This window comes from Actinoplanes sp. SE50/110 (assembly GCF_900119315.1).
Lineage (GTDB): Bacteria > Actinomycetota > Actinomycetes > Mycobacteriales > Micromonosporaceae > Actinoplanes.
The window spans coordinates 6,156,768-6,212,508 of record NZ_LT827010.1 but is presented as its reverse complement, the minus strand read 5'-3'; the positions used below and the strand labels follow the sequence as shown (position 1 = coordinate 6,212,508).

At 72.1% G+C, this 55,741-nt stretch carries 47 protein-coding genes and 9 tRNA genes (2 of these 56 only partly in view); 28 read left to right on the top strand and 28 right to left on the bottom strand.

What is annotated here, in order from left to right:
- A protein-coding gene (locus ACSP50_RS27820; protein ID WP_014692633.1) for an MFS transporter crosses the window boundary here: on the top strand, positions 1-944 show its 3' portion. Its footprint begins 490 nt before the window's first position; 944 of the gene's 1,434 nt are visible here — the last part of the coding sequence; the start codon falls outside the window, past its left edge; it ends in the stop codon at positions 942-944.
- 46 nt (positions 945-990) lie between these two features.
- On the opposite strand, the gene ACSP50_RS43155 is transcribed toward ACSP50_RS27820, so the two are convergent.
- Positions 991-1,161: a hypothetical protein gene (locus tag ACSP50_RS43155; protein ID WP_014692632.1), complete on the bottom strand. Its 171-nt coding sequence runs from the start codon at positions 1,159-1,161 to the stop codon at positions 991-993.
- A 345-nt stretch (positions 1,162-1,506) separates the two neighbouring features.
- Between ACSP50_RS43155 and ACSP50_RS27815 the strand changes: the two genes are divergently transcribed.
- From ACSP50_RS27815 to ACSP50_RS27775, 9 genes are all read left to right on the top strand, one after another.
- Positions 1,507-1,578 (top strand) — tRNA-Trp (locus ACSP50_RS27815).
- Positions 1,579-1,621: 43 nt separating this feature from the next.
- A tRNA-Ala gene (locus ACSP50_RS27810) sits at positions 1,622-1,695 on the top strand.
- 3 nt (positions 1,696-1,698) lie between these two features.
- Positions 1,699-1,771, top strand: a tRNA-Arg gene (locus ACSP50_RS27805).
- Positions 1,772-1,775: 4 nt separating this feature from the next.
- Positions 1,776-1,849, top strand: a tRNA-Gly gene (locus tag ACSP50_RS27800).
- An 11-nt stretch (positions 1,850-1,860) separates the two neighbouring features.
- Positions 1,861-1,932 (top strand) — tRNA-Gln (locus ACSP50_RS27795).
- Positions 1,933-1,936: 4 nt separating this feature from the next.
- A tRNA-Leu gene (locus ACSP50_RS27790) sits at positions 1,937-2,011 on the top strand.
- A gap of 5 nt (positions 2,012-2,016) precedes the next feature.
- A tRNA-Ser gene (locus ACSP50_RS27785) sits at positions 2,017-2,109 on the top strand.
- Positions 2,110-2,126: 17 nt separating this feature from the next.
- Positions 2,127-2,200 (top strand) — tRNA-Pro (locus ACSP50_RS27780).
- A gap of 9 nt (positions 2,201-2,209) precedes the next feature.
- Positions 2,210-2,282: transfer RNA gene (locus ACSP50_RS27775), tRNA-Arg, on the top strand.
- A gap of 104 nt (positions 2,283-2,386) precedes the next feature.
- On the opposite strand, the gene ACSP50_RS27770 is transcribed toward ACSP50_RS27775, so the two are convergent.
- Entirely contained in the window at positions 2,387-3,379 is a 993-nt protein-coding gene (locus ACSP50_RS27770; protein ID WP_231956728.1) for a LacI family DNA-binding transcriptional regulator, read from the bottom strand.
- 279 nt (positions 3,380-3,658) lie between these two features.
- Here ACSP50_RS27770 and ACSP50_RS27765 point away from each other — a divergent pair, with 279 nt between their 5' ends.
- From ACSP50_RS27765 to ACSP50_RS27745, 5 genes are all read left to right on the top strand, one after another.
- On the top strand, positions 3,659-4,927 hold the full coding sequence (locus ACSP50_RS27765) for an ABC transporter substrate-binding protein (protein WP_014692630.1): 1,269 nt from the start codon (positions 3,659-3,661) through the stop codon (positions 4,925-4,927).
- A gap of 63 nt (positions 4,928-4,990) precedes the next feature.
- Positions 4,991-5,905, top strand: a complete 915-nt coding sequence (locus tag ACSP50_RS27760; protein WP_014692629.1) for a carbohydrate ABC transporter permease — start codon at positions 4,991-4,993, stop codon at positions 5,903-5,905.
- 6 nt (positions 5,906-5,911) lie between these two features.
- Complete coding sequence (locus tag ACSP50_RS27755) at positions 5,912-6,808, top strand: carbohydrate ABC transporter permease (RefSeq protein ID WP_014692628.1); 897 nt, start codon at positions 5,912-5,914, stop codon at positions 6,806-6,808.
- Positions 6,805-8,172, top strand: coding sequence for a GH1 family beta-glucosidase (locus ACSP50_RS27750; protein WP_014692627.1), 1,368 nt, complete (start codon positions 6,805-6,807; stop codon positions 8,170-8,172). Before ACSP50_RS27755 ends, ACSP50_RS27750 begins: the two co-directional genes overlap by 4 nt.
- Positions 8,173-8,238: 66 nt before the next feature.
- Complete coding sequence (locus ACSP50_RS27745) at positions 8,239-8,658, top strand: hypothetical protein (RefSeq protein WP_014692626.1); 420 nt, start codon at positions 8,239-8,241, stop codon at positions 8,656-8,658.
- A 6-nt stretch (positions 8,659-8,664) separates the two neighbouring features.
- On the opposite strand, the gene ACSP50_RS27740 is transcribed toward ACSP50_RS27745, so the two are convergent.
- Together ACSP50_RS27740 and ACSP50_RS27735 are read right to left on the bottom strand one after the other, a co-directional pair.
- A complete protein-coding gene (locus ACSP50_RS27740; protein WP_043512311.1) occupies positions 8,665-9,330 on the bottom strand; it encodes a response regulator transcription factor in 666 nt (221 codons plus the stop codon).
- On the bottom strand, positions 9,249-10,460 hold the full coding sequence (locus ACSP50_RS27735; protein WP_014692624.1) for a sensor histidine kinase: 1,212 nt from the start codon (positions 10,458-10,460) through the stop codon (positions 9,249-9,251). Before ACSP50_RS27735 ends, ACSP50_RS27740 begins: the two co-directional genes overlap by 82 nt.
- A 201-nt stretch (positions 10,461-10,661) precedes the next feature.
- On the opposite strand from ACSP50_RS27735, the gene ACSP50_RS27730 reads away from it, so the two are divergent.
- Positions 10,662-11,666, top strand: a complete 1,005-nt coding sequence (locus ACSP50_RS27730; protein WP_014692623.1) for a hypothetical protein — start codon at positions 10,662-10,664, stop codon at positions 11,664-11,666.
- A gap of 196 nt (positions 11,667-11,862) precedes the next feature.
- On the opposite strand, the gene fusA is transcribed toward ACSP50_RS27730, so the two are convergent.
- Positions 11,863-13,779, bottom strand: a complete 1,917-nt coding sequence (fusA, locus tag ACSP50_RS27725; RefSeq protein ID WP_014692622.1) for an elongation factor G — start codon at positions 13,777-13,779, stop codon at positions 11,863-11,865.
- Positions 13,780-14,127: 348 nt separating this feature from the next.
- On the opposite strand from fusA, the gene ACSP50_RS27720 reads away from it, so the two are divergent.
- The 4 genes from ACSP50_RS27720 (at position 14,128) to ACSP50_RS27705 (ending at position 18,669) form a co-directional block, all read left to right on the top strand.
- Positions 14,128-14,739 carry a CPBP family intramembrane glutamic endopeptidase gene (locus tag ACSP50_RS27720; RefSeq protein WP_014692621.1) on the top strand — a complete coding sequence of 204 codons (612 nt, stop codon included), beginning with the start codon at positions 14,128-14,130 and terminating at the stop codon, positions 14,737-14,739.
- 136 nt (positions 14,740-14,875) lie between these two features.
- Positions 14,876-16,444, top strand: coding sequence for a DHA2 family efflux MFS transporter permease subunit (locus ACSP50_RS27715; RefSeq protein WP_014692620.1), 1,569 nt, complete (start codon positions 14,876-14,878; stop codon positions 16,442-16,444).
- 763 nt (positions 16,445-17,207) lie between these two features.
- Complete coding sequence (locus ACSP50_RS27710) at positions 17,208-17,813, top strand: response regulator transcription factor (protein ID WP_014692619.1); 606 nt, start codon at positions 17,208-17,210, stop codon at positions 17,811-17,813.
- Positions 17,814-18,105: 292 nt separating this feature from the next.
- Positions 18,106-18,669 (top strand): VanZ family protein, encoded by a 564-nt coding sequence (locus ACSP50_RS27705; protein ID WP_014692618.1) that lies wholly within the window; start codon positions 18,106-18,108, stop codon positions 18,667-18,669.
- Here the strand turns inward: ACSP50_RS27705 and ACSP50_RS27700 are convergent.
- A complete protein-coding gene (locus ACSP50_RS27700) occupies positions 18,602-19,708 on the bottom strand; it encodes a glycosyltransferase (protein WP_231956727.1) in 1,107 nt (368 codons plus the stop codon). The genes ACSP50_RS27705 and ACSP50_RS27700 overlap by 68 nt on opposite strands.
- Positions 19,709-20,090: 382 nt before the next feature.
- On the opposite strand from ACSP50_RS27700, the gene ACSP50_RS27695 reads away from it, so the two are divergent.
- Genes ACSP50_RS27695 through ACSP50_RS27675 form a run of 5 tightly spaced genes read left to right on the top strand, consistent with a single transcriptional unit; the run spans position 20,091 to position 26,352 of the window.
- Positions 20,091-22,043: a nucleoside-diphosphate sugar epimerase/dehydratase gene (locus tag ACSP50_RS27695; protein ID WP_014692616.1), complete on the top strand. Its 1,953-nt coding sequence runs from the start codon at positions 20,091-20,093 to the stop codon at positions 22,041-22,043.
- Positions 22,044-22,072: 29 nt separating this feature from the next.
- Positions 22,073-23,329 carry a nucleotide sugar dehydrogenase gene (locus ACSP50_RS27690; RefSeq protein ID WP_014692615.1) on the top strand — a complete coding sequence of 419 codons (1,257 nt, stop codon included), beginning with the start codon at positions 22,073-22,075 and terminating at the stop codon, positions 23,327-23,329.
- A gap of 12 nt (positions 23,330-23,341) precedes the next feature.
- The gene (locus tag ACSP50_RS27685; RefSeq protein WP_014692614.1) at positions 23,342-24,001 is read left to right on the top strand and encodes a sugar transferase; all 660 of its coding nucleotides are present in this window, start codon (positions 23,342-23,344) and stop codon (positions 23,999-24,001) included.
- The gene (locus ACSP50_RS27680) at positions 23,991-25,091 is read left to right on the top strand and encodes a hypothetical protein (RefSeq protein ID WP_014692613.1); all 1,101 of its coding nucleotides are present in this window, start codon (positions 23,991-23,993) and stop codon (positions 25,089-25,091) included. Before ACSP50_RS27685 ends, ACSP50_RS27680 begins: the two co-directional genes overlap by 11 nt.
- A 37-nt stretch (positions 25,092-25,128) precedes the next feature.
- Complete coding sequence (locus tag ACSP50_RS27675) at positions 25,129-26,352, top strand: hypothetical protein (RefSeq protein WP_014692612.1); 1,224 nt, start codon at positions 25,129-25,131, stop codon at positions 26,350-26,352.
- A gap of 190 nt (positions 26,353-26,542) precedes the next feature.
- Here the strand turns inward: ACSP50_RS27675 and ACSP50_RS42345 are convergent, their stop codons facing one another.
- The gene (locus ACSP50_RS42345; RefSeq protein ID WP_155123639.1) at positions 26,543-26,839 is read right to left on the bottom strand and encodes a hypothetical protein; all 297 of its coding nucleotides are present in this window, start codon (positions 26,837-26,839) and stop codon (positions 26,543-26,545) included.
- Between ACSP50_RS42345 and ACSP50_RS42340 the strand changes: the two genes are divergently transcribed.
- Positions 26,838-27,110, top strand: coding sequence for a hypothetical protein (locus ACSP50_RS42340; protein WP_155123638.1), 273 nt, complete (start codon positions 26,838-26,840; stop codon positions 27,108-27,110). The two genes, ACSP50_RS42345 and ACSP50_RS42340, sit on opposite strands and share 2 nt — an antisense overlap.
- Before the next feature lie 15 nt (positions 27,111-27,125).
- On the opposite strand, the gene ACSP50_RS43540 is transcribed toward ACSP50_RS42340, so the two are convergent.
- Together ACSP50_RS43540 and ACSP50_RS27660 are read right to left on the bottom strand one after the other, a co-directional pair.
- A complete protein-coding gene (locus ACSP50_RS43540) occupies positions 27,126-27,899 on the bottom strand; it encodes a hypothetical protein (RefSeq protein WP_197688094.1) in 774 nt (257 codons plus the stop codon).
- A 363-nt stretch (positions 27,900-28,262) separates the two neighbouring features.
- Entirely contained in the window at positions 28,263-28,901 is a 639-nt protein-coding gene (locus tag ACSP50_RS27660) for a hypothetical protein (protein WP_014692609.1), read from the bottom strand.
- Positions 28,902-28,939: 38 nt separating this feature from the next.
- Here ACSP50_RS27660 and ACSP50_RS27655 point away from each other — a divergent pair, with 38 nt between their 5' ends.
- A complete protein-coding gene (locus tag ACSP50_RS27655) occupies positions 28,940-29,362 on the top strand; it encodes a GNAT family N-acetyltransferase (protein WP_014692608.1) in 423 nt (140 codons plus the stop codon).
- 455 nt (positions 29,363-29,817) lie between these two features.
- On the opposite strand, the gene ACSP50_RS27650 is transcribed toward ACSP50_RS27655, so the two are convergent.
- The 13 genes from ACSP50_RS27650 to ACSP50_RS27590 all read right to left on the bottom strand — a co-directional run bounded on the left by ACSP50_RS27650 (position 29,818) and on the right by ACSP50_RS27590 (position 47,492).
- Positions 29,818-30,693, bottom strand: a complete 876-nt coding sequence (locus ACSP50_RS27650; RefSeq protein WP_080128031.1) for a WD40 repeat domain-containing protein — start codon at positions 30,691-30,693, stop codon at positions 29,818-29,820.
- A gap of 519 nt (positions 30,694-31,212) precedes the next feature.
- Positions 31,213-34,590, bottom strand: coding sequence for a hypothetical protein (locus ACSP50_RS27645; protein ID WP_014692605.1), 3,378 nt, complete (start codon positions 34,588-34,590; stop codon positions 31,213-31,215).
- A gap of 85 nt (positions 34,591-34,675) precedes the next feature.
- Positions 34,676-35,497, bottom strand: a complete 822-nt coding sequence (locus ACSP50_RS27640) for an MOSC domain-containing protein (protein ID WP_014692604.1) — start codon at positions 35,495-35,497, stop codon at positions 34,676-34,678.
- 67 nt (positions 35,498-35,564) lie between these two features.
- Positions 35,565-37,022, bottom strand: a complete 1,458-nt coding sequence (locus ACSP50_RS27635; RefSeq protein WP_080128030.1) for a GGDEF domain-containing protein — start codon at positions 37,020-37,022, stop codon at positions 35,565-35,567.
- Between the two features lie 38 nt (positions 37,023-37,060).
- The gene (locus tag ACSP50_RS27630) at positions 37,061-38,245 is read right to left on the bottom strand and encodes an FAD-dependent monooxygenase (protein WP_014692602.1); all 1,185 of its coding nucleotides are present in this window, start codon (positions 38,243-38,245) and stop codon (positions 37,061-37,063) included.
- Positions 38,246-38,254: 9 nt separating this feature from the next.
- A complete protein-coding gene (locus ACSP50_RS27625) occupies positions 38,255-39,277 on the bottom strand; it encodes a GNAT family N-acetyltransferase (protein WP_014692601.1) in 1,023 nt (340 codons plus the stop codon).
- A gap of 10 nt (positions 39,278-39,287) precedes the next feature.
- Positions 39,288-40,424, bottom strand: a complete 1,137-nt coding sequence (locus ACSP50_RS27620; RefSeq protein WP_014692600.1) for a hypothetical protein — start codon at positions 40,422-40,424, stop codon at positions 39,288-39,290.
- On the bottom strand, positions 40,421-41,632 hold the full coding sequence (locus tag ACSP50_RS27615; RefSeq protein ID WP_014692599.1) for an O-antigen ligase: 1,212 nt from the start codon (positions 41,630-41,632) through the stop codon (positions 40,421-40,423). Before ACSP50_RS27615 ends, ACSP50_RS27620 begins: the two co-directional genes overlap by 4 nt.
- Positions 41,629-42,879 (bottom strand): polysaccharide biosynthesis C-terminal domain-containing protein, encoded by a 1,251-nt coding sequence (locus ACSP50_RS27610; protein ID WP_014692598.1) that lies wholly within the window; start codon positions 42,877-42,879, stop codon positions 41,629-41,631. The genes ACSP50_RS27615 and ACSP50_RS27610 overlap by 4 nt, the downstream gene beginning before the upstream one ends.
- Entirely contained in the window at positions 42,872-44,326 is a 1,455-nt protein-coding gene (locus ACSP50_RS27605) for a polysaccharide biosynthesis tyrosine autokinase (protein ID WP_014692597.1), read from the bottom strand. Before ACSP50_RS27605 ends, ACSP50_RS27610 begins: the two co-directional genes overlap by 8 nt.
- Before the next feature lie 15 nt (positions 44,327-44,341).
- Positions 44,342-45,589, bottom strand: coding sequence for a glycosyltransferase family 4 protein (locus tag ACSP50_RS27600; protein WP_014692596.1), 1,248 nt, complete (start codon positions 45,587-45,589; stop codon positions 44,342-44,344).
- 6 nt (positions 45,590-45,595) lie between these two features.
- Positions 45,596-46,729, bottom strand: coding sequence for an aminotransferase class I/II-fold pyridoxal phosphate-dependent enzyme (locus ACSP50_RS27595; RefSeq protein ID WP_014692595.1), 1,134 nt, complete (start codon positions 46,727-46,729; stop codon positions 45,596-45,598).
- On the bottom strand, positions 46,722-47,492 hold the full coding sequence (locus ACSP50_RS27590) for a polysaccharide deacetylase family protein (protein ID WP_014692594.1): 771 nt from the start codon (positions 47,490-47,492) through the stop codon (positions 46,722-46,724). Before ACSP50_RS27590 ends, ACSP50_RS27595 begins: the two co-directional genes overlap by 8 nt.
- Positions 47,493-47,656: 164 nt before the next feature.
- Here ACSP50_RS27590 and ACSP50_RS27585 point away from each other — a divergent pair, with 164 nt between their 5' ends.
- Positions 47,657-48,667 (top strand): GNAT family N-acetyltransferase, encoded by a 1,011-nt coding sequence (locus tag ACSP50_RS27585; protein WP_014692593.1) that lies wholly within the window; start codon positions 47,657-47,659, stop codon positions 48,665-48,667.
- A 54-nt stretch (positions 48,668-48,721) separates the two neighbouring features.
- Here the strand turns inward: ACSP50_RS27585 and ACSP50_RS27580 are convergent, their stop codons facing one another.
- The 6 genes from ACSP50_RS27580 to ACSP50_RS27550 form a co-directional block, all read right to left on the bottom strand.
- Complete coding sequence (locus tag ACSP50_RS27580; protein WP_014692592.1) at positions 48,722-49,174, bottom strand: hypothetical protein; 453 nt, start codon at positions 49,172-49,174, stop codon at positions 48,722-48,724.
- Between the two features lie 328 nt (positions 49,175-49,502).
- Positions 49,503-50,168, bottom strand: coding sequence for an NADPH-dependent F420 reductase (locus tag ACSP50_RS27575; RefSeq protein ID WP_014692591.1), 666 nt, complete (start codon positions 50,166-50,168; stop codon positions 49,503-49,505).
- Positions 50,169-50,741: 573 nt separating this feature from the next.
- Positions 50,742-52,727 (bottom strand): hypothetical protein, encoded by a 1,986-nt coding sequence (locus ACSP50_RS27570; protein ID WP_014692590.1) that lies wholly within the window; start codon positions 52,725-52,727, stop codon positions 50,742-50,744.
- A gap of 114 nt (positions 52,728-52,841) precedes the next feature.
- Positions 52,842-53,543, bottom strand: coding sequence for a hypothetical protein (locus tag ACSP50_RS27565; protein ID WP_014692589.1), 702 nt, complete (start codon positions 53,541-53,543; stop codon positions 52,842-52,844).
- 234 nt (positions 53,544-53,777) lie between these two features.
- Positions 53,778-55,274 carry a glycerol kinase GlpK gene (gene glpK, locus ACSP50_RS27555; RefSeq protein ID WP_014692587.1) on the bottom strand — a complete coding sequence of 499 codons (1,497 nt, stop codon included), beginning with the start codon at positions 55,272-55,274 and terminating at the stop codon, positions 53,778-53,780.
- A gap of 21 nt (positions 55,275-55,295) precedes the next feature.
- Positions 55,296-55,741, bottom strand: the 3' portion of a protein-coding gene (locus ACSP50_RS27550; RefSeq protein ID WP_014692586.1) for an IclR family transcriptional regulator. The gene runs 310 nt beyond the window's last position; only the last 446 of its 756 coding nucleotides appear in the window; its start codon lies off the right edge, out of view; it ends in the stop codon at positions 55,296-55,298.

Genomic DNA, 55,741 nt, shown 5'->3' with positions numbered 1-55,741 from the left:
GCTGGCTGTTCTGGATCCCGATGATCGCGGTCACCCTGGTCGGCCTGGTCGCCTGGCGCGTCGTCCCGCCGTCCCCGGCCGGCGGCCGCGGCCGGATCAACTGGCTCTCCGCCGTCCTGCTCGCCGGTTGGCTGGTCGCCCTGCTGCTGCCGCTGAGCAAGGGCACCGCCTGGGGCTGGGCCTCCGGCCGCACGCTGGGCCTGCTCACCGCCGCCGCGGTGCTCCTGGCCGGCTGGATGCTCAGCGAGCTGCGCTCCGCCGAGCCCCTGATCGACATGCGGATGATGCGCCTGCCCGCGGTCTGGACCACCAACCTGGTCTCGCTGCTGTTCGGCGCCGCCATGTTCGGTGTCTTCGCCTTCCTGCCGCAGCTCATGCAGGTCCCGGCCAGCAGCGGCTACGGCTTCGGCGCCAGCGTCACCGGGGCCGGCCTGCTGATGCTGCCGATGATGGTGACCATGGCGGTGTCCGGCTCGCTCAGCGGCCCGCTCACCCGATGGGTCGGCAACAAGGCCCAGCTGCTGATCGGCGCGGCCCTCGGCGCGGTCGCCGCCCTCACCCTGGCGCTCGCGCACAGCTCGCCGTCGGTCGTGGCGGTCACCGGCGGCGTCTTCGGGATCGGCCTCGGCCTGCTCTACTCCTCGATGATCAACCTGATCGTGCAGAGCGTGCCGCGCACCCAGACCGGCGTCGCCAGCGGCATGAACACCAACATCCGCACCATCGGGGCGTCGATCGGCACCGCGCTGGTCAGCACCGTGGTCACCAGCCACCCCGGGCCGCGCGGGCTGCCCGCCGAAGCCGGCTACACCGAGGCGTTCCTGCTGCTCGCCGTGGCCAGCGCAGCCGCCTTCCTGGTGGCGCTGCTGGTCCCGGCCGGCCGCAAGCCGGCCGTCCGGCCGACGCCGGTCACGGTGCCCGAGCTCACCCCGGTCGAGGTCTGAGCCGTTGCGGACGCCGGGCCCCGGGGCAGCGGGGCCCGGCGCCGTCCTATCGGTAGGAACCCTCGTCCGGCTCCTCGGCGGAGCGCTGGATGAGGTCGTTCACCGGCTGCGGCTCCCCGATCAGCTCGGCGTCCTCGGCCTGCTGCTCGACATCCGCCGAACCCGGGCCGTCGGTGGTCACGAACTCGGCGAAGCCCTCAGGATCAAGATCACTCATGCTGGTCGTATACCCAGTTCCGGGCGTCTGTAGCAAGCTGCCGAATAATTGCGTTGCCGGGTCCGCGGGCACCCCATACGGTAGTCATCACCAGGCGGCCGGACGGGAAAACCGGGGGCCGGCGAAACGAACAGGGAAATGGGGTGACACGACATGTGGCGGATGAGTGAGAGTCGACTGCGGCTCCCGGCCCAGCGTGCCGGTCGTCCCCGGTTGTCCCTGGCCCTGGGTCTGCCGGCTCGTCGTGAGCCGATGCGCGGTCCGGAGTGGTGGCGAGGCTGGCAGTTCCGCTAGTCGTCGTCGGCCGCCCTCCCGATCGGGACCGGGCGGCTTTCTTTTTCTCTCGCGGGCGTAGCTCAACGGTAGAGCGGCAGCCTCCAAATCTGTCAGGTGCGGGTTCGAATCCTGCTGCCCGTGCGGTGCCGTTTCTTGAAAACTCCACAGTGGATGACACACTTTTGGGCTTGTAGCGCAGTCGGGTAGCGCACCGGTTCGGCAGACCGGGGGTCGGCGGTTCGAATCCGCCCAGGTCCACATGTCTCCGTAGCTCAGCGGAAAGAGCACCAGACTACGAATCTGGGGGTCGGGAGTTCAAATCTCTCCGGGGACGCTTCGTGGCTATAGCTCAGTTCGGTTGAGCGCCGTCTCGCCATGGCGGAGGTCCCGGGTTCGAGACCCGGTAGCCACTCGAAGAATGAATGCGGGCTGGTGCAACCGGCAGCACGTCCGGCTCTGGACCGGAAAGTGGGAGTTCGAGTCTTCCGCCCGCAGCTTCGCCCGGATAGCCCAACTGGCAGGAGGCGCACCGCTCAGAACGGTGACAGTGCGCGTTCGAATCGCGCTCCGGGTACGCAGGGAGAGTTGGCCGAGTCCGGTCTATGGCGGCGGATTGCTAATCCGCAGTGGGGGTTGCGGCCCCCACCGGGAGTTCGAATCTCCCACTCTCCGCTTCGTGGTGGGACATACGGGTCGTGGCGCAGATGGGCAGCGCGCTCGCCTTGGGAGCGGGAGGGCGCCGGTTCGAATCCGGCCGACCCGACGGGTTTCTGCCTTCGTAGCTCAGTGGAGAGAGCGCGGCGTTCCGGGCGCCGAGGTCGCTGGTTCGAGTCCAGCCGGGGGCGCGAGGGTGTCATCCACGGTGGGTTTTCGCAACGACGCAGGCGGGCCGGCGCCCGGCTGCCCCTCATAAGGGTGGATGGCCCGGTTCGACACCGGGGCCTGCGACTCAGGTGGAGCCGCGCGTGATGAGCGTGGTGGGGAGCGTGGTCGGCGCCGGCGTCGGCGCGCCGGAGAGCATCGCGACGATCGCCTCCGCGGCGGACGTGCCGATGCCGGTCTTGTCCTGGGCGACGGTGGTGAGTCCGGGAGGGATCAGCGCCGCCAGTTCGATGTCGTCGAAGCCGACGATCGCCACGTCCTGCGGCACCCGCAAGCCGGCCCGGTGTGCCGCGCGCAGCGCGCCGACCGCCATCTCGTCGCCGGCGGCGAACACCGCGGTGGGCCGCGGATCCCGGCTGAGCAGCGCGGTCATGGCGGCGTCACCGCTGTCGAGATAGAAGTCGCCGGCCACCACGAGGTCGTCGGGCAGGGGGCGACCCGCCGCGGCGAGGGCCGCCCGGAACCCCGCGAGCCGTTCCCCGGCCGGCCAGTTCCGCTCCGGACCGGTGATGGTGGCGATCCGCTGATGGCCGCGTTCGAGCAGGTGCGCCGCGGCCAGCCGACCGCCGCCGGCATTGTCGGAGGTGATGTAGGTGCAGGTCGGCCCGGTGAAGCGCAGATCCAGGGCGACGCACGGCACCTCGGCGTCGACCAGCGCGAGCACGGCCGGATCGCGGCTGCCGTTGTCGATGATCACCACGCCGTCGACGCTGTGCCGCTGCACCGCGCGCAGGAAGCGCTGCCGGCCGACCGGTCCGGCGCTCTGGTCGGGCGCGAGCATGAGCAGGTGCAGGCCCTGCGCGCTGAGCGCGCCCTTGAGGGCGACCAGGATGTCCTGCAGAAACGGGTGCCGCCAGCCGGGCCGGCGGTGGTCGGTGTCCCACACCAGGCCCACCATGTGGGACTTCTTGGTGGCCAGGGTGCGCGCCGACTCGTTCGGTAGGTAGCCGATCTCGGCGGCCATGCCGAGGACGTGCTGGCGGGTCTGCCGGCTGACCACCTCCGGTGAGTTGAAGACCCGGGACACGGTGGCGACGGATACGCCGCACCGACGTGCCAATTCCCTGATGCTGGACACTGCGCCGTCCCTATGTAACCGGTTTCATCACCGTAACAGCCGGGTGTCGCGCCGGTCAACGGCAGTGATCCCGTTACATTTTCGTGACTTGACATCAGGGGCATCGATGCAGTCAAACTTTTGACTCAGGGCCGCATCCGGCCTGGCGATGCCCCGGCCCTACCCCCGCCGGTTCTCTCCACGATGCAAATTTCGGTGCTCTTCTATGTCGTGTAACCGGTTTCATGAAACCGGTTACATCTCTCGAGAGGACGATCTGACATGCGCCTGTCTCGATTCCTGCAGATGGCGGCGGCGGCCTCGGCCGTCGCGATGCTGGCCACCGCCTGCGGCTCCGACGGCGGTTCCGGCGGCGGTGCCGGCGACAACGTCACGCTGAACGTCAGCCTGTTCGGCAACTTCGGGTACCAGGAGCTCTACCAGCAGTACGAGCAGGCCCACCCGAACATCAGGATCCAGGAGCGGACCGCCGACTACAACGCGCACCACCGGGACCTGGCCACCCACCTGGCCACCGGCTCCGGCGCCGCCGACATCGAGGCGGTCGACACCGGCTTCATCGCCCAGATGCGCGCGGTCGGCAACCAGTTCACCGACCTCGGGACCGACCGGGCGGGCGAGTACCTGCCGTGGAAGTGGCAGGCGTCGCTGACCAAGGACGGCAAGCAGATCGGTTACGGCACCGACGTCGGCGGCCTGGCCATCTGCTACCGCCGCGACCTGTTCCAGCAGGCCGGCCTGCCCGCCGACCGGGAGCAGGTCTCCGCGGCCTGGGCCGGCGGCTGGGACAGGTTCATCGAGGTCGGCAAGAAGTTCGCCGAGAAGGCCCCGGAGGGCAGCGCGTTCTTCGACGGTGGCGGCGCGCTCTACAACGCGATCATCGGGCAGGCGCCGGTCGGTTTCTACGACTCGAACGACGCGATCGTGGTCAACTCCAACCCCGAGGTCAAGAAGGCCTGGGACCTCAGCGTGCAGGCGATCCAGGCGAACCTCTCGGCCAAGCTGGTGGAGAGCTCGCCGGAGTGGGACAACGGCTTCGCGAAGAGCCGGTTCGCCGCCATCGCCTGCCCCGCCTGGATGATGGCCAAGATCAAGGACCAGTCCAAGGCGTTCGCCGGCAAGTGGGACGTCGCGTCCGTGCCCGGCGGCGGCGGCAACTGGGGCGGGTCGTACCTGACCGTTCCGAGGCAGGGCAAGCACGTCGACGAGGCCAAGAAGCTGGCCGCCTGGCTCACCGCCCCCGAGCAGCAGTCCAAGGTCTTCACCACCAAGGGCCTGCTGCCCTCGATCCCGTCGCTGTACGACAGGCCGGAGATCGGCGCGCTCCAGGACCCGTTCTTCAACAACGCCCCGATCGGCAAGATCTTCACCACCGCCGCCAAGCAGCTCCAGCCGCAGCACCAGGGCCCGCGCGCAGGTGACATCCAGACCGCGATTCGCGACGGCCTGACCCGCGTCGAGCAGGGCAACCAGACCCCCGACCAGTCCTGGGCGCAGACCCTCAAGGACGTCGACCGTCTCGCCAAGTAGTCCACCCGTCCCGCCGGCGGCCCACCGCGGGCCGCCGGCCGGACCGGCGTCTAAGGATCGACAATGGCCATCAACGCCCGACTGACCCGGCTCGACCCACAAGGCTCGCCCTACCTGTACGTACTGCCGTTCTTCCTGCTCTTCGGGGTGTTCGGGCTGTTCCCGCTGATCTACACGGGCTACGTGTCGTTCAACGACTGGAATCTGCTCGACGGCGGCGCGCACCAGTGGGTGGGCCTGGCGAACTACCGGGAGATGCTGCAGGACTCGTACTTCTGGAACTCGCTCGGCAACACCCTGAGCATCTGGGTGCTCTCCACGGTCCCGCAGCTGCTCGCCGCGCTCGGGATCGCGCACCTGCTCAACCACAAGCTGCGGGCCCGCACCAGCCTGCGGATGGGGGTGCTGCTGCCCAACATCACCTCGATCGTGGCGGTGACGATCGTCTTCAGCCAGATCTTCGGTCGCGACTTCGGCATGGTGAACTGGGTGCTCGGGCTGCTGCACGTCGGCCCGGTCGACTGGCAGGCCCACTCCTGGACCTCGCACCTGGCCATCTCCAGCATCGTGATCTGGCGCTGGACCGGGTACAACGCACTGATCTACCTGGCCTCGATGCAGGCCATCCCGCACGACCTGTACGAGGCGGCGGAGCTCGACGGCGCCTCCTCCGGCCAGCAGTTCCGGCGGATCACCGTGCCGATGCTGCGGCCCACCATCATCTTCACCACGGTCATCTCCACCATCGGCGGCCTGCAGATCATGGCCGAGCCGCTGCTGTTCGGCGGCGACTACAGCCCCACCGGCGGCTCCGACCGGCAGTTCCAGACCATCGCGCTGTTCATGTACGAACAGGGGTTCCGCGAATTCCGGTTCGGCTACGCGTCGGCGATCGCCTGGACCCTGTGCCTGCTCATCGCGATCTTCGCGGTCGCCAACTTCCTGCTGACCCGGCGCATCGCCACCGACGAGGAGTGAGCCGTCGTGACCGCACTCGCTGACCCGCCGGCCACCCGCGCCACGCCGCCCGCCGTTGCGAAACGCCGGTCCCGCCGCGGTTTCGGCTTCCCACGGCGCGGCTCCGCCTGGACGTACGCCGCGCTGCTGGCCGTCGTGGCCGGCTCGCTGTTCCCGCTCTACTGGTCTTTCGTGGTGGCCTCGCAGACCCGCGAGGCCGTCTCCCGGACGCCACCGGCCCTGATCCCCGGCGGCCACCTGTTCGACAACATCGCCCGGGTCTTCGACAGCACCGACTTCGGCACGGCGCTGCTCAACTCGTTCATCGTCAGCGGCTCGATCACCGTCTCGGTGGTGTTCTTCTCGACGTTGGCCGGGTTCGCCTTCGCCAAGCTGAAGTTCCGCGGCCGTCAGGTGCTGCTGGTGCTGGCGATCGCCACCTCGATGGTGCCGCAGCAGCTCGGCATCATCCCGCTCTACATGCTGATGGCCAAGCTGGGCTGGACCGACCAGCTGGCCGCGGTGATCGTGCCCGGCCTGGTCACCGCGTTCGGCGTCTTCTTCATGACCCAGTACCTGGGCCGTGCGGTGCCGGACGAGCTGCTCGAAGCCGGCCGGATCGACGGCTGCACCACCTTCGGCCTGTACTGGCACGTGGTGCTGCCGGCCGCCCGCCCGGCCGCCGCCGTGCTCGGCCTGTTCACCTTCATGCAGGCCTGGAACGACTTCTTCTGGCCGCTGGTGGTGCTGCAGAACAACGCCACCGTCCAGGTCGCGCTCTCCTCGCTGGCCAGCGGATACACCACCGACTACACGCTCACCCTGACCGGCACGCTGCTGGCCACGATGCCGATCCTGGTCGTCTTCCTGGTCCTCGGGCGGCAGATCGTCGGCGGGATCATGCAGGGGGCGATCAAGGGATGACCGATCCGCTGGCACTGCCGGACTTTCCGGACGGGTTCCTCTGGGGGGCGGCGACCGCCGCGTACCAGATCGAGGGAGCGGTGGCCGAGGACGGCCGCGGCGACTCCATCTGGGACACCTTCACCCGGCGGCCGGAGGCGATCGCCTCCGGCGAGGTGGCCTGCGACAGCTACCACCGCTGGCGGGACGACGTGGCGCTGCTCGACGACCTGGGCGTGGACGCGTACCGGTTCTCGATCGCCTGGCCCCGGGTGCTGCCGGCGGGCACCGGTCGGGTCAACCGGCCCGGTCTGGACTATTACGACCGGCTGGTCGACGCGCTGTGCGAGCGCGGCATCCGGCCGTTCGTCACGCTGTACCACTGGGACCTGCCGCAGGCGCTGGAGGACGCCGGCGGCTGGCGGGTCCGCGACACCGCGGACCGCTTCGCCGACTACGCCACCGTGGTCGCGGAACGGCTCGGTGACCGGGTCCAGGACTGGATGACTCTGAACGAGCCGTACTGCTCGTCGATCGTCGGATACGCCGAGGGCCGGCATGCCCCCGGCGCGGTCGAGGGGCACGGCGCGCTCGCGGCGGCGCACCACCTGCTGGTCGGGCACGGCACGGCGGTCGCCGCGCTGCGGGCCGCCAGTCCCCGGGCGCGGGTGGGCATCACGCTGAACCTGTCGCCGTCCGTCCCGGCGACCGGTTCAGCGGCCGACCGGGCCGCGGCCGACCGGATGGACCTGCTGATCAACCGGCAGTTCACCGACCCGGTGCTGGGCCGGCGGTACCCCGAGGGGTTCGCGGCGATGTACGCCGGGGTCAGTGACCTGTCGTTCCGCCGGGACGGGGATCTGGAGCTGATCGGGGCGCCACTGGACTTCCTCGGCGTCAACTACTACTACCGGATCCACGCCGCCGACGCGCCGCACACGCAGGCGGATCCGGCGCTGCGCAGCGCCTGCGACATCGGCGTGCGGTCGGTGGCCCGGGACGGCGTCCCGGTCACCGACCTCGGGTGGCCGATCGAACCGCAGGGGTTGTACGACACCCTCGCCGGGCTGGCCGGCCGGTATGCGGGCCTGCCGCCGGTCTACGTGACCGAGAACGGGGTGGCGCAACTGCGCGAGGGGCTGGGGGAGGACCCGGAACGGATCGCCTTCGTGGCCGGGCACCTGGAGGCGGCGGCCAAGGCGGCGGCGGAGGCCGACGTCGACCTGCGCGGCTACTTCTACTGGTCGCTGATCGACAACTTCGAGTGGGCGCGAGGGTACGGGCCGCGGTTCGGCCTGGTGCACGTCGACTATCCGACCGGGGAACGGACGCCCCGGGCGAGCTACCACTGGCTGCGCGAGCGGCTGGCCGGGCGCAGCGGATAGGGGACGGCGCCGCATCGGGAAGATTTGGCCCGTTTCCCGGTGCGGCGCGGTCGTACATTGGATGCCATGGAGCTGCACTGGTGGTCGATCGAGGTGCTCGACGGGCCGCGGCTCTCCGCCGCCCGCTGGCAGGATTCGTATGGGAACGCGCTGGTCGAGGCCGCCGTCACGCACGGGGCCTTCGAGTGGCAGTGGCACCGGCACACCTGGGGTGTGCTGTTCGAGATCGCGTTCCGGACCGAGGAACGCTTCGCCGACTACCGCGATCTGCCGGCCGTGCGGGCCGCCCTGGACGCGGTGCCCGACCCGGTCAACGGCCTGCTGATCTATCCGGGCCGCGGCGGCAGCTCCGGCCGGGTCCAGCCGCGCCGCCCGCTGCCCAGAGCCGGGGCCGGCGCCGCGCCGATCCCGGTCGAGCCGCCCCGCACCGACGTGCGGCTCGGCCCCACCGAGCCGCCGGTGACCACCGCGGGCGTCACCGGCTGAGGGTTCTCACGAGGCGATGCCGTTACGGAAGGCGAAGGTGACGGCCTGCGCGCGGTCCCGCACCCTGATCTTCGCGAACACGTGGTTCACGTGCGTCTTCACCGTGGACTCCGACACCTTGAGGTAGGCGGCGATCTCGCCGTTGGTGAGCCCGGACCCGATCAGGCGCAGCACGTCCAGCTCCCGTTCGGTGAGACCCTGCGCGCCCGCGCCGGCCGGGCCGGGTGACCCGGCGGGCAGCCAGGTGAGCAGGCGCCGCTGCACCGACGGGTCCAGGTCGGCGTGCCCGGCGGCGACCCGGTGCACGGCGCGGTGCACCTCCTCGGCCGCGGCGTCCTTGGTCAGGTAACCCCGGGCGCCGGCCCGCAGCGCGGCCAGCACGTCGCTGTCGTCGGCGAACGTGGTCAGCACGATCACCTGGGTGCGCGGGTGCTCGGCCCGGATCCGCCGGGTGGCGGTGGTTCCGTCGCAGTGCGGCATGCGCAGGTCCATCAGCACCACGTCGGGATCGTGCGCGGCGACCGCGGCGATCGCCTCGTTGCCGTCGGTGGCCAGCGCGACCACCTCGACACCGTCGATCAACTCCAGCATTAGCTGGACACCGTCGCGGACCATGCGCTGGTCGTCGGCGATGACGACGCGGATGGGCCGCTCCTGGGCAGCGTCAGACATATCCGGTATCCCTTTCCGTCCGGGCCGGAGTCGTCCGGGCCGGTGAGCAGATCGGCGCCGATCAGCGCGGCGCGCTCGTGCATGCCGGTCAGGCCGTACCCGCCGCCGGGCGGGATGTCCGCCGGCGCCACGGCCTCGGCGGCGTTACCGTGCCACCCCGTGTCCTTGACCTCGACCCGCAGCTCGTCCGGGGTGTAGGCGACGAGCACGGTGACCGTCGCGCCCGGGGCGTGCTTGCGGGCGTTGGTGAGACCCTCCTGCACCGTGCGTTCCACGGTGAGCGCCTCCGGCGGGGTGAGCGGCCAGGGCTCGCCCGACTCCGCGTACCGCGCATCGGCGTCGGCGGCCAGCGCGCGCAGGACCTCGACCAGCGGACGGGCGTCGCCGCGCAGCGACTGCACCGCGCGCCGGGTCTGCTCCAGGCCGTCGCGGGCCATCCGCTGGGCCACCAGGATCCGTTCCCGGGCCGGCTCCAGGGCGCCGCGGTCGAGCAGCAGGCGCGCGCCCTCCAGCTGGACGGTCTGGGCGGAGAGCGTGTGCGCCAGGATGTCGTGCAGCTCGCGGGCGATGCGCTGGCGTTCGGCCAGCCGGTCGCGTTCGGCGGCCGACTCGCGGGCCGCCTGCTCGGCCTCCAGCAGCTGCTCGGCGGTGACGGCGCGGTTGCGCGCGCCGCTGATCACCAGGGCGACGACCAGCGCGGCGGCACAGATCGCGGCCATCAGCGGGACGTCCCGGCCGGCGCCGCGGGCCAGTGGCGCCAGGCAGGTGGCGGCCACCACCGCGCCGGCGAAGACCAGGCCGGGCCGCAGCGGCAGCCGGGCCACTCCGGCGATGATCGCCACGCCGCAGGCCAGCCAGCCCGGGGCGCGGCCGTCGGCGGCGAGCAGCGCCACCCCGCCGACGGCGAACAGGGCGAGGCCGAGCAGCCGCTGGATCCACCGCTCCGGGCCCTGCCGCAAGCCGTAGGCCGAGCCGCAGAAGCTGACCGCCAGCGCGATCGCCGCGAGCACGCGGTGCTCCGGCGCGGCGAGCGCGACGGTGGCGCCGGCCAGCACGACGAGCGTGATGGCGCGCCCGGCGTTCAGGGCCCACGTCCATTCGGGACCGGCGCGGTGCGGAGTCTGCGTCACACGAACAACCTACGGGCCGGTGGCACCGGGCGGCGTCGGGCGGCGGTTCGAGATCTCGTCTCCACCCACGGGTGGAGATCGTCCACACTCGACCCTGCGGGGGACGATGAATATCGATTCATGAGCCGACGCGCGGCCGGTCCCGATGGTCCTAGTGTCCTTCGGCGTAGCCCTTCGGTGCCTTTCGAAAGGACCATGACGATGCGTCGCCTGTCGCCGGTCTTCGCACTGTTCTTCCTCAGCCCCCTGGTCGGGGAGTTCTTTCTGGGAGACTTCGCGATCACGCTGTTACCGCTGATCTTCGTGTTCGCCCCGATGTACGGCGGTGCCGCGGTGCTGATCCGCGAGGTGACCCGCCGCACCGGCCGCGGCTGGCCGACCATCGTCACCCTGGCCCTCGCCTACGGGGTGCTGGAGGAGGGCCTGATCACCCAGTCCCTGTTCAACAAGGACTATCTGGACCAGCATCTGCTCGACCCCGGCTACATCCCGGCGATCGGCACCGCGCTGCCCTGGGTGGTGTTCGTGCTGACCCTGCACACCGTATGGAGCATCAGCGTGCCGATCTCCCTGGTCGAGGAGAGCAGCACCCGGCGCACCCGGCCCTGGCTCGGCCGGATCGGACTCACCGTGATCACGGTGCTGATGCTGGGCGGCGGCTTCGCCGTCTTCAACGCCACGCGGACCGACCCCAGCCTCAGCCACGGTTTCCTGGAGTCGTCGCCGCAGGCGCTGAGCATCGTCGGGATCGCCGTCGTGCTGATCGTGGTCGCGTTCCTGCTGCCCCGCCCGGCCGCCACCGAACCGGCGGCCCGCCCGGTGCCCGGCACCGCGCCCGGCCCGTGGGTGGTGTTGGCCACCGGCATCCTGGCCGGTCTCCTGTTCATGAGCGTGACCTGGTCGATCGTGCCCACGGTGCCGGGCGTCGTGCTGATGCTGGTGGCCACGCTCGGCACCGCCGTGGTCGTGTCGCGGTGGGCACGGCGGGCCGGCTGGGGACCGTGGCACCGGTTCGCGATCACGGCGGCGGCGCTGTTGACGTACACCTGGCACACGTTCTTCGCGCACAGCGCGGGTTTCGTGCTCGATCTGATCAGCCACCTCGTCTACGCGGCCGCGGCGCTGGCCATCCTCTGGTACGTGGCGCGGCGGATCCGGGCGAAGGCGCCGCTCGGGGAGACGGACCGGCTGCACGCGGTCGGCTGATCCGGACGGGGGCCGGCCGGACCCGCGGGTGCGGGCCCGGCCGGCTGGGTCACTCCCCGGCCCGGTAGCCGGCCGGCCGGCCGCCTTCACGCCGCCGGCCGGCCGCCTGCTGACCGGCCGATTTCGGGCCGCGGGCCGGTAGCCTGCTGACCGGCCGATTCCGGCCGCGGGCCGGTTGCCGGCTGACCGGCCGATCTCAGGCCGCGGGCCGGTAGCCGGCCGGGCGGCTGGTGAAGGTGCCGCGGCCGTGGGTGCAGCTGAGCAGCCGGGTCGCGTACCCGGACAGCCCGGCCAGCGGCACGGTCGCGGTGACCGTCCGCTCGCCCGAGTCGGTCACCTGGGCCCGGCGCGCGGCCAGGTCACTGAGCACCGCACCCAGCGTGTCCGCGGGCGCGGTCACCGTCACCTCGGCCACCGGTTCCAGCAGCTCCATCACGCAGGCCCGCAGCGCCTCGCGCAGCGCCAGCTTGCCGGCCGTGCGGAAGGCCAGCTCGGACGAGTCCTTCGGATGCGTCCGGCCGTCGGTCAGCGTGACCCGCAGCCCGGTGACCGGGTGGCCGCCGAGCGGGCCGTCGCCGAGGGCCTCCCGGCAGCCGGCCTCGACCGCGCGGATGTACTCCGCCGGCACCCGGCCGCCGGTCACCGCCGACTCGAAGGCGAAACCGGTGTCCCCGGCCGGGGCGACGGTCAGCACGACGTGCGCGAACTGACCGGCGCCACCGTCCTGCTTGACGTGGCGGTAGAGGAGATCCCGCACGCCCCGCCGGACCGTCTCCCGATAGGCGACCTGCGGGCGGCCCACCGTGACCCGCAGGCCGGTGCGCTGCCGCAGCTTCTCCAGGGCCACCTCCAGGTGCAGTTCCCCCAGGCCGGACAGGATGGTCTGGGCGGTCTCGGGATGGACCCGGACACTGAGCGAGGGATCCTCCTCGGCCAGCGCGGCGAGCGCCGGCGGCAACCGCTCGGCGTCCGCCCGGGTGCGCGCCTCGACGGCCACCGACACCAGCGGCTCGGTGATCCGCGGCGCCTCCAGCCGCACCGGGTGCGCCCGGCTGGACAGGGTGGCGCCGACCGGAGCGTGCTTGACCCCGGTGACCGCGACGATGTCCCCGGCGGCGGCCCGGTCGATCTCGGTGTGCCGGTCGGCCTGCACCCGCAGGATGCGGGCGATGCGTTCGGTGCGGCCGGCGCCCGCGTCCCACACGGTGTCCCCCTTCACGATCGTGCCCTGGTAGACGCGCAGATAGGTGAGGCGGCCGGCCCGCGCGGTGTGCACCTTGAAGACCAGCGCCACGGGGTCGGCACCGGCCGGGACGGCCGGCGCCGGAAGGTAGTCGGTGACGGCGTCGAGCAGCGGCTCGATGCCCCGGTTGCGGTAGGCGGAGCCGCACAGCACGACGACCGCCTCGCCGGACCGGGTCAGGTCCCGCAGGGCGTCGCGCAGCGTGGCGTCCGACATGTCGCCCCACTCCTGCAACGCGGCCGGATGCAGCCCGGCCACCTGCTCCTCCAGCTCCCGGCGGGCCGGCAGCGCCTCCGGCGGCATCCCGTCGTGCACCGAGAGCACCCCGTCGGCCCAGGTCAGCGTGCGCCGGCCGACCAGGTCGACGACGCCGCGGAAGGCGCCCTCCGCACCCAGCGGGAACTGGACCAGCAGCGGCACCACGCCGAGGCGGACGCGCATCGACTCGGCCACCGCGGTCAGCGAGGCGCCGGCCCGGTCCAGTTTGTTGACGAAGGCGATCCGCGGCACCCGGTAGCGGTCGGCGGTGCGCCAGACCGCCTCGGACTGCGGCTCCACGCCGGCGACCCCGTCGAATACGGCGATTGCGCCGTCGAGGACCCGCAGCGCGCGCTCCACCTCGTCGGAGAAGTCGGCGTGGCCCGGGGTGTCGATCAGGTTGAGCCGGTGACCGGCCCAGTCACAGCTGACCGCGGCCGCGAAGATGGTGATGCCGCGATCGCGCTCCTGCGGGTCGAAGTCGGTGACGGTGGTGCCGTCGTGGACCTCACCGCGCTTGTGCGTGGCGCCGGTGGTGAACAGGATGCGCTCGGTCAGGGTGGTCTTGCCGGCGTCGACGTGGGCGAGGATGCCGAGATTACGGACACGCATGATGGTCGAACCTTCGATGTGCGAACGGTCGTGGACGTGCGCCCATCCGGCCGCCGGCGAGAGGACAACCAGGCGGTCAGGGACGTCCAGCCCCGGTGGCGCGGCCGGGACCGGGCACACCAGACACGAGGATCAGGTCGAAACGCGACACGGGGGTCCGCATGATGGACGACCCCCTTCGATGTGCACAGCGCGACGAGACGAAGATAGGAGCCTCGATCCCCGGCGTCGAGCGCTTTATCGTGGAGGCGTGCTGTTCGAGCTCGCTCCACCGCGCGGCGTGGGTCCGGTGACGCTCGGCACGAGCGCTGCCCGGGTGCGCGAGGCGCTCACGTCGTACGGCCCGGATTGACCGTCGTCGCGGTCGTCGGGATCATCGGCCTGGTCCGGCTCTGGACCAGGTTCGGGCCCGGCTGGGCGCAACCGGTCACCGGGCCGCTGGCCGCGGCCTTGTTGATCACGGTCTCCGGCCGCACCGCACGGCAGGCGGGACTCACCGTCTCCGGTTGGCGGTACGCGGCGGCAGCCGTCGTGCTGATCGGCGTCGGATACGCCGTGGCGGTGCGACTGCCCGCCGCGCGGCGGTTGTTCCGGACGACGTACGACCGCCCGTGGCTGACCGCCCTGATCGAGGTGCCGCTGGCCACCGTGGTCTTCGAGGAGGTCGCCTTCCGCGGGGTGCTGTGGAGCCTGCTCGACCGCGATCACGGCGCGGTCGCGGCGACCGCGGTGACCGCCGTGCTGTTCGGGCTCTGGCACCTCGCCCCGGAACGCCCGTGGACCGACGCGGTGGTGACCGGGGTGGCCGGTGTGCTGCTCGGCGTGCTCCGGGCGGTCGGCGGCGGACTGCTCGCCCCGGCGCTGGTGCACTGGGCGGTCGACGGGATCGGCGTGCTCGCCGCGGCCCACGTGACGAGAACCGGGGTTCAGTGGGGCAGGCCACAGGCCGGTGCCGGATAAACCAGGGGTGGCCAGGGGTGTCCGACCGCTAGGCTCAGCGCCGTGACACGGCGGGCCGGCCCCGCAAGGGGGGCGTACCGCCGGGAGAAGTCCGGACGATCCGCCGCGTGGGCCCACGCGGCCATTGGAGTCTGCTTTGACAAGCCGAACCGAGGCTGCGCCGGCCAAGCTCGACGCCGCCGTCCTCAAGATCGCCGGGGTCGTCGTCCTCGGTGCGATCATGTCGATCCTCGACGTGACCGTGGTCAGCGTCGCGCTGCCCACCTTCCAACGCGAGTTCAACGCGACGTACGCGCAGGTCGCCTGGACCATGACCGGATACACGTTGGCTCTGGCCACGGTCATCCCGCTGACCGGCTGGGCGGCCGACCGGTTCGGCACCAAACGGCTCTACATGACCGCGCTGCTGCTGTTCACCCTCGGCTCGGTGCTCTGCTCGACCGCCGACGGCATCGGCCAGCTCGTCGCCTACCGCGTGCTGCAGGGCCTCGGCGGCGGCATGCTGATGCCGCTCGGCATGACGATCCTGACCCGCGCCGCCGGCCCGGAGCGGATCGGCCGGCTGATGGCCGTGCTCGGCATCCCGATGCTGCTCGGCCCGATCGGCGGACCGATCCTCGGCGGCTGGCTGATCGAGGCCGCCAACTGGCACTGGATCTTTCTGATCAACCTGCCGATCGGCGCGATCGCCCTGGTCTACTCGTGGTTCGCGCTGGCCAAGGACAGCCCCGAGCCGTCCGAGTCGTTCGACTTCCTCGGCATGCTGATGCTCTCGCCCGGCCTCGCCGCCTTCCTGTACGGCGTCTCCTCGCTGCCCGGCGAGGGCAGCTTCACGGCCACCAGGGTGTGGGCGCCGATGCTGGTCGGCGGGCTGCTGGTGATCGCCTTCGTGATCTACTCGTTCAAGCCGAAGCACCCGCTGCTCGACCTGCGCCTGCTGCGCAACCGGAACCTGAGCGTCGCCACCATCACGCTCGCCGTGTTCACCATCGCGTTCATGGGCGCCGGCCTGCTGTTCCCGAGCTACTTCCTGCAGGTGCGCGGCGAATCCACGCTGCACGCCGGTCTGCTGATGGCCCCGCAGGGCATCGGCGCCATGGTCACCATGCCGATCGCCGGCATGCTCGCCGACAAGATCCCGGTCGGCCGCACGGTGCCGTTCGCGCTGCTTCTGATCGCGGCCGGGTTCTTCACGTTCACCCAGGTCGGCACGGACACGTCGTACGTGCTGCTGTGCGGTTCGCTCTTCGTGATGGGCCTCGGCATGGGCGGCACCATGATGCCGATCATGACCTCCGCGCTGAAGACGCTCACCAGCCACGAGGTGGCCCGCGGATCCACGCTGCTCAACATCCTGCAGCAGATCGCCGGCTCGGTCGGCACCGCGATGATGTCGGTGATCCTGACCAACCAGCTCAACGACTCGGCGGTGGTCCCCGGGATGACCGCCCCGGACGGCTCCCCGGTCACCGAGGCCGGCGTCGCCATCGCCTCCTGGAGCGACCCGAAGATCGCCCAGGCGGTTCCGGCCGACCTGCTGCACCGCGGTCTGGCGTTCGTTGCCGACTCGTTCGCGACGACGTTCTGGGTCGGTTTCGCGCTGACCCTGTCGACGCTGATCCCGGCGTTCTTCCTGCCACGCAAGCGCCAGGAGTCGCAGCTCGCCGCGGACGGTGCGCCGGCCGCCCCGGTCATCGTGCACTGACGCCGTCGCCGGGGCGGTGCTGTCGCCGCCCCGGTCGTCGCGCGTCGACGCTCGACCGGTGAAGGCGCTCCCGCTGCGGGGCGCCTTCGCTGTCTCTCCCGCCGACGACGCGGTCCGGGCGCGTCCGGATTCCTCTGCCGGGCCCCTTCGGGCCGGGGTCATCCCCGGCACGCCGCGGGCCTCGGCCGCGACGAAGCGGTCCCGGCGCGTCCGGATTCCTCTGCGGGCCCCCTCGGGCCGGTCATCCCCGGCACGCCGCGGGGCCTCGGCCGCGACGAAGCGGGCACCACCGCCTGCGTCATCCAATAATCCGAATCGGTCGAAGTCCGTGATCAATTTATTGGTGATCTATTCGGCCGGCGTGCGGGTGTCGCCATTTCCGGGCGGGCAGAATGGCCGGCGACGTGTCGGAAATGTGAGCTTAGCGGGCTTTGTGGGCCCTCGGCAAGAGGTGACCTTGGAGCGCTGTCAGCGTTTCGGTGAACGGATTCGTTGATCTGGTGGACTTGACTCCGTCGAACGGTCGACAGAACGTGCACGGAGCGTTTCGGACGGTTACTTTATGAAGGTGACCCGTGGTTGGCGCGGGCCGTGAATCCCCTTTGCCCCGCACCGGACCGTCCCGTTGGAGATCTTTATCGGATCGACTTGTGAGGCCCTCGCAGAATAGGTCCCGAGTCGTCTAAAAATTAGTGCGTCGAGCGTTCCTGACAGGGTCGGCGCCGTGCCTTCGGGGGCGGGGCCCATCGGGGAGGGTGGTGTGATGATCCGGGTCGTGGTGGTCAGAGACGAGGGATATTTCGGTGTCCCGGTGCGCACGTTCCTGGAACCCGAACCGGACATGCACTACGTGACCACGCTGCCGATCAACGGCGAGCTGGCGGCACGCGCCGCGCAGCTGTGGCCGGCGGTGATCGTCATCGACACGGAGTACATGGTGAGTCAGGTGCTGCCGATCGCGGACGCGCTGCACACCGCGATCCCGTCCTGCGCGATGCTGCTGCTCTGCGACCCGTCGAAACGGGGCATGCTGCCGCCGCGGCGGTGGAACGGCGGGATGAACTTTCTGACCAAGAGCGCGGCGGGGGCGGCGCTGGCGGATTCGGTGCGGCGGCTCGCGGCGGGGGAGCGGGTGGTGTCGCCGATGCTGCAGGCCGCCTCGCTGAACACCGATCGGGGGCTGAGCACCCGGGAGCTCGAGGTGCTGGGGCTGGCGGCGGAGGGCGAGTCGGTCAAGGAGATCGCCGGGCGGCTCTATCTTTCCGGGGGTACGGTGCGGAACTACCTGTCCGCGGTCATCTCCAAGACCGGGGCGCGCAACCGCCTGGACGCGATCCGGATCGCCCGCAAAGAGGGCTGGCTGCGATAGAGGTGCGCGCGGAAAAGCGCAGCGGCCCGCGGGGCAGAGCGCAGGGGCGCGGAAAGCGCAGGAGCGTGCGGAAAGCGCAGGAGCGTGCGGAAAGCGCAGGAGCGTGCGGAAGAGCACATCGGTGGGCGCGGAAAAGCGCATCGGCGCGCGGAAAGCTGCGGGAGCGGTGAGGGTGCGCGGTGGGAGAAGGCGGCGTCGGGGTGGGTGCGCGGGGGCCTGAGGGAGGGCCGGCCGAGGTGCGGAAGCCGGGAGTTCACGATGCGGCAAACCGGTTCGGCTAGCGTGGGTTTCGATGCTTGTTGACCGCCTGGAGATTCCGGCACTTCCCGTCCTGCTGCCGCTGGGCGCCGTCCTGATGGTGCTCTCCTGGTGGTGGTTGCGCCGGCAGGGACGGCTGACCACCCGACGCCTGGTCGTGGCATGGGCGCTGTGCTGGTATGCGGTGGCCGTCCTCGGCGCCACCATGCTGCCGGCCCACCTGTCGTGGGGGCCGGGCGCCGGGCCGCCGGCCACCTACCGCATCCTGCTGGTCCCGACGCTGAGCATGCGCCGCCGCGACTTCGTGCTGAACATGATGATGACGCTGCCGTTGGCCGCCCTGCTGCACCTGAACTTCGGCATCGTCGACAGACTGTGGGTGGTCCGGACCGGTTTCCTGCTGAGCCTGAGCATCGAGACGACCCAGCTCGTGATGATCCTGACGGTGCACGGCACCCGCTGGGCCGACGTCAACGACCTGCTCTCCAACACGATCGGGACGATTGTCGGCTTCGTGGTGTGGCACCGCCTCATGCGGGTGGAGCGTCTCCGTGCCGCAGTGACCGGAGTGGCCCCGCAGACGGTGCGGCCCGGGTGAGCCGGTCGTAGATCTGGCCCACGGTCGCGGCGAGATGATCCGCGTCGTACCGGAGCCCGGCCGTGCGTGCCGGCATCCGGGTGCCGCGCCGCTCCGCCAGGCAGAGCACCTCCGCGCGTAACGCCCGGGGCAGGGATTCCCGGTCGTGTGGTGACAGCCGGTAGGTGCCGCGCACCGGCGCCCGGGCGGCTCGGCGTTCCTCCAGTGGCGGGCACGCGGCGTAGACCGCGGGCAGCCCGGCCGCGATGGCCTCCAGCACGGACAGGCCCCAGGTGTGCGGGTCGGTGCTGGCGTAGATGTCCATCGCGCAGAGCATCTCCCGAGGATGCCGCACCGCGCCCGCGAAGATCACCCGGTCGGCCACCCCCTCGATGATCGCCAACTGGTGCAGGGCGGGCCGGGCCGGACCGTCGCCGGCCAGCAGCAGCACCGCGCCGGGCACCTCGGTGAGCGCGCGGATCAGCAGGTCGTGACGTTTGGCCGGGTGCAGCCGGCCGGTCACGCCGATCACCGCCGTGCCGCCGGGTACGCCGAGGCGGCGGCGGGCGGCGGCGCGCAGGGCCGGATCGAACCGGTACTCGCCGGGATCGATGGCACGCGGGACGACGGTGATCCGCCGGTCGGGCACGCCCCACCCGCGCAGCCGTCCGGCGATCGACGCGGTGGCCGCGATGGTCATCTCGCCGAGGCGTTCGCTGAGCAGGTAGAACGGGCCGAGCCGGGTGGCGCCGGGCCGGCCCAGGTGGTGTTCGGTGGCGACGATGTGCGGCACCCCGGCCAGCCGGGCCGCGATCCGTCCCTGCACGCAGGCCCGGTACAGGTGGGTGTGCACCAGATCGTAGTGACCGCGACGGATCAGTGCGCGCAGCCGGACGATCGCGGCCGGGTCCCGATCGCGGGCGGTACCCAGCTGATGCACCGGCACCCCGCTGATCAGGCCGCCGGGGCCGAGACTCACCACCTCGCTGTCGTGCGGCAGCCGCGGCAGCAGCAGCCTGAGCTGATGTGCGGCGCTGCCCTCGGACGCAGTGCTGATCACGTGCAGCACCCTCATCGTCATCTCCCGGTCGCATAGTCGACAGAACCCTTGCGACGGCCCTGCCAGAACGGTGCCGGAATGGTGGGTGAAGCGAAAGTCGCAGATGTCACGTCTAATGTGATGATCCTTCATCATCGATATGACATGGTCGGCCGAATGGCCGGTAAAACCGACCCGAAATGTCAATCCGGGGCCGGGCCAGGACACATTCAAAGAACGTGAAAAATATTCGTCTTGTCCATGACAATTGCCACTGTGAACCTATCCTCGCCACCTGAAACCCTGAAAACCGCGAATGGCCGGCAATAGGCCCGAAAAGGCGTCGAAGTCGAATGCATGATCCGCGGCCGGTTGCCGCCGGCGACGTACGAGGGGGAATTCCATGCAGACACGGCGAGCCGCCGCCGGCGACCCGGCCGCGGATCCAGCCCCAGCCGCCTGGCCCGGCCGGGCCGCGCCGTGGTTCCGCGCGGCGCTGCCCGGTCAGGCCGCCCGGGCCGGCGCCGACGCGCTGGCCCTGGCCACCGCCCTGCTCATCGCCACCCTGCTGCGCCACGACGGCCACCCGGAATACCTCAACGGCGCCGGCCTGATGGAGTTGTCCCTGGTCGCGGCTGTGGTGCACACGGTCGCCGGGCTGTGGACCGGGCTGTACACCGGGCGGTGGTCGTACGGCTGCTTCGAAGAGATTCTCGCTCTTGCCAAGACCGCGGCGATCACCACGCCCGCGGTGTTCGTGCTGGACACGCTGCTCGGCCGGCTGGTCCCGCGGTCCGCGATCATCGGCGCCGGGCTGACCGGGCTGGTCCTCGCGGCCGGTGTCCGGTATGCCGTCCGCCTGCTGCACGACCAGCGGCTGCGCCCGCACCAGGCCGGCACCCGGGTGGTGGTGATGGGCGCCGGCGAGGGCGCCACCCAGGTGATCCGGGCCATGCTGCGCAGCCCGTCCAGTCCGTACGTGCCGGTGGCGCTGCTCGACGACGATCCGGCCAAACGCACCCGGCAGATCATGGGCGTCCCGGTGGCCGGCAACCGGCACGCGATGGCCGAGGTGGTCCGCAACCTGCGCGCCGACACCGTGGTGATCGCCATCCCGAGCGCCGGCGCCGAGCTGATCCGCTCGCTCACCGACCTGGCCGCGCCGCTGGATGTGGACGTCAAGGTGGTGCCCCGGGTGGTCGAGCTGTTCGGCCGCACCGTGCGGGTCGAGGACATCCGCCCGGTCAGCCACGCCGATCTGCTCGGCCGCCGCGAGATCAGCATCGACCTGGCCGCGGTCGCCGGCTACCTGCAGGGCCGCCGGGTGCTGGTCACCGGGGCCGGCGGCTCGATCGGCTCGGAGCTGTGCCGGCAGGTCGCCCAGTTCAACCCGGCGACCCTGGTGATGCTGGACCGCGACGAGTCCGGCCTGCACGCGGTGCAGCTGTCGCTGGACGGCAAGGGCATGCTCGACGACCGCAACCTGGTGGTCGCCGACATCCGCGACCAGCAGCGCCTCGACGAGGTGTTCGCCGAGCACAAGCCGCACGTGGTGTTCCACGCCGCGGCGCTCAAGCACCTGCCGCTGCTGGAGATGCACCCGTCCGAGGCGCTCAAGACCAACATCCTGGGCACCTACCAGATCCTGCAGACCGCCATCCGGCACAACGTGGACCGGCTGGTCAACATCTCCACCGACAAGGCCGCCGACCCGTGCAGCGTGCTCGGCTACTCCAAGCGGATCACCGAACGGCTGACCGCGGCGGCCGACGCGGCCGCGCCCGGCACGTACACCAGCGTCCGGTTCGGCAACGTGCTCGGCAGCCGCGGGTCGGTGCTGACCGCGTTCGCCGCGCAGGTCGAGGCCGGCGGGCCGATCACCGTCACCGATCCCGAGGTGAACCGGTACTTCATGACCGTGCAGGAGGCGGTCAAGCTCGTCGTGCAGGCCGGCGCGGTGGCCAGCCGGGGTGAGGTGCTGGTCCTCGACATGGGCGAGCCGGTGCGGATCGCGGACGTGGCCAAGCGGATCGCGGAGAGTGCCGGCGGGCACATCCGGATCGTCTACACCGGTCTGCGGCCCGGCGAGAAGCTCGCCGAGGTGCTGCTCGGACCGGACGAGCCGGATCACCGGCCGAACCATCCGCTGATCTCGCAGGCGCCGGTGCCACCGCTGGACGGGGCGGTGCTGTCGCTGCTCGACCCGCGCTCGCCGCGCGAGGACCTGATCGCGGTGCTGCGCTGGCTGGCCGAGAGTCCGGCGCTGCCCGGCCGGGTCGAGAAGCCGCCGGCGCCGCGGTCCGGTGGCAGCAGACGTCACGCCGAGTTCACCATGCGCCTGGGGCGGCACCCGTGAGCCGGACCAAGAGAGACAGGAGAATCCCGATGCGGGTGGTCATCGCGGGTCAGGGTTATGTCGGGCTGCCGCTGGCCGTCCGGGCGGCCGAGGCCGGCCACCACGTCGTCGGCTACGACGTCGACGAGGACCGGATCAAACGCCTGGCCGCCGGCGAGTCGTACGTCGACGACATCACCTCCGGACAGCTCCAGCAGGTCCTTTCCGGCGGCAACTTCCACCCCTCGGCCGACCCCCGGACGTGCGCCGGCTTCGACGTCGCCGTGATCGCCGTGCCGACCCCGCTCCGTGACGGCACCCCCGACCTGCGCCACATCGAGGAGTCGGCCCGCACCCTGGCCCGCTACCTGCGCCCCGGCGCCACCGTCGCGCTGGAGTCCACCACCTACCCCGGCACCACCACCGAGCTGGTCGGCCCGCTGCTGGAGGAGGGTTCCGGCCTGATCGCCGGCGAGGACTTCCACCTCGGATACAGCCCGGAGCGGATCGACCCGGGCAATCGGCAGTGGCACCTGGCCACCACCCCGAAGGTGGTCTCCGGGATCAACCCGGAGTCGCTGGCCAGGGTGCAGGCCTTCTACGCCTCGGTGGTGGAGACCACCGTGCCGGTCTCCGACCCCAAGGTCGCCGAGCTGGCCAAACTCCTGGAGAACACGTTCCGGCACGTCAACATCGCGCTGGTCAACGAGCTCGCGGTGTACGCGCACGACCTCGGCATCGACGTCTGGGAGGCGATCGACGCCGCGTCGTCGAAGCCGTTCGGCTACATGCGGTTCGTGCCCGGCCCCGGGGTCGGCGGGCACTGCCTGCCGATCGACCCGTCGTACCTGTCCTGGCGGGTGCAGCGGACCCTCGGCCAGAGTTTCCGTTTCGTCGAGCTGGCCAACGACATCAACAACCACATGCCCGATTACGTCGTACGACGGCTCGTGGTCGCCATGAACCGCCGCCGTCGAGCGGTCAACGGGTCCACCGTGCTGCTGCTCGGCCTGGCCTACAAGAAGAACAGCGGCGACGCCCGGGAGTCGCCGGCCCGCCGGGTCGCCGCGCTGCTGCTGGAGATGGGCGCCGAGGTGCTCGCCGCCGACCCGCACGTGGTCGAGGACGCGCACGTCGACCAGCGGGTCACCCGGGTCCGCGCCACGCGAGAGGTGATCGCCGCGGCCGACGCCGTGGTGCTGCTCGCCGATCACGACGCGTTCGACCTCGACGAGGTGGTCGAGCACGCCACCTACGTGCTGGACACCCGGCACCGGATCACCGGAACCAACGTGGAATCGATCTGAAACGGGGGAATCGTGGACCTCGTACGCCCGATCTGGAATGTCCTCAACCAACTCGTCGCCCTGGTCGCTCTCCTTCTGCTGTCGCCACTGATCCTCGCCGTCGCGCTCTGGGTGCGGATCGCCGACGGCAAGGGCGTGCTTTTCGTGCAGGCCCGGGCCGGAAAGGACGGCCGGCCGTTCCGGATGCTCAAATTCCGGTCGATGGTGCACAACAGTGTCGCGATGAGCGCGCAACTCGGCATGGCCGACCCGTTCGGCCTGCTGCAGGACGACCCACGGATCACCCGCTGCGGCCGGATCCTGCGCCGCACCAGCCTCGACGAGCTGCCCCAGCTGATCAACGTGCTGACCGGCCGGATGAACCTGGTCGGCCCCCGGCCGGACGTGCTGCCGCAGGTGGCCAACTACTCGGCCGAGGACGCCCGGCGCCTCGAGGTGCGGCCCGGGATCACCGGATGGGCGCAGGTCAACGGCCGCGACGACATCGACTGGCCGGCCCGGTTCGTGCTGGACCGCTGGTACATCGACCACTGGACGCCGCTGCTCGACCTGAAGATCCTCGCGCGGACGGTGACCGGGCTGCGCCGCGCCGAGCCGCCGGTGCACGTCGACACGCTCAACATCGCCCGCTCCGCCGTGGACGCTACCCAGGAGCTGGGCCGTGCCGCCTGACCGGGAGATCGGCTCCGAATTCCACTGGGACCCGCTCGCCCTGGTCGGCGAGGACCGCGGCGGCCTGCCCGGCTGGGTGCCGGCGCGGCGGGAACTCTTCGCCACCGGCTGCGGGGCGATCCGCGCGGTGCTGCGCGTGCTGGCCCCGGCCGGACGGTTGCACGTGCCGTCGTACTTCTGCACCGGGGTCGCCGAGGCGCTCACCGAATGCCTGCCGGTCACCTTCTACCGGCACCTGCCGGACGGGCACGGGCCGCACTGGGAGACGCTGCGGGTCCGCGGCGGCGACGTGGTCCTCGCGCAGAACCTGTTCGGGTGGGACGACAAGGCGCCCTGGGACGCCTGGATCCGGGCCCACCCCGGGATCGCGGTGGTCGAGGACCACTCGCACGATCCGTTCAGCGGGTGGGCGCGCAACAGCATCGCGGCGTACGTCGTGGCCTCCCTCCGCAAGACCCTGCCGCTCCCGGACGGCGGGCTGGTGTGGTCACCGGCCGGTCGCCCGCTGCCCGCGCCGGCCGGTGCGGAGAGCCCCGGCGCCGCCCAGAAACTCGCCGCGATGCTGCTCAAGGCCGGCTGGCTGGACGGGCAGCCGGTACCCAAGGAGGCGTTCCGGGCGCTGCAGCGACAGGGTGAGGGGGCGCTGCTGGGCAGCGACGGGCCGGCCAGCACGGTGACCCGGGCGGTGCTGCCGCTGCTGGATGTGCTGGGGATCCGCGCGGCGAGCAGCCGGAACGCGCATGCGCTGCGGACGGCGCTGCACGGCCGTTCGGCCGATGAGATCCTGGGATTCGCCCGGGGAGCGGCGGACGTCGCGCCGTTCCGCGTACAACTCGCGCTGCGGTCCGAAAAGGATCGTGACACGCTGCTCGCGCTGCTGGCCGCGGAGCGGATCTACGCCCCGGTGCACTGGCGGCAGGACCGCGCCCGGTGGTGGAGCGGCGACCCCGAAGCGGCCGGCCTCGCCGACCGGATGCTCACCCTGCCGGTTGATCATCGTTGCAGCTCGGACGATGTCTCCCGGATGGCCGAAGTGGTCACGTCGCAGGCCTCGCGCGAATCGAGGAGCGGCCATATCATCAGGGCGTGAGGGGTGCGTGCACTTTCGGTGACGGTGGTCGATCGCAATGACCGCCGGGGGCTGGATCGCGCTGGGCATCGCCGTCTTCGGCTCGCTCTGCTACGCGGCCGGCTCGATCCTGCAGGCCGTCGGCGCCCGGCGCAGCACCAGCGCGGTCACCACCCTCGGCCACCCGTTGTACCTCGTCGGCATCGGCCTCGACATGACCGCGTGGCTCGGCTCCATGGTCGCGCTCCGCCAACTCGCCGTCTACCTGGTCGAATCGGTGCTGGCCGGCTCGCTCGCCCTGACCGCCTTCGCCGCCTGGGCCTTCCTCGGCTCCCCACTGCGCAAACGCGACGTCGCGGCGATCGGGGTGACGATCGGCGCGCTCGCCGGGCTGGCCATGTCGGCCGGCCAGCAGCACGTCGTCGCCGCCTCATTCACGCTGCGGCTGAGCTTCATCGGCGCGCTGATCGTGGTCCTCGGTCTCGGCTTCGCGGCCACCAGGATCGGATCGCCGGGCCTGATCGCCACCATCGGCGGCCTCTCGGTCGGCGCCGCCGCCCTCGGCGGACGCGCCCTGCACCTGCCCGACGAACAGATGCGCACCGTCGGCTCGGCCGCGATGGCGATCCTCGGCGAGCCGTTGACGTACGTGCTGCTGCTGTTCGCCGCCAACGGCATGGTCATGTATGCCAACGCCCTGCAGAGCGGCGAGGTCGGCCGGGTCACCGCGATCCACTGGACGGCCGAGGTGATCGCCCCGTCGGTGATCGCGCTGACCCTGCTCGGCGACACGTTCCGGCCCGGCTGGTGGCCGGTCGCCCTGGCCGCCGCGGTGATCACCGTGGGCTGCGCGGTCGTCCTGGCCAGCGCCCCGGCGACCGCCACCCTCGACGAGACGGCCGCGCTGCCCGCCGGCGCCGAACCCCACGCCCTCCCGGCCCCGCCCCTCCCGGTGCTGCCCGGCGCGCCCGGCCATCCGGTGACCGCGCTGGTGCCGCTGCAGGCGTGGCGGCTGGCGATCCCGATCGAGGCCCGCTGGCCGGCGCTGCAGCCGCCGCTGGTCCGCGGCTACGGCACGGTCGTATGGTGGGGACCGTCGTGGGCGCCGCTGCCGATCTGGGTGCCGCCGGATCGCACCCTCGTGCCCCGCGACCGGCCCAAACTCGCCGACCGGCCGCAACGGATCTGGCCCGCCCGGGTGGGCCCGCAGTTGCCCGAGTCGCGCCGGCCGGCTCGGCATCGCGAGATCATCATCCCGGGCCGCGACCGCGACGCCGCCTGACCTGGGGCCGAAGCGTCGAACGCGGAACGGGCGACCCGGGTGACTTCCTCGGGCAGATGGAACAGCCGTACGGGAAGCGCCACGGGTTCGAGGCGGGGCCCGTGTCGCCGAGTCGCGAGGCCATGTGCGCGGAGCAGGTGTACTCACGGTCAATCGCGTGCTGCCAGTCGGGGCGACAAGGCGGTTGGAGTCAGCCGGCCATGGTCCAACCGAGGCTGGCGCATTCCGGGCAGTAGAAGAACGGCTTGGATTGGTCTGCGTTCTGCGAGGACGGGAGTGTGCCCTGGACGACGCTCAACCAGCCACGTCCGGTGCATAGGTTGCACATGACCGCATCCAGTGGCTTTGCTGGCTTCAGGTAAGCGAGCTCGGGATACTGCTCAGCTGCTCGAGCAAGCGCGAAGTCGCGTTCGGCCGGCTCGGCCAGCCGCGCCTGGCTGTCTTCTTCGTGGTCGATGACGACCTCACCGGCCGGGGTCAGGTACATGACCGATCCCCAGAGGTTGAAGACGGGGAGGCGGCCCGAGTCCGTGCAATCGCTGCGCCAGTCAGATGCTTGGGTCGCCTCGTCGATCAATCGTTCGATCAATCGAGCGTTCGTCATGGGCTCGGCTTCCTCCGTCATCGGGTGGGACGGCCAGGTGGACCGCTCACCGGTCCCCATCACGGTATCGACGCCATGGTACGGCGTCGAAGGCTGGATCGGCTGGTTCCGTCGCAACCAGCGGGTCGCGGTTTCTTCTCTGAACCAGCGTTGATGGTGAGGCGAGAGTTCAGTGCTGTGAGCGCAGGATCTGTTCGGCGTCTTCCGTGGACAGCCAGTCTGCCGCCACCATGCGCTTCGCGAGAGTCCGGGCGTGCTGCCGGCCTTGGTCGCGCAGGACTGCCAGGAGCGCCTGGCGATAGCGGTCTCGCCGCCAGCCGGCGGGGTCGGCGTCGAATCGTGTCCCGTGGGTGAGCCATTGCTCGAACCCGGCTCGGACCTCCTGGTCGTCGTGAAGATGGCCCGCACGCCCGTCGACGGTCAGGGCGAAGCCGTGCAGTTGCTGCAGACCCATCATGGTGATCGGATCCTCGACGGCATCGGGCGGGTCTTCGACCCACGGACGGACGCGGTCGAACGTTTCCTCTCGGCTGCACCGGCCGTCGAGCAGATCACGCCACCAGGCCTCGACGTCCTGGCGGGAAGGTGCTGTCACCGGACGGTGAGCCGACCCGTCCTGCGGGTCCCAGAGCGTCAGTTCGTACTCGGTCGCCAACTCCGCGATCAGCGTGGTCGCAGGGTGGCTGCGTTCACTGAAGCTCAGGCACATGAACACGTGATCGATGCCGACGTCCAGTGGCATCGACATCCACGGGCAGTCATCCGGGTCCGGGTACGGCGGATGGTCGGGGAATCGTGCGCGCAGCCGCTCATAGAAGCCGACGATCCGTTCGTCGAGTTCCCCTTCGACATGGCCGGGGGCTTGGCACCGATGGGCCATTGCGGCGACCTCGGAAACGTCGGTCCACCCGTCGATCGCCAGAACGGCAAGGTCAAAACTCAACCGGATCGTCCCCTCCCGCGGTCAGCATGATCAACGGATCCCACCCTACGATTCCGCGGTGCCGGTGGCGGTCGAAGTCGCCGCCCATCCCTCGGCCGGCCCGGGCTCGCGGGGACAGTGACCGTGCGTGCCGCGCGATCCGGGGAACGGCCGGCATGCCGATTGCCGCGGCGTGGCGTTGAACGGTGTTGTCTGGGCCGGCTTCTCTTTGGGCGCAACGAGTTCCCGGGGGCGCCGGACCGCACGATCGAGCCCCGCGGCCGGCGGGAACCCGCCGGGCGACCGCGACGGATCCGGCCGCCCGGTACCACGGGATGACCATCCCGGGCCGCGACCGGGACGCCGCCTGACCCTTGTGGTGCTCTACTCCGGCAGCCAGGCCGTGGCGCACACCTCGATCCAGGTGGCGAGATCCGGCACGCCGTCGATGGTGAGCAGTCCGTCGGCGATCGCGGTGACCCCGTCGAAGGCGTGGTCCGGCGCGAAGAGCAGCAGCCGGCCGTCGGTCCGCCGGGCCAGCGTCAGGTTGCCGTTGGCCTCGACCGCGACCGGATAGTGGTCCCGCGGCTCAAGGGGCGTGGCACCCTCCCAGATCCACGCGTAGGCGTCGAACGGCCCCTCCACCGGCTCCGCGGCGGCCTGCGCGGTGAGCACCTCGTTCTGGTTCTCCCACCAGGACGAGGGCTCGCCGAACCGCTCGACGAGGCCGCCGCAGACCGCCCAGAAGTCCCGGTGGACGCGCGGCACCGTGAGGTCCGCCTCGGCGCGCGGGGGCCGGCACAGCCAGCCGCGCCGCTCGGCGGGCGGGCCCCAGGCCAGCAACTCGAAGTGGTCGTCGTCCACGGTGACCGGCGTGCGGGTCGCCGTCGCCAGCAACGCGGACAGGACGGGCAGGCCGTCGACCGGCTCGCGGTCCCAGGGCTGCGGATCGCCCACGGTCGCGGTCTGCCCATCGTCGAGGAACCACGAGATCTCGTGGCGGAACCGGTCCCAGTCGGTCATCGATTCATGATCCCATCGGCTTGTGACACGATCCCGGCATGGCGGAGATCCTCACCAAGGTCGGTAAGGCCGACCCTTCCCTCAACCGGGTGCTCAGCGACGAACTGGACAGGTTCAATGCGGCCGCGACGCCGGAGGTCGCTCCGGCCGAGGAACTCACGGTCCGGGTCGAGCAGGAGGGCGAGCTGGTCGCCGGGGTCTCCGGGTGGACCTGGGGCCAGGCGGCCGGCATCGGGATGACCTGGGTGCGCGAGGATCACCGGGGCACCGGGGTCGGGACGGGGGCGATGACCGCCTTCGAGAGCGAGGCGCGAAGCCGGGGGTGCACGCACGTGTTCGTCACGTCCTTCACCTTTCAGGCGCCGGCCTTCTACCAGCGGCTCGGCTACCGGGAGATCTTCCGCTGGGAGTCGGTCCCGACGACCGGCCGGGACGACGTCCACCTGCGCAAGGAACTCTGACGAGCGGCAGGCTGGTCCTCGTTGTCCGGTGGGCCAGGGTGGCCAGGGCGGTGAGCAGGATGGCCGGGGCCAGCATGGCCAGTGGGTTCATCACGTGGATGCGGACGACGCCGGCCGCGTCCGCCCCGTTCGTGAGGTAGCGCAGCCAGACGGCCAGGGCGACCGGGAGGGTGGCCGGCGGCGCCGGGGCCAGGGCCGTGGCCAGGTTGCCGCGGAACGGGACGACGGCCAGGACGGCGGCGCCGGCAGCGGCGGCCGACCAGAGATCCCGGGTGGCGGACTGCAGCGCGTCGTTGCCGCCGGGCACGAGCAGCCGGCGGACGAGCAGGGTGATGACGACCACGGCGCCGATGGCCGCAGCCCCGATCGACGCAGCCCCGATCGACGCAGCCCCGATCGACGCAGCCCCGATCGCCGCAGCCCCGATCGCCGCAGCCCCGATCGCGCACCGCCGGTCAGATGCGACGGTCCGGATGGGGCTGGCCGAGCGAGCGCAGGTCGAGGCGGCCGTCCAGGGTGCCGACCGCCAGGGTGAGCACCCCGTGCCGGCGCAGCACGGTGGCTGAGCGGCCGGGCACCGCCTCGCCCACCGGCAGGCCGGTCTCCGCGTCCCAGCGCCGCACCACCTCGTCGTGCCCCGCGGTGATCAGCTCGGTGCGCCCGTTGACCACGGTCGCGGTCAGCGTGGTCACCGCGGTGCTGTCGACCACCACCGGCACGCCCACCGGTTCGCCGGTGACCGCGTCCCAGCGGTGCAGGTCGGCGGTGGCGGCGGCGATCAGCAGCCGGCCGTCCGGCAGCGGGGCCGGGGCCAGCGCCAGCACCGCCTCGTCGCCGACGGTCAGCGCGGGCGCGGTCCGGGCGCCGGTGCGCGGGTTCCAGCGCTGGATCGTGCCGGTGCGGTCGCCGGTGCAGACGACCGGGCCGTGCAGGACGGTGACCGCGGTGATCGGCTCCTGGTGGCTGCCGAGCGGCTCCAGCCGGGCGCCGGTGCCGGCATCCCAGCGCAGCAGCGTGCCCGGCGCGTGCCCGGCGGCGGCCAGCAGCGTGCCGGCCCACGCGGACATCGCCGCGATTCCGCCCTCCTCGTGCCGGACGGTCCCGGTGCGCGCCTCGACCCAGTACAGCCCGCTGTCCGCGCCGACCGCGATCACCGGGTCCCGCCAGCCGGTCGGGCACGCCACGATCGCGGTGATCCCACCGATCGCCGCCTCGCTGACCGGCCGGCCGGTGCGCGGGTCGGTGACCCGGACCGTGCCGGTGTCCGCGGAGACCAGCATGTCGGTGCCGTCCAGCGTCAGCGTCGTCAACAGCCGCGCATCGGTGATCATGACCCGGATGATGCCATCGAACGGGCACAATGCGTTTTCCGACGCGCCCCGACATGACCCAGGGCTCATTTCCGGCCACGGCATTAGGGCATCCGGGGCGGGTCCACCCACCCGCCCGTTTCCCGGCGGTGCGCGCCGCCGGGAAACGGGCCGGCATCACCCATCGACGGCGACGGTCAGCGGGGAGACGTAGCCCCGCGGTCACCGAGCCGGTCACGGTGCCCATCTCCCGGGCGGCCAGATCGTCCCGGATCACCATGTCGGTGGCCAGGCTGATCCGGCTGGAGATCGGTGACGCTCGCGGAACAGCCGGTAGCGCCGGCGTAGACCGCCTGCGACACGTCCTCGGGCAGCGCGATCTGCGACGTCTTGCGGATCGGCCCGACGCCGCTGGTCGCCGCGGCGGGCCGGCCGCCACCGCCACGACGGTGCCGCCGTCCGCCGGACCCGCCGCCTCGCCTCGCGCCCTCCGCCGGCCGAGGGTGCGTCGCGCGCCGGACGGTCGATGACCCAGGCGGGTCACGTCATGTCGATGGACCAGGCGTCGTCGCGTACCTCCGGCTCGGGGTGGGCACGCAGCGACAGCAGCAGGTCCCGCCAGCGGCCGGCCCAGCTGAACGAGTCCCCGGCCCGGACCAGGGCGACCGCGAACAGGCCGCCGGGCAGGTCGCCGCGGGCCGCCAGGGTGGCGATCAGGTCCTGCAGGACCGGGACTGCCGGCCACTCCGGGAGTTCGCGGAGCCTGGCGCCGACCCGCTCGGCGATGCGTGCGGCGAGCACCGGCCGGTCGGCGCAGCGGTCGGCGATCTCCGCCAGGTTGTCCAGCCGGCCCAGCGTGACCAGGGTGGCGACGGCGGCGGCCAGATGGCCGGGATGCTCGGCGAGAGCGCGGACCGGCTCCCGCAGACCGGTCCGGTCGGCGTCGGCCGGGAGGGCGCGGGCGAGTGCGCCCACGGTGCGCAGCAGTGCGCCGATCCGGCGGCGGGCCGGATGGTCACCACCGGGGGCACCGGGACCGGTCTCCGCGTCCTCCCGGGTGACCAGGGTGGACAGGGCCCGGGCCAGCGCCTCCGGCCCGGCGGCCCGCAGCAGGCCGGGCGTCACGGCGTCCCCGGTGGCGACGACCAGGTCGGTGAGACGTTCGACGATCAGGTCGGTGGCCGCCGGCGCCCAGCGCGACCAGCCCGGCAACCGGGCGAAAGCCTCGCGCCGGATCTCGGGATCGTCGGCGCGGCAGGCGGCCACGACCAGGGCCGCGTACCGCGGGCGGTGCCGGGCCGCGATCAGGTACGGGTCGGCGGCCAGGACCGCCCGACGCTCCTCCCGGGGCCGGCCCGCCGCGACGGCCAGATCGAGGACGGTCCAGCTCGGTTCGGTGTCCAGGCGCTGACGGGCGGCTCCGATGATCGCCGCGCGGATGTCGCGATGGGTCGCCGGATCCTGGAAGACGGCGAGCAGCCGGCCCACCGAGTCCGGCGGCCCGTAGCGGGCCAGGATCCGCACCGCCTCCTTGCGGCTGGTCACCTTCGCCACCGCCGAGGTGCTCAGCAGGGCCTCGAGCGGTGGCGCCAGGACGGCGGGCGGCAGGTGCTTCGCCGCCCGGGCGGCGGCGTAGAGAGCGACCCGGGCGCGGTCGTCCGCGGCGTGCCGGAGCAGCACCGGCAGGGCCAGATCGGGCCGGGCCGACCAGACCAGCGCACCGAGCGCGGCCTCGGCCAGCGGAACCTCGGGCGCGTCCACATGGCGCAGGACCAGGTCGCGGCCGGGATCGCCGGCCGGAGCCGCGATGTGCAGCGCGGCGATCCGGGACCAGACCGGGCCGCCCGGATCGGCCACGATCGCCGCCTGCAGGTCGACGAACGCCGCGTGCTGGCGCGGCAGCCACCGGTCCGGGCGGGCCGGCCCGCCCGGCGCCCAGTGGCCGCGGCTGTTGGCGAAGCGGCCGGTCGGACGGCGGGCCAGTACCCGGTCCAGCAGGTCGGTGCGGGTGCCGGCGACGATCCGCCAGACCGGGCCGAGCAGCACCGCCGACGGATCCGCGGCGAGCACCTCGGCGACCCGCGCGGCACGGTGCCGCGGGTCGTCGAGCCAGCGGGCGATGGCCGTCTCCGCGATCCGGGCCGTGGTGCCCGGGATCGTGTCGCGCAGCATCCGCTGCAGCTCCGGCAGGTGATGGGCGCGGCGGCCGAGCGCGTCGGTGAGCGCGAACAGGGGGGCGTAGCGGCCCCGGGCGATGGCGGCCTCGACCCACGGGCGGAGCCGGTCGAAGACCATGGTCTCCTGGCCGCGGCGCAGCACCCGGTCGAAACGGCGCAGCACCGGCACCGTGGCCGCGGTGCTGACCAGGTCGATCGCGAGCAGCGACCAGTCGCGCAGGGCCGGCACATCGACATGATGCTGCAGGGTTCCGGTGGCCAGCCGGCTCAGGGCCGTGGTGGTGGCCGCCGACGCGTCCCGCGCCTCGACGGCGTCGGTGGTGATCGTGGTGAGGTCGGCCGCGGACCCGGCGGTGAGCAGCCCGGCCACCTGGGCGAGTTCGGTCAGCGCGGTGGCCCGGACCGGGTCCTGTTCGTTGCGCATCCGGGTCAGGCGGGCGACCACCGCCGCCACCGCCTCGGGGTCGCGGGCGCGGCTGGCCGCGGCGATCAGGCGGGTGTAACCCCGGGCGCGCTCGGTGGCGTCCCCGGAGCGCAGCGCCGCCTCCTGCGCCGTGGCCGCCTGCGGCCAGGCCAGATACGCGCTCCAGTGCAGGACCAGGGATTCCTGTTCGCGGATCCGGTCCAGGCCGAGGACCCGGGTGGCCTCGCGGATCCGGACGGTGGCGGGCAGCGCCTCCATCACCTCGTCGGCCGGGATCAGCGTCGTGGTGTCGACCTCGGCGAGCGCCGCGTCGTAGAGCGCGCCCCGGCGGGCCGGCGCAAAGGCTCGCAGCAGGGCGGCGAAGCCGGGGGCGGACTCCCGGACGTGCCGGAACAGGGGGATCACGTCATCGTCGGGGAGGGTGGCGAGGCGGCGCAGCAGCTTCGGCGACAGCCTGCGGTGCCGCAGCCATCCGGCCCGTGCCGGAGCGGCCAGGAGACGGGCCACCCGCCCGGGGTCGTGGGCGGCGAGAACGCCGTACCCGGTGAGGCGGCCGGGCAGCTCGGTCTCCGGCGCGCATCGCTCCAGCAGGTCGAGAGCCTGCGCCGGGGCGAGCGCGAGCACCGCGCCGGACGACCGTGCCCACTCGTGACGCCGATGCTCCGGCGGGACCGCGGCCAGCGTCGCGGTGAGGTGCTCGGCGAGCGCACCGGGATGGCGGCGGTTCAGGCTCTCCAGCCGGACGGCGTGCGCCAGCTGGGGGAGCAGCGCCCGCACGGTCTCCGGGCCGCAGGCCACCAGCAGCGCACCGGCCTCATCGTCGCCGAAGTGGTCGCGCACCGTGCCGATCAGCCGGTCGGCGAGCGCCGGCACCGGATCGCGGCGCAGCACCCGGTAGACGTGCCGGCGGTCGGCGGCCGCGAGGCCGGTGATCGGGAGGGGGAGACGGCCGGCGCGGGCCGCGGCGCCCAGCGCGAGCTTCCGCAGCGCGGGCACCGGGTCGGCCGCCGCCGCGTCGATGCCCGCGGTGTCGCCCCGGGCCAGGTCCGCGATCAGGGCGAGGCGGCGCTCGTGGTCGGTCCCGGCGCGCAGCGCGGCGCAGACTTCCGGGGCCCGGGGGGAGGTGCGGGCCCATTGCGCCAGATGCCGCATCCGCGCGTGGTGAGGGAGCGGGTCGAGGGTGGCCAGGAGGCTCCGCACGGCGCGGGCGGTGAACGGCATGACGCTCATTGTGGCGGGCCGTCGACGTACCGCCGACCGGTTTTGATCCGTGCCCTCGTCGAGACCGGGCAGATCCTCGGGGGTACCGATGTTCATCGATCTTTGTTGGCGTGGGACCCGTTCTGGTGGGTGTCGCCGCGGCCGCGGTGCTGCGACGCTGACCGGCGGACCACGGTCGTGCTCACCTGCGGGTGATCGTGATGCGGTCGCCGATCCGCAGTGGGCCGTGACGCTGGACCGCGCCGTAGGCGCCGACGCAGGTCAGTTCGCCGAGGTCGAAGACCGGGACCCGGTTGAGCCGGGCGGCGGTGCGGAGCACATCCGGGTCGTCGGGCAGGTCGGCTCCCTGGGCGAGGGTGGGCACCGCGCAGCGCGGGGTGGGTGTGACGATGCGGATCTCGGCGTGGCCCGCGACGGTGATGGTCCGGTCCTGCCAGGTGTTCTCCGCGAAGGGTGCGGCGTCGTCCAGGTGCACCACGAGGTTCGGGCGGAACCGTCGCGGGTCCATGCGGCCGCCGGGGTGCCGCCGGGCCAGGGCGTCGAGGGTGGCGGTGGTGATCACGTGGACGGCAGCGTAGTCGACGAAGGTGTTGCCGGGGGTGCCGGCCGCCAGGCTGCTGTGGGTCATCGTGCCGGCGCCGGGCTCTGTCGGCGGGGTCAGCCGCTCCATGCTCGCGTCCTGCGGGAGGGTGGCGGTCAGTCGCACGGGGCGGCCCAGGACCCGCGACAGTGCGCGGTCGGCGGTGGGTGCGTCGGTGTGGATCTGTTCGCCGTCGGGGCAGGTGATGACCACCCGGCCGGCCGGCTCGTGCCGGGCGGCCATCGAGAGCAGGGCGCGCCACCGGCGAGGGTTCTTCGCGCTGGCGACCAGGCCGGTCTCCTCGTCGAGCACGGCATGTCGGCGGTCGCCCTCGAAGCCCGAGGCGTCCAGGTGGGCTTCGGTGAGGTCCTCGCCGCACATCGACTTGACCGGGTACCGGCCGAGCCACACCACTTCCCCCATGACTCCCCCTGTGTCCGCGCCGCCCAAGATATCCGATTTCGAAGATCGGGAATGGGCGGGGCCGCTCCTAGCCGACCGCGGACGGCTGCTGCATGACCACCCGATTGCGGCCGTTGCGTTTGGCCTCGTACATGGCGGCGTCGGCGTCACGGACCAGTTGGCCGAAGCCCTGGGTGCCCGGGCGGCAGGAGGCCACGCCGATGCTGGCGCCGATCGTCGTCGTCTCCGGGCCGACGTCGAACGGGGTGGCCACCGCCGCCAGCAGGCGGGCGGCGAGCGGCTGCGGATCGGTGGTGGTCAGCACCGCGAATTCGTCGCCGCCGAGGCGGGCCACCACGTCGTGCGGGCCGGCGGCGGTCAGCAGGCGTTCGGCGACTTCGGCGAGGACCCGGTCGCCGCGCGGGTGGCCGTAGGTGTCGTTGATCGGTTTGAAGCCGTCCAGGTCGATGAGCAGGATGGCGACCCGGCCGGGGGCGCCGGGCAGCAGCGCCTGTTCGGTGCACTCCTCGAAGCGGACCCGGTTGGCCAGGCCGGTCAGCGCGTCGTGTTCGGCGCGGTAACGCAGGTCGTCGACGAGGGCGGACAGTTGGCGGGTGAGGCGGCGGTTGTCACTGATGATCAGCATCTGGCGGAGGACGACGAGGGCGGTCAGGGCCATGCTGAGGGTGGCCAGGACCCGGTCGAGGTGGCCGCCGGTGGCCAGGATGGTGACGCCGGTGCCGAAGGCGAGCAGGAACGGGACGTACGGGAGATAGGCGCGGGGCCGTCCACCGTCGCCGATCCGGGTGACCCCGTGCAGCTCGTCGCGGTGCGGGGCGCCGACCGCGAAGGCGACCCAGGCCAGTAGCCAGAGCAGGTCGGGCAGGCTGCCGAAACGGTAGGTGCCGGCGATGGTCTGGTAGGTGTACACACTGTCCGCGGTGAACTGGACGATCATGCCGAGGGCGGCGATCTCCAGCGGGACCCGCAGCGTGGCGCTGCTCTCGGCGAGCAGCAGCAGGACCAGGCTGATGATCACCACGTCAGCGGTGGCGTAGGCGACCGTGCCGACCCCGGCCGCGCCGGATCGATGCTGCGGCCCCAGCGTGAGCGCCCACACCACGAAGAACAGCGACATGCCGATCATCAGCGCGTCGAACAGGGTGCGGATGCTGGCCGACGGGCGGCCGACCAGCAGCACCGCGGCGGCCGGTGCGGCCACGATGGTGGCGCTGAAGCCGAGGTTGGCGGCGACCCCGATGGCGGCGGTGCCGGTCCGCCAGCCGTCGGCGAGCCAGAACAGTTCGCCGATCGCCCAGCCGGCCCCGGCCACACTCCAGGTGATCAGCCCGGCCCGGATCCGGCCGCGGGACCGTGCCGCGGCGCGGGCCCAGAGCACCGACACCAGGGCCCCGATGCCGGCCAGGGTGGACTGGCTGATCCGGCCGGCGACCACCGGCGGGATCGGCAGCACCCGGACCAGCAGCACGTACAGGGCGACGAACAGGATGGCCGCCAAGCCCGCTGTCCGTCGCTTCCGCACCATGTCCGCAACCATCGGACCGGCGGTCGCCGACCTTAGGGTTAGGTGAGCTGCAGCGGGCGGCGCCGGGCCCGGTTCCACCGCCGGGCGGACAGCGTCCAGCGCAGCATGGTGCGCGGGAGTGCGCCCTGGGTCGCCATGTGCAACAGGTATCGCCAGGCCGGGTACTCGCCGCGCCGGTTGGACAGGGCGTAGGAGAACCGTTTCGCCGGCAGCCCGGCGTAGTCCGGCATCCGCTCGAACCATCCGCTGCTGGCGTGCGCGGCCCGCTGCAGCGGGGCCAGCGCGGTCTTGCGCCGATGCTCGTACTGCTCCAGCGCGGCCGGCAGACCCTGCGGCGCGGTGTCCAGGGCGTCGGCGAGCGCCATCGCGTCCTGCATCGCCAGTTTCGTGCCGGAGCCGATGGCGAAGTGGGTGGTGTGCGCGGCGTCGCCCATCAGCACCACGTTGCCGTGGTCCCAGCGCCGGGTGGTGACCCGCCGGAAGTTCAGCCAGCCGCGGCCGGCGTCGTCGAGCGGCTGCCCGTCGAGATGCCCGGCGAAGATCTCTTCCAGGCGGGTGTTGCCGGCCGCCGGGTCCATCCGGTCGAAGCCGAGGCCGGCCCACGTCTCCGGGGTGCATTCGACGATGAAGGTGCTGGCCCCGTCGGCGAACGGGTAGGCGTGGTACCAGATCCAGCCGGCCTCGGTCTCCTCGAAGCCGAAGGTGAAGGTGCGGAACACGTGCGGGGTGCCGAGCCAGATGTACCGGTTGCGGCCGGTTTCCACCTCGGCGCCGAAATGCTCCGGATCGCGGTCGCGGATCCGGCTGCCGGCGCCGTCGCACGCGACGATCAGGTCCGCCGGCGGCAGCATGGCGACATCGGTCAGCTCATCCTTGTAGTGCACGTCGACGCCGAGCTCGGCGGCCCGCTCACCGAGGATCTCCAGCAGCCGGTGCCGGCCCAGGCTGAAACCGTATCCGCCCAGGTGGGTGACGGGTTTCCCGGCGGCACGGACCTCGTACTCGTCCCACTTGTAGGCGGCGTCCCAGATCCGGGCGGCGCTGATCGCGTCGTACCGGAAGAGATCGTCGAGAAGGTCGTCCCAGAAGACGACGCCCCAGCCGTAGGTGACGCCGGGCGGGTTGCGCTCCAGCACGGTGATCTCGCGGCTCGGGTCGGCGAGTTTCGCCAGCACCGCGAAGTACAGACCGGCGGGGCCGCCGCCGACGCAGGTGATCCGCATGCCGCGCTCCTAGCGGTAAGAGGGGAAGGTGCCGGTCAGGTCCGCGGGGTCGGCGCCGGGCCGCTTCCGAAGGACCAGTCGGTGGTACGCCGTAGGGTCGGTGACCACGCGCCAGGTGTGGAACGGGTGGCGGCTGGGTGAGAACCCCGCCTTGTACGAGAACAGCGAGTCCTCCCCGCCGCCTTTGCCCCCGCCCAGGTGGAAGATCCGTGCGCCGCGCTCGGAGCACCACCGCCGCACCGAGTCGTACAGCAGCTCGTCGGCGTACCGTCCCCGCGCGCGGCGGGTGGAGGACACGTATCCGGTGGCGATCCCGTCGTACTCGAAGAAGGTGTTGCCCCCCACCACCTCGTCACCCTCCAGCGCGACGGCGAGGTGCATCCGGTCGCCGACCGCGTCGTGCAGGGCGGCGAGGTGCTCGTACGTGAAGAAGTAGTAGTCGGCCGCGCCGACCCGGCGCATGTTGTCGTGGTAGACCTCGACCCAGTCGGCGAGCCGGCTCCAGTCGTCGAAGACGATCCGGGTGCCGGCGCGTTTCGCCCGGTTGATGTGGTTGCGGTGGTCGCTGCGGGTCTGCCGCCACATCTCCTCGACGCTGACCGTCAGGTCCATCGACACCGTCTCGCCGTGCCGGACCAGCGCGCCGGCCTCGCCGAGCACCGGCGACGGCGGGTCGAGCAGCGGGTGCATCCGGACGAACAGCGAGACGATGCCGGCCTCGCGCAGCGTCTCGGACAGCGCCGCGCAGGCGGCCCGCCAGAACTCGGTCTCGTGCGGCGCGGCATCGCTGACCGGGCCGGGATAGCCGTACGGCGAGAGCGCGTCGCGCCGGTCCGCATCCGGGATGTCGCGCAGGATCAGCGGGATCAGCAGCCGTCGGGCGCCGCGTTCGAAGTGGAACGCGGCCGGCGTGCCGCCGTACAGCCGGGCGTCCAGCACGACGTAGTCGGGAACGTGGTACATGTCGTGCCGGACCTGCTGCAACGTCTCCTTCCACTCCCGGGCCGCCGGATCCAGCAGCGATGCCGTCATAGATGTCTCCTCACGCGCGCAGGATCTTCGCATTCAGCGCCATGTTCGCGGCGAACTGGTCGTTGACCACGCCGTACGACTCCAGGCGGTGCTGGACGTCCGCGTCGTAGCGGCCGAGTTTGACGAAGCCGTCGGCGATCCAGCCGTTGTCCATCCCCGTGCCGTCCACGTATCCGTGGTACGTGGTGCCGCCCGGCCAGATCACCTTGGTGAGCAGGTTGCCGAACGCGGTCATGTCGGCCGCGTTCCAGGTGGTGCCCTGGTCACGGGCCTCCACCACGTACGCCATCACCCCGTTGCCGTGCCCCACGTCCTGCCCGGGCCGGCGGGTGGAGCCCCACACGTCGTTCCAGAAGTACGCGGTCGGCTCGACCGGGTTGCGGATCATCTGGTTGCGGATCCGCCCGCCGATCGTGGTGTACACCTGCCGATACCGGGTGGCACGGGCGGTGTCCCCGGTGAGCCGGCCCAGGTTCAGCGCGATCAGCGCCCAGTGCGCGGCCATGTGGGTGCGGTCGCGGTAGATGGTGTCGGCGGCGCCCCGGTTGTACCACTTCTCGAACACGTCCACCTCGGCGAACGAGAGCAGCCGAGCGTGCCGGGCGCGGTAGCCGGGGTCGCCCCACACCGCGGCACTCTGCCGCATCGCGGTCAGCAACTGGGTGCCGTACCGCCAGAAGTAGCTCTCGTAGAGCGGCACCTCGTCGCCGTCCTGCCCGGACTTGCTCGACGCCCAGCCGCGGTACCGGTCCCGGAACGTGCTGCGCGTCAGCGACGTGGACGGGGCCGCCGAGGCGACCACGTTCTCGACGTAGGCCAGCGCCCGATCCAGGTAGCGGGTGGCGCCGGTGGCCCGGAACATCGCGACGTTGCCGTCCAGCGTGTACGCCAGGTCGTAGTGATCCTGGCTGTCCCGGGAAAGGCTCAGCGGCTGGGCGGTCGCCGACTCGTAGTCCCAACTCTGCTGGAAGACCGCGGCCCAGTGGCTGACCGGTTTCAGGGCGCGCCTCGCGGCGGGCGCCGCGGCCGGCGGCTGGGCGGTGATCGGCATGGCGTTGCACGGCCGGGCGGAGCTCTCGGCCACCGTGGCGGCGACCGCGATGCCGGCACCGGCCAGCAACAGGGTGCGCCGGGGAATCCTATTCACGTACCTACCGCCTCTTTCACACGGGCGGGCTCGGCGGACGGGACCGTCCGGGCCCGCGACACCGCGGCCGCGGCGGCCATCGCGGCGAACGTCCAGGCCAGCCGGGCGTCGTAGTAATCCCCGGAGAAAAGGCTGCTCAGCGCCACGAAAACGGCCGCCGCCACGGCGAGCCCGGTGGCACGGGGAAGGGCTCCGCCGCCGCGTACGGTCCTCGTCCACAGTATGAGCGCGCCGGTGAGCAGGCCGAGGCCGATCAGCCCGCCCTCGGCGGCGACCGCCAGCACGTAGTTGTGCGGATACTCCACCATCTGATTGACGCCGATCAGGCCGTAGAAGCCGTCCAACCCGGCACCGGCCAGCGGATGGTCGGTGAACATCCGGATCGCGGCCGCCCAGATGTCGGTCCGGTCGGACAGATACTGCTCCTGGACCGTCTGCTGGACGAACCGTTCCTGGAACAGGCTGGTGAACTCGGGCGGCGCGGCGAACCAGATGACCAGGCCGGCGGTGAGCAGGAAGGCGCCGCAGGCCAGGACCGGGCCGGCCCTGAGCCGGCCGCGGATCTTCGCGAGCGCGACCAGGCCGACCGCGCCGCCGGCCATCAGCCCGGCGCGGGAGCCGGAGAGCACCGCGGCCAGCAGGAACAGCGGCGTGACCAGGAGCGGGAGCAGCCGGCGGGTGGACAGGAACATGGCGATCGCGCTGATCACCCCGAGGATCTCGATGCGGACGAAGACGTTCGGGCCGCCGCCGAACGCGGAGTAGCGGCCCTGCTCGCCGGGGCCGTTGATGAAGATCGCGGCGAGGGCGAAGACGATCGCGGCGAGCCAGAACAGCTGGAAGGTGAACAGGATGGCACGCTCCGGGTCGCCCAGCGTCCAGTAATAGAAGGCCAGGATGAGGACGGCGAGCAGGATCAGGTCGACGGTCTGCGGGCCGATGCGCGCGGCCGGTGGGGACCAGAGCGCCGAGGCGATCTGGAACAGGAGGAAGATCGAGGCCGCGACCAGCCAGCCTTCCCGGCCGACGCGCGGTTGCGGCCGGCGCCGGGCAAGATCGATGAGGAGTACGACGAGGGCCACCGCCACGCCGATGACCCGCAGGTCGACCCACGCCAGATCGGGGAAGCCGGCCCGGTCCAGGGTGAAGCGGCCGCCGATGCCGATCAGCACGAGCAGCAGGCCGGGGGCCAGGAAGATCCGCCTCATCGGCGGTCCCGCACGGCGTAGGTGCTGAGCAGGGCGAAGAGCAGGCAGGCGCCGTACCCGGCCAGCGAGCCGTAGGCCGCCCCGAGGATGCCCCGCCGCGGGATCAGCAGCAGGTACACCGCGAAGCTGACGACGAACCCGACGATCTCGGCGACCGACACCAGCTTGCTGTGCCCCTTGGCGATCAGCAGCCCGAGGCTGACCCGGGACACCGCGTACAGGCCGGCGGCGACCACCAGCGGCAGCACCACGTCCCGGGCCGCCGCGTACTGGTGCCCGAACACCGGGACGATCAGCAGGTACAGCGCGCCGGCCACGAACGGGACCACCACCAGTGAATACACCGCGACGGCCAGCACGATCGGCCGGGGCCGCAGCGAGCCGTCCCGGTGCGCGGCGCGCCAGTGGCCCAGCCGGGAATCGGCGTACGCCCGGATCGGCCAGGCCAGCAGCTCGGTCATGGTCGCGACACTGGTGTAGAGGCCGAGTGCCGCGGTCGACGCCAGCGCCGGGATGACCAGACGGTCCACCCGCAGCATCGCCATGTTCGAGATGGCCGCCGGGAACAGCGCCAGGCCCTCCCGGCGGACCTGACGGTTCAGGTCGCGACGGGCCGGGGCGGCGTCCGGGTCGGGCGGCAGGCGCAGCCAGATGATCAGGTAGGCCAGGGTGGGTGCGGCGCCGGCGAAGACGTACGCCAGGAACCAGATCTCCGGGTGCGAGGTGTGGTGGACGTAGAGCCCGATCAGCATCGCCAGCAGCAGCACCGACTCGAGCACCCGGCAGATCATGAAATCCCGGACCCGGCCGACCGCGATCGCCACCGACCGGCTGGCCAGCGCCGACGCCTCCACGACGGTGTACACCGCGAGCAGCGTGACGATCATCGGGCCGGGGCTGCGGTGGTGCGCCGCCGTGGCGGTGAAGAGCACCGCCACGGCCAGGCCGATCGCCGACGGCAGGAGCAACAGTTTCGCGTACGCGCGGACCGCCGGCCCCGGTGCCACATTGTGATAGCCGGCGACGAAGCTGCGCTCGGTGCCCAGCAGCACCACCTGGGTGGCCAGATAGACCACCTGCAGCATCAGCGCGACCTCGCCCCGGTGGGTCGGGGTCATCGAGCGGACCATCAGGATGTTCGCGGCCAGCGCCACGGCACCGGTCAGCACCTGGGACGCCAGCAGCTGGACGGCGGGCTCGCGGACTATCGCTTTTTGCCGGGTGACGTCGGCGGCGAGCTCACTCACCGTCCGTCGGCTCCTCTGGCTCCGACGTCTCGCCGGCCAGCGCCGCCTTCACCACCCGGGCGCGGCCGCGGACCACGCCTTTCGCGATGGCCGGCTCCGGTTCCTCCAGCGGGATCAGCTCGTCGGCCGGGGCCACCCGGGCCGCCGTCGCCCAGTGCTCACCGGTCGGCAGCTTGCGCGGCAGGGCGTTGAGTACCGCTCCGGCCAGCTTCGCGCCGATCCGGGTGAGCAACTCCACCGACTTCTCCACGTCGGCGGTGCGGGTACGGCCGGCCCGGACCACCAGCAGCGCGCTGTCGGTCACCCGGCCGAGCACCGCGGCGTCGGCCGGCCCGTTCAGCGGCGGCGCGTCGAGCAGCACCACGTCGAACTGCTCGGTCAGGGAGCGCACGGTGGCCGGCAGCCGGGGCGAGGCGAGCAGGCCACCCGGGTCGGGCACCTGCTCCCCGGCCGGCAGCACGGTGAGCCGCCCGTTCAGCGACTCGTGCAGCACGTCCGGCACCCGGGCCGAGCCGGCCAGCACCTCGGCCAGCCCCGGCGCCGGGTCGAGCGACAGATAACGGCCGATTCCGGGCGTGCGCAGGTTGGCGTCGACCAGGACGACCCGGGCCCCGGTCTCGGCCAGCGCGATCGCCAGCCCGCAGGAGACCGCTGTGGTGCCCTCCTTGCGGCCCGGCCCGGCCAGCAACAGTGCCCGGCCGCGCGGGTTGCCGCGGGCGCCGTCGGTGATCCCCGGCAGCACGCTGCGCAGCCGCCGGAACGCCTCGGCGAGCGTCTGGTCCGGATGATCGCCGCGCCCGTGCCGCCCGTCCAGCGAGATCACCCCCACCGTGCCCAGGCCGAGCCGGCGCAGGTCGTCCTCCTCGGCCACGGTCCGGCCGGCGGCCTCCCGGATCGCCACCGCGATCGCCCCGAGCAGCAGGCCGAGCACCGCGGCGAAGCCGGTGTTGCGGGCCAGGTTGCCGGGCTGACGGGTGGTTTCGGCGTCCTGCAGGATGGAGATGGCCGCGGCCGGTGTGCCGTCCGGGTTCGCCGGGGTGATCTGCTTGGCCAGGGTGACCAGCACGGTCGCGGCGGTGGTGACGATCTCCCGGCTCCGCGCCGCGGACGGGTCGACGGCCGCGATCTCCAGCAGGTCGGTGCCCTCGCTGACCTGCGCGGACAGGCTCTGCCGCACCTCGTCGGCGGTGATCTGCCCGGAGCCCAGCCGGGCGACCACGCCCTGGGCCACCCGGGGGCCGGTGAGCAGGGCGATGTACGAGTTGAGCCGGCGCGCCTCGGCGTCCGGGTCACCGCCGCCGGCCGAGGCGAACAGGATCATCGACGACCGGTAGGCGGCCGGCGCGCTCAACGCCAGACCGGCCGCGATGCCGGCGGACAGCAGGACCGGGATCAGCAGCCAGAGCCACCGGCGGCGGCAGGCGCGGGCGTACGCACGCAGTTCCATGGATCCCCCGTTCCTCTAGGACTGCCCGGACAGCACGGCCCGGCCGGCCGCCGCGCGGCGCGTGGACCGCTCCAGCACCGCCTCGAAACGGTCGAAGAGCAGATCCCGGGAGAACCGCTCGACGGCCAGCCGATGCGCGGCGGAGCGGGCCCGATCCAGCCAGTCCTCATCGCGTACCCGGGAAGCCATCAGATCTCCGGCGGCGGCCGGATTGCCGGGGTCGAGCACCAGCCCGGCGCCGGTGTCCCGGAGCAGGTCGGCCTGCCAGCCGCCGTAGTTGATGGCGATCGGCCGACCGGCCGCGAGCGCGTCGAAGAACTTGTTGGCCGAGTTGTCCCACAGCCCGCGGATCGGCCGGACCATGCTGGTCGACATGGTCGCGGCGCCCAGGATCACCGGCAGCTCCGACTTCGGCACCTTCTCCCACATCCGGACGTTGCGGTCGAGCAGCCCGAGGTCGGCGGCGAGCCGTCCGGTGCTCTCCCACTCCCGGCCGTGCCCGACGATCAGCACCTGGATGTCCGGATCCCGTTCACACATCCGGGCGGTCGCCCGGACCAGGTAGTCGACCCCGTTGACCGCGCCCAGCGCACCGGTGTAGACGATCAGCGGCCGGTCCCCGAGCCAGCGGTGGTCCTCCCGGAACCGGCGCACCGCGGCCGGGTCCACCGCGAACAGGTCCATGTCGGCGGCGTTGGGCACCACGGTGACCGGGGCGCTGGGCCGGCGCCGGTTCACCCCCATCGCCATCCCGGGGGACAGGGCGATCACCTCGGACGCGTTGCGGTACGCGAAGTTCGCCAGCGCCCCGGCCAGCCCGCGGGCCACCGGGTTGCGCAGCGCGCCCATCTCGATCGGCACCTCCGGCCACAGGTCACGGACCTCGAAGACGAACGGCACCCGGCGCAGCCGAGCGGCGAGTACGCCGGGTACCGCGACGGTGAGCGGCGTGCTGGTCGCGAAGACCAGGTCCGCGCTGAGCCGGGTGGCCCGCGCCGTGGCGAGGACCATGAACTCGGCGAAAGCGCGCAGCCGCCGCGCGTACGACATGTGGTTGTTGTAGGGGACCCGGAACCAGTGCACGGTCACCCCGTCGTCGTGGGTGACCTTCCAGCCGAGCCCACGCTCGCCCGGGGTGATGTCGGTGGTGATCACGTCGACCGTGTGCCCCCGGGCCACCAGCCGTCTCGCCTGCTCGTAGGAGCGGATGCCCCCGGCCATCCGGGGGTTGCAGTAATACTGGTGGATGTAGACGACGCGCATCCGCCGTCATCCCTTCTGCTCGGCGGCAACCGAGCGGACGGCGGCCACGACACGTTCCCGGTCGTGCCCGGAGAGGGCGGAACCGCTGGGCAGGCACAGCCCGCGGTGGAAAAGATCGGCGCTGACCTCGCCACCGCGCATCACACAGTCGCGGTAGACCGGCTGCAGGTGCATCGGCTTCCAGGTGGGCCGTGCCTCGATGTGCTGCGCGGCGAGCGCGGCGACGATCCGGTCGCGCAGCCCGGTGGTCGCCACCAGCAGGCAGCTCAGCCACCAGTTCGGCACGCCGTAGCCGGCGACCGGCTGGAAGCTCACCCCGGGCAGGTCGCCGAGGGCGGCCCGATAGTGCTCGAAGGTGACCCGGCGAGCCTCGATCATCGCCGGCAGCCGCTGCAGCTGACCCCGGCCGACCGCGGCCAGCAGGTTGCTGAGCCGGTAGTTGTAGCCGACCACCCGGTGCTCGTAGTGCGCCACCGGCTCCCGGGCCTGGGTGGACAGGTGCCGGGCCTGCCGGGCCACCGAACCGTCGTCGGTGACCAGCACCCCGCCGCCGCCGGTGGTGACGATCTTGTTGCCGTTGAAGGACAGCACCCCGGCCAGCCCGAACGACCCGGCCGGGCGGCCCCGGTAGGTCGCGCCCAGCGCCTCGGCGGCATCCTCGATCAGCGGCACCCCGTACCGGTCGCAGGCCTCCAGGATCGGCCGGTAGTCGGCGCACTGCCCGTACATGTCGACGGCGATCACCGCGCGGGGCAGCTGACCGCGGACCGACCGGCCGCGCAACTCGTCGGCGAGGATCTGCGGGTCGACGTTCCAGCTCTCCCGGGTGCTGTCCAGGAAGACCGGGCGGGCGCCGAGATACATCACCGCGTTGGCGGTGGCCGCGAACGTGAACGACGGGATCAGGACGGTGTCGCCACGGCGTACCCCGGCCGCGATCAACGCCAGATGCAGGGCCGCGGTGCCGCTGCTGAGCGCCACCGCGTGCCGGACGCCGACCAGCTCCGCGCACTTCTGCTCGAACGCGTCCAGATCCGGGCCGACCGGGGCCACCCAGTTCGAGTCGAACGCGTCCAGCAACAGTTTGCGCTCGACGTCGGTGACGTCCGGCGGGCTGAGGTAGATCCGCGGCTCAGTCATGGACCCGGGTCCGCACCGCCATGATCGGCCAGGCCGGATGCAGCCCCTGCCGGTGGATCCACATCGGGGAGTCGCCGGTGTGCATGGCCGGCCGCCGGGTGCTGGCGAAACTGCGGTAGCCCGCCTCCCGGGCCACCCGCACGTCGCGCTCGGTGTAGTCGACCGCCGGATTGCCGTACGGCGCGGCGAAGTCCAGCACCGGTACGCCCAACTCGTCCTCCATCTCCCGCTTCGAGTCGGCGATCTCCCGGCGCGCCTCCCGCTCGTCCTGGTCGGCCAGCCGGTGGTGGGTCAGGGTGTGCGAACCGAAGCCGAATCCGGCCTGCCGGATCTCCCGGCAGTCCGCCCAGGACAGGTTCCCGGGCTGGCCGACCAGCCCGGTGGTGAGGAAGAACATGGCCGGCACGGACAGCTCCCGGAGCACCGGGACGACCACGTCCCGCCAGCTCAGGTGACCGTCGTCGAAGGACAGGCAGAACATCGGACCGGTCAGCGGGCGGTCGCCGGCCAGCACCGCGAGCGCCTCCTCCCAGCCGACCATCGGGCCGAGCCGGCGCAGGGTGCGCAGGTGGTGGCGGAGATCGTCGGCGTACTCGGGCAGCACGTCGTGGTAGAAGGGGAAGTAGAGGCCGGGGGCGCTGGGCAGGCGGCGGAACAGTCCGGCCGGGGCGAGCACCCGGCCCTGTGCCCGCGGCCGCGCCCGGAGGCGGCTGCGTATGCCCAACTCGTTGAGACGTCGCTTGATCGCCGTCGGCGGCTCCATGCCTTTACCCTGGCAAATGGACGAGCGGGCGCGGCAGTAGCAATTGTCACGCCGAACGCGAGGATCACTCACGTCAATTCTCGAATGGTCGTACGGGCCCTTGCGGAATGGCCGTCCGGCCGGGCATCATCCGCCTTCGACGCCTAATTCGATCGGGGCGAGTGATGCTTCGTCTGCAGCGGGTCGAGCCGGCTCCGGCCGTCCACGCCGACCGTGCGACCTACCCGGACCGCCTTCTCTTCCACACACCCGAGTGGCTCGCCTTCGTCGCCGAATGCCAGGGCGCCGAGCCGGTGCTTGCCACCGTCAGCGATGGTGGGGTGACGGTGGGTCACTTCACCGGGCTTCTCGTCCGCCGCTACGGTCTCCGCATCCTGGGCAGCCCGATGGCCGGCTGGACCACGTCCTACCTGGGTTTCAACCTCAAACCCGGAGTGTCGCGCCGGGACGCGCTGGGCGCGCTGACCCGATTCGCCTTCGACGACCTCGGCTGCGCCCACCTCGAAGTCCGTGACCGGGGCGCCACCGAGGCCGATCTGGCCGGCACCAGCCTGCGCTGGGACGCCGCGCCCACCGCGGTGATCGACCTGCGGCCGGGCGAGGACGCCCTCTTCGGCGCGATGGCCAGCGCCTGCCGGCGCAATATCCGCAAAGCCGCCAAGTCCGGGGTGACCGTCGAGGAAGCGGACGCCGACCCGGCATTCGCCGACGAATTCTACGACCAATTGCGGGACGTTTTCGCGAAACAGAATCTGGTTCCCACCTATTCCGTGGAACGGGTCAAGTCGTTGATCCGACACCTCGCCCCGGCCGGCCGGATCAGCCTGCTGCGCGCCCGTGACCCGGCCGGCCGGTGCGTCGCGACGGCGGTCCTGCCGTGGGCGCACCGGACCATGTACTTCTGGGGTGGGGCCAGCTATCGGGAACACCAGCACCTGCGGCCCAACGAGGCGCTGATCTGGTACGCGCTGCGGTGGGCCAAGGCGCGCGGGGTGACCGAATTCGACTTCGTGGGAGGCAACCCGTACAAGGCCAAGTACGGGACCACCGAGGTGGCGGTGCCCTGGGCACGTCAGTCGCGGTCGCCGCTGGTGGCCACACTGCGGGACACCGCCAAGCAGGCGTACGCCTGGAAACAGCGAACCGCCGCGCGGCTGACCCACCTGCCCCGCTAGGAGACCGCGACCAGCCGGCGGTCGGTTCGATTGCCGGTGATCAGCTTCCGGTCGTCAGGAGCTTCCCGGACGGTCCGTGGCTGGTTCGTCGGTCACGGGGCGCTGATGGTGCGCCTCCGGGGTCCGGTGCCGCTGGCTGCGCCCGCCGTCGGCCGGATCCTCGGCGATGATCGGCGGCGGCGGGGTGATCGGACCGGTCGGGCGCAGCGGCTTCCCGGTCGTCGGCGGCCGGTAGGGCGGCAGGTTCGGCAGCGTCGAGCTCACCGTTGCGCTGGGCGGTCCATCCGCCGGGGTCCCGACCGCGGTGGCGGAAGACATCCGCACCGGGGGCGTCGAGGACGTCACCGACTCGACCGTCGGGGACGCCCAATCACCCACCGTGACCGTCACGGTCGGACTCCGCGTCACCGGGGACTTCGATCCGCTGCTTCCCGTGTCACCGCAGCCGGCGGCCAGCCCGGCGACCGCCACCAGTGCGATCACAGCGAAGTCGACACGCTTGCGCATTACCGGCCCTCCGGCCCCCAGCAGCAATCCGGCGGCCAGTGTCGCACGCTCCCACCGTTCCGGCGATTCCCGTTTCGGGTCGACTTTCCCGACTCGTCACGCCCCTCTCGGCCCGTCATGCCCTTCCCGGCCCGTCATGCCCTTCCCGGCCCGTCATGCCCCTCCCGACCCGCCGGCCCCGGACCGGGCTGTCCGGTGCCGGGCTTGCCGGTATCGGGTGGCCGGTTGCCGTGGTTGTTCCTCCGGGAGAATGACGATGGGTGTCCGCCCGAGGGGATGCGGGGACGGGCCCGCCGATCCCCTCCGGCGGCGGGCCCGTGCCTCGGGGTCAGCGCTTGGCTTCGGCGACCGCCTTGCGGACGACGTCGGTGCCGGCGGGCGTCGGGGCGCCGCCGAACGGGCCGTACGGGGTGACGTAGACCGGGGTGTCCCGCTGGGTGCGCCAGTTCTCGGCGAGCGGGCCGACGTCCACCGCGTCGTAGCCGATCTGGTCGAGGAACTCGATGACCACGAGCTTCGCCGCGGAATCGTCACCGGCGATCGGCAGCGCGGTCCGGTCCGCCGCGCCGGAGGGGCGCCCGAGCTGAGCCAGGTGCCCGAACCAGATGTTGTTGAAGCCCTTCACCACCTTGCTCTCGGGAAGGTGGCGCTGCAGCAGCTCCCCGGTGGTGCTCTCATCGCTGTCCAGGGCCGCGATCTGCCCGTCCCGCTCCGGGTAGTAGTTGTTCGTGTCGATCACGACCTTGCCCGCGAGCGGCTCCACCGGAACCTGCGGGTAAGCCTTCAGCGGCACCGTGACCACCACGATGTCGCCCGCCGCGGCCGCCTCCGCCGCCGTAGCCGCCCGCGCCTTCGGCCCGAGCTCGCTCACCAGGCCCTGCAGCGTCTCCGGCCCGCGCGAGTTGCTGAGCACCACGTCATACCCGGCGGCCACCGCAAGCCGCGCCACGGTGCCACCGATGTTCCCACTGCCGATGAGTCCGATCGTCGTCATATCAGCGCGAACCCCACCCCGCCGGTCCCCGATTCCACGTCGTGACGGGCGGCACATTCACCATTCGCCGCGGCCCGCCCGTTGACCACCGTCCGCGCGTTTCCCGGCCGCCGCTGGCTCGCCCGCCGCTCGCCGCGGCCTGTTCGCCCGCCCGCTCGCCGCCGCCCACCCGCCGCCGCTCGCCCGCCGCTGGCTTGCCCGCCGCTGGCTTGCCCGCCGCTGGCTTGCCTGCCGCTCGCCGCGGTCTGTTCGCCCGCCCGCTCGCCGCCGCCCGCCCGCCGCCGGCCGCTCGCCGCTGGCTCGCCCGCCCGCTCGCCTGGCCGTCTGCTCGCTCGCCTGCCCCCGCTCACCGCCCGTCCGTGCACCCGCGCCGTTCGCGCGATGCGTTCGACCGAGTACGTCACGGCGGAGCGGTCGGATGGAACGTCCGGAGGCGGGCGTTCCCGGTGTCCGCTCGCCCCTGAGTAGAAATTGATCATGGGTCATGCCGGCTGCGGATCAGCGGAATTGGTTCACAGCAGCCCATCGCGAGGCCAGGTGACACACATGGACCTGCGGTCGGCCGCGGGGTGGTTACGGAAACAGGCGGTGGGTGGCGCGGGCCAGCTCGGCGTCGTATTCCTCGCCGGGGAAGTGGAGGCTCGGCGGAGGTTCCGGGGTGGTGTGGCCACGCCAGTCATGCCAGGTGACCTGATCGGACTCCGGGTCGCGGACGATGGTGACGTAGAGGGCACCGCAGCAGCCTTCGGTGCACCAGGCCTCGGCAAGCTGCACCTCCTGTGGCTCGGGGTCGGCGCGTAACTGGCCCTGGGCCAGGAGGAACTTCGGCGGGTTCGGTGGCCCCCGGTGGAAGGCGGCGGGGATCACCGGACGGCCGTCGACGACGATCCGGGTTTCGGCCGGCAGACCCTCGTCCGGATCGGCGGCGACCACCCGGATGTGAAAGCCGGTGGGCGGCACCGGCTCCCGCCGGACATCGAAGGTGGACGGCCCAGGTCCGTGACCCACCGGGAGACGACCGGTCAGCGCGGCGACCAGACTTTGCCGGTCGCCCGCGAACCTGTCCGGGCCCGGAGTGCTGTCACTGCCGGCACCGTGGACGGCTGGGCTGCCGGTATCGGCGATTCCCTCAGCCGCCGGGTCCCCGGTGGACCAGTCGGCGCACGCTATCCGGCCGGTGCTGAGTTCGGTGGCCAGCTGGGCGATCAGGGACCAGCGCGCCGGGGTGCCCGGCAGGTGCGGGGCATGCCGGGCGACCGCGCGGGCCAGCCGCACGAGCTGGTGGAACTCGTCGAACCCCCGGCTGTAGTCATGCGGCCGGCCGAGCCGAAGAACCAGACGCGCGGCCCGTTCCCAGGTCTCAGCCGATAGCGAAGCCGCGGACAGGGCAGCCGGAGACAGCGAGGCCGGGGCCGTGGGCGCGGCGGGTGGTGGTGCGGGACCGGCGAGCGTGGGATCGGCGGCCGGCGGAGCGGGGGTGGGCGGAGGCGGCACCGCTCGCAAGGGTGGGGTGGTGGTGAGTTCGGCGGCCAGGTCGATGACGTCGATGGCGTCGCGGGCCAGGGGGGTGACGCCGCGTTCGTCGGCGGCGGCGCGGGCGCGGAGCCAGGCGACGGCCGGTGGGTCGGCGAGGCGGCAGAGGGCGCGGGCGATGAAGTGGCGGTGGACCCGGGAGGAGCGGTCGGCGAGCCAGATCAGGTCGGTGGAGGCGCCCAGCGCTTCGAGGGCCGCGATGGCGGCGTGGCTGAGTGGGTCTAGGCGGCCGAGGAGGCGGATCGGCGCGGCGTCGATCGGCTCGCCGGCCTCGGCGAGCATGGCCAGCCCGGCCTGGGCCGGGAACAGCTCGGTGGCGGCGCCGATCAGGCACCGGCCGGTCAGTCGGATCCGCTCGCGCATCCCGTCGTCGCCGGTCAGCAGCAGCCGGCGCAGGGTGGGACGCAGCTCGCCGGCCGGCGGTTGCTGCGCGGCCAGCGCGTCGTGGAACTGCTGCAGCCGGGCGATCGCATCCGGCGCCGCGAAGTACGCGTCGAGGAGCGCCCGCAGCCCCGGCCTGGTGGCACGACCGCTCGGTGCGGCAGACCCCGGCGAGGTCGCGGCAAAGACCACCCCACCGGGCAGCGGCGCGTCCACAGGCGCCCCGGGCGGCCGCGTGCCGACAGGTGTTCCGGGCGGCTGCGTCCCGGAGTCCGGCGACGTGCCGAAGCGGGGCGACGTGCCGAAGTGCGAAGGCGTATCGAGGTGCGGCGGTGTGCCAGAGGGCGGCGCCGTGTCGAGGTGCGCTGGTGTGCCGGAGCGCGGCGCCGTATCGAGGTGCGGCGGTGTGCCGGAGCGCGGCGCCGTGTCGAGGTGCGGCGGTGTGCCAGAGCCGACGTGCGACGGCGTATCGGAGCCCGGCCGCATGCCGAGGTGCGACGCCGTGCCCGACCGGGTCCCGGGCGGCGGTGTGCCGAGGTGTGTCTCGAGCAGGGGAGTGTCCGGTGTCGCGGCGTGCAGGCGGGCGGCGTGGGTGAACAGCGGGATCGCGGGATCGAGCGTGACCCGCTCGTCTTCCCTGCTCATGGTCGTGGAGGTGGCTCGTTTCGCTGGCTCATACGACGAACTGTGTCATCCGCCGATCGCGGTCCGCAACCACCCGCACCCACCTGTGGACAACCGTTGTGCCCCACCGGGGGATCACCTGCCCCGCCGGGGCGGCAGGACGCCGCGCACCGTCCGCCGGGTGTCGCGCCAGGCCAGCCAGGCCGTCCGCAGGCGCGGGGAGGCCACCCGCTGCCCCTGGCGGCGGGCGCGCAGCTGGGCGATCAGCCATGGCGGCCCGGCCGCGGCCGCCACCGCCGCGCTCTTGGTCAGCAGCGTTCCGTGGATGAGCGAATGCCGCCCCCGGGCCATCGAGGTGAGGGCGAGATCGGCCATCGCCGGGTCCAGGAAGATCCACGGTCGATGCCCGGCCCACGCCCAGTATCCGGTGAGTTCGGCGTGGGCGGCGGCCCGTACGTCGTCGTCGCTCATCGCCGCCAGCAGCTCACCCGGTGCCCGGCCGAACACGGCATATCCATGTCGGACCAGCTCAGCCCGGGTAACGCCGGACAGGATGCGCCGCACCAACCGCCCGTGCGTCCACGTGGGATGGTCCGCGGTCGGGTCGGCCAGCCGGTCCGCGGGGACGTAGACACAGCCCAGTTTCAGCGCCGGGTCGCACCCTGCGTGCACCGCCGCGATCTGATCCGGATCGGGCTCGGTCGGCACGATCGCCACCAGGTCGAGGTCGCTGACCCCGGTGAGGTAATCGCCGGTCGCGAGCGAGCCGGCCACCAGCAGGTCGCTTGCCCAGCCGGCGGCCGCCAGCCGGCGGCCGAACTCCGCCACTTCGCGCATACGCCATTGTGCCGCGGTGCCACCCTGGGGGCATGTTCATCGGCTTGCGCACCCGCGACGATCCGGTCGACGTCCGGGTGCTCACCTGTCGCTCCTGCGGGTGGACGGCCCCGCAGGAGCGGTTCGCGCGGACCGTCCGGTTCACCGTCCTGGTGCCGCTGTTCCGGGTGCGTCCGCGGCGCAATCTGCTGCGCTGCGGCCACTGCCGGGGTCTGCGTGCGGCGACCCCGGCGGTCATGGAGTGGGCTGGATCCAGTCGAAGGTCCGTTGCACCGCGCGCTGCCAGTTGACGTATTCGGCGTTGCGCACCGCCGGGTCCATCGCCGGCATCCACTGTCCGGCGATGTGCCAGTTGCGCCGCAGTCCGTCCAGGTCGGGCCAGTATCCGACGGCGAGCCCGGCCGCGTACGCCGCGCCCAGCGACACCGTCTCCGCGGCGAGGGGCCGCACCACCGGCACGTCGAGCACGTCCGCGATCATCTGCATGAGCAGGTTGTCGGCGGTCATCCCGCCGTCCACTTTGAGGGTGGTCAGCGCGAGGCCGGAGGTGGCGTTCATCGCGTCGACGACCTCCCGGGTCTGCCACGCGGTCGCTTCGAGCACCGCCCGGGCCAGATGACCCTTGGTGATGTACGAGGTCAGCCCCACGATCACGCCGCGCGCCTCGGAGCGCCAGTGCGGCGCGTACAGCCCGGAGAACGCCGGCACGATGTAGCAGCCGCCGTTGTCGGCCACGGTCCGTGCCAGCGTTTCGATCTCGGGTGCGCTGGAGATGAGTTCGAGCTGGTCGCGGAACCATTGCACGAGTGATCCGGTGATCGCGATCGAGCCTTCCAGGGCGTAGCAGGCCGGCGACCCGGCCACCTGGTAGGCCACCGTGCTGAGCAGGCCGTGTCCCGGCCGCACCAGTTCGGTGCCGGTGTTCAGGAGCAGGAAGCTCCCGGTGCCGTACGTGCATTTCGCCTCGCCGGGGGTGAAGCACGTCTGCCCGAACAGGGCTGCCTGCTGGTCACCCAGCGCGGCCCCGATGCGTACGCCGGGAAATGCCTCGCAAGCGGTGCCGAAGGCGCCGATCGAGGCCCTGACCTCGGGCAGCATCGCGCGCGGTATGCCGAAGAAGTCGAGCGCCTTGTCCGACCAGTCGAGGGTGTGGACGTCCATCAGCATGGTGCGGCTGGCGTTGGTGACGTCGGTGACGTGCGCGCCGCGGGTCAGGTTCCAGATCAGCCAGGTCTCCATGGTGCCGCAGAGCACCTCGCCGCGTTCCGCACGATCCTGCAATCCGGGCGTATGGTCCAGCATCCACCGCAGCCGTGGCGCGGAGAAATACGTCGCCAGCGGCAGACCTGAGATGTCGGAGACATGGGGGGAGAGCGGCGACGAGGACAACGAGTGCACCAGAGCGTCCGTCCGCGTGTCCTGCCAGATGATCGCCCGCCCCACCGGGATCCCGGTGAGCCGGTCCCAGATCACCGTCGTCTCCCGCTGGTTGGCGATCCCCACCGCCGCCACCTGGTCGAGCGTGATCCCGGCCCGGCGCAGCGCCCGCGGCGCGAGCCGTTCCACGTTGCGCCAGATTTCCATGGCGTCGTGTTCCACCCAGCCCGGCCGCGGGAAGTGCTGCTTGTGCTCCTGCTGGGCCAGGGAGACCAGCTGGCCGCGCCGGTCGAAGACGATGCACCGGGTCGAGGTGGTCCCCTGGTCGATGGCGACCACGTACCGTTCGGTCACGATGAATCCCCCCTCATGCCGTCATCGGCGGGCCGCTCCCATTTCCCGGGAGATCGCCCGCGCCGCGTCCCGCACACTGGTGACCAGGTGCGGCCGTGGGGTGTAGTGGCTGTCGCAGATCCGTTCGACCGGCCCGGACACGCCGATCGCGCCGATCACCAGCCCGCCGTAACCGCGGATCGGTGCGGCGACGGCGGCCAGCCCGAGGGTGAACTCCTCGACGTCGGCCGCCCAGCCGCACTCCCGCACCTGCTCCAGCGCCGCGGCGAGCTCCCGCGGCGTGACGATCGTCTTCCGGGTGTAAGGCGACGGTGCAGAGTCGAGGACGCCTGCGCGGTACGCGATGAGCACCTTCCCGAGCGCCGTCGCGTGCAACGGCAGGAGGCTCCCGACGTCCAGCGTCTGGAACGTGTCATCCGGCCGGAACACGTGGTGCACGACCAGCACCTGACCCTCGCAGACGGTCC

What these genes read in the sequence shown, in the direction of transcription:
- ACSP50_RS43155 (WP_014692632.1), bottom strand. Translation starts at nt 1,161, where the DNA reads ATGAGTGATCTTGATCCTGAGGGCTTCGCCGAGTTCGTGACCACCGAC.
- ACSP50_RS27765 (WP_014692630.1), top strand. Translation starts at nt 3,659, where the DNA reads ATGCGCCTGTCTCGATTCCTGCAGATGGCGGCGGCGGCCTCGGCCGTC.
- ACSP50_RS27760 (WP_014692629.1), top strand. Translation starts at nt 4,991, where the DNA reads ATGGCCATCAACGCCCGACTGACCCGGCTCGACCCACAAGGCTCGCCC.
- ACSP50_RS27750 (WP_014692627.1), top strand. Translation starts at nt 6,805, where the DNA reads ATGACCGATCCGCTGGCACTGCCGGACTTTCCGGACGGGTTCCTCTGG.
- ACSP50_RS27745 (WP_014692626.1), top strand. Translation starts at nt 8,239, where the DNA reads ATGGAGCTGCACTGGTGGTCGATCGAGGTGCTCGACGGGCCGCGGCTC.
- ACSP50_RS27740 (WP_043512311.1), bottom strand. Translation starts at nt 9,330, where the DNA reads ATGTCTGACGCTGCCCAGGAGCGGCCCATCCGCGTCGTCATCGCCGAC.
- ACSP50_RS27730 (WP_014692623.1), top strand. Translation starts at nt 10,662, where the DNA reads ATGCGTCGCCTGTCGCCGGTCTTCGCACTGTTCTTCCTCAGCCCCCTG.
- fusA (WP_014692622.1), bottom strand. Translation starts at nt 13,779, where the DNA reads ATGCGTGTCCGTAATCTCGGCATCCTCGCCCACGTCGACGCCGGCAAG.
- ACSP50_RS27710 (WP_014692619.1), top strand. Translation starts at nt 17,208, where the DNA reads ATGATCCGGGTCGTGGTGGTCAGAGACGAGGGATATTTCGGTGTCCCG.
- ACSP50_RS27705 (WP_014692618.1), top strand. Translation starts at nt 18,106, where the DNA reads ATGCTTGTTGACCGCCTGGAGATTCCGGCACTTCCCGTCCTGCTGCCG.
- ACSP50_RS27695 (WP_014692616.1), top strand. Translation starts at nt 20,091, where the DNA reads ATGCAGACACGGCGAGCCGCCGCCGGCGACCCGGCCGCGGATCCAGCC.
- ACSP50_RS27690 (WP_014692615.1), top strand. Translation starts at nt 22,073, where the DNA reads ATGCGGGTGGTCATCGCGGGTCAGGGTTATGTCGGGCTGCCGCTGGCC.
- ACSP50_RS27675 (WP_014692612.1), top strand. Translation starts at nt 25,129, where the DNA reads ATGACCGCCGGGGGCTGGATCGCGCTGGGCATCGCCGTCTTCGGCTCG.
- ACSP50_RS42340 (WP_155123638.1), top strand. Translation starts at nt 26,838, where the DNA reads ATGACCGATCCCCAGAGGTTGAAGACGGGGAGGCGGCCCGAGTCCGTG.
- ACSP50_RS42345 (WP_155123639.1), bottom strand. Translation starts at nt 26,839, where the DNA reads ATGTACCTGACCCCGGCCGGTGAGGTCGTCATCGACCACGAAGAAGAC.
- ACSP50_RS27660 (WP_014692609.1), bottom strand. Translation starts at nt 28,901, where the DNA reads ATGACCGACTGGGACCGGTTCCGCCACGAGATCTCGTGGTTCCTCGAC.
- ACSP50_RS27655 (WP_014692608.1), top strand. Translation starts at nt 28,940, where the DNA reads ATGGCGGAGATCCTCACCAAGGTCGGTAAGGCCGACCCTTCCCTCAAC.
- ACSP50_RS27650 (WP_080128031.1), bottom strand. Translation starts at nt 30,693, where the DNA reads ATGATCACCGATGCGCGGCTGTTGACGACGCTGACGCTGGACGGCACC.
- ACSP50_RS27645 (WP_014692605.1), bottom strand. Translation starts at nt 34,590, where the DNA reads ATGAACATCGGTACCCCCGAGGATCTGCCCGGTCTCGACGAGGGCACG.
- ACSP50_RS27640 (WP_014692604.1), bottom strand. Translation starts at nt 35,497, where the DNA reads ATGGGGGAAGTGGTGTGGCTCGGCCGGTACCCGGTCAAGTCGATGTGC.
- ACSP50_RS27635 (WP_080128030.1), bottom strand. Translation starts at nt 37,022, where the DNA reads ATGGTGCGGAAGCGACGGACAGCGGGCTTGGCGGCCATCCTGTTCGTC.
- ACSP50_RS27630 (WP_014692602.1), bottom strand. Translation starts at nt 38,245, where the DNA reads ATGCGGATCACCTGCGTCGGCGGCGGCCCCGCCGGTCTGTACTTCGCG.
- ACSP50_RS27625 (WP_014692601.1), bottom strand. Translation starts at nt 39,277, where the DNA reads ATGACGGCATCGCTGCTGGATCCGGCGGCCCGGGAGTGGAAGGAGACG.
- ACSP50_RS27615 (WP_014692599.1), bottom strand. Translation starts at nt 41,632, where the DNA reads ATGAGGCGGATCTTCCTGGCCCCCGGCCTGCTGCTCGTGCTGATCGGC.
- ACSP50_RS27605 (WP_014692597.1), bottom strand. Translation starts at nt 44,326, where the DNA reads ATGGAACTGCGTGCGTACGCCCGCGCCTGCCGCCGCCGGTGGCTCTGG.
- ACSP50_RS27600 (WP_014692596.1), bottom strand. Translation starts at nt 45,589, where the DNA reads ATGCGCGTCGTCTACATCCACCAGTATTACTGCAACCCCCGGATGGCC.
- ACSP50_RS27595 (WP_014692595.1), bottom strand. Translation starts at nt 46,729, where the DNA reads ATGACTGAGCCGCGGATCTACCTCAGCCCGCCGGACGTCACCGACGTC.
- ACSP50_RS27590 (WP_014692594.1), bottom strand. Translation starts at nt 47,492, where the DNA reads ATGGAGCCGCCGACGGCGATCAAGCGACGTCTCAACGAGTTGGGCATA.
- ACSP50_RS27585 (WP_014692593.1), top strand. Translation starts at nt 47,657, where the DNA reads ATGCTTCGTCTGCAGCGGGTCGAGCCGGCTCCGGCCGTCCACGCCGAC.
- ACSP50_RS27580 (WP_014692592.1), bottom strand. Translation starts at nt 49,174, where the DNA reads ATGCGCAAGCGTGTCGACTTCGCTGTGATCGCACTGGTGGCGGTCGCC.
- ACSP50_RS27575 (WP_014692591.1), bottom strand. Translation starts at nt 50,168, where the DNA reads ATGACGACGATCGGACTCATCGGCAGTGGGAACATCGGTGGCACCGTG.
- ACSP50_RS27570 (WP_014692590.1), bottom strand. Translation starts at nt 52,727, where the DNA reads ATGAGCAGGGAAGACGAGCGGGTCACGCTCGATCCCGCGATCCCGCTG.
- ACSP50_RS27565 (WP_014692589.1), bottom strand. Translation starts at nt 53,543, where the DNA reads ATGCGCGAAGTGGCGGAGTTCGGCCGCCGGCTGGCGGCCGCCGGCTGG.